The sequence below is a fragment of the Massilia frigida genome (genome assembly GCF_011682175.1).
Classification (GTDB): Bacteria; Pseudomonadota; Gammaproteobacteria; order Burkholderiales; family Burkholderiaceae_D; genus Telluria_A; species Telluria_A frigida.
The window spans coordinates 1-57671 of record NZ_WHJG01000026.1 but is presented as its reverse complement, the minus strand read 5'-3'; the positions used below and the strand labels follow the sequence as shown (position 1 = coordinate 57671).

50 protein-coding genes and 3 tRNA genes (1 of these 53 running past the window's edge) are annotated in these 57671 nt (G+C 64.0%); 40 read left to right on the top strand and 13 right to left on the bottom strand.

The features are described 5' to 3' along the window. Together yoaA and F2P44_RS22250 are read left to right on the top strand one after the other, a co-directional pair. On the top strand, positions 1–704 hold the final stretch of the coding sequence (yoaA, locus tag F2P44_RS22255; protein WP_167089443.1) for a DNA repair helicase YoaA. 1333 nt of this gene lie to the left of the window's left edge; 704 of the gene's 2037 nt are visible here — the last part of the coding sequence; the start codon falls outside the window, past its left edge; it ends in the stop codon at positions 702–704. A 3-nt stretch (positions 705–707) separates the two neighbouring features. Further along, a complete protein-coding gene (locus F2P44_RS22250; protein ID WP_167089441.1) occupies positions 708–2531 on the top strand; it encodes a DUF885 domain-containing protein in 1824 nt (607 codons plus the stop codon). Between the two features lie 60 nt (positions 2532–2591). Here F2P44_RS22250 and F2P44_RS22245 read toward each other — a convergent pair whose 3' ends face one another. Continuing rightward, positions 2592–3572 carry an NADPH:quinone oxidoreductase family protein gene (locus tag F2P44_RS22245; protein WP_167089439.1) on the bottom strand — a complete coding sequence of 327 codons (981 nt, stop codon included), beginning with the start codon at positions 3570–3572 and terminating at the stop codon, positions 2592–2594. A 55-nt stretch (positions 3573–3627) separates the two neighbouring features. On the opposite strand from F2P44_RS22245, the gene F2P44_RS22240 reads away from it, so the two are divergent. The 7 genes from F2P44_RS22240 (at position 3628) to rlmD (ending at position 12044) form a co-directional block, all read left to right on the top strand. Continuing rightward, on the top strand, positions 3628–4362 hold the full coding sequence (locus tag F2P44_RS22240) for a toll/interleukin-1 receptor domain-containing protein (RefSeq protein WP_229423688.1): 735 nt from the start codon (positions 3628–3630) through the stop codon (positions 4360–4362). Positions 4363–4372: 10 nt separating this feature from the next. Beyond that, on the top strand, positions 4373–6733 hold the full coding sequence (locus tag F2P44_RS22235; protein ID WP_167089437.1) for a tetratricopeptide repeat protein: 2361 nt from the start codon (positions 4373–4375) through the stop codon (positions 6731–6733). A gap of 149 nt (positions 6734–6882) precedes the next feature. Beyond that, the gene (gene surE / locus F2P44_RS22230) at positions 6883–7620 is read left to right on the top strand and encodes a 5'/3'-nucleotidase SurE (RefSeq protein WP_167089435.1); all 738 of its coding nucleotides are present in this window, start codon (positions 6883–6885) and stop codon (positions 7618–7620) included. Beyond that, positions 7617–8525 carry a protein-L-isoaspartate(D-aspartate) O-methyltransferase gene (locus F2P44_RS22225; RefSeq protein WP_167089433.1) on the top strand — a complete coding sequence of 303 codons (909 nt, stop codon included), beginning with the start codon at positions 7617–7619 and terminating at the stop codon, positions 8523–8525. Before surE ends, F2P44_RS22225 begins: the two co-directional genes overlap by 4 nt. A gap of 69 nt (positions 8526–8594) precedes the next feature. Beyond that, positions 8595–9545 (top strand): peptidoglycan DD-metalloendopeptidase family protein, encoded by a 951-nt coding sequence (locus F2P44_RS22220; protein WP_167089430.1) that lies wholly within the window; start codon positions 8595–8597, stop codon positions 9543–9545. Positions 9546–9579: 34 nt separating this feature from the next. Further along, a complete protein-coding gene (gene rpoS / locus F2P44_RS22215; RefSeq protein WP_167089428.1) occupies positions 9580–10617 on the top strand; it encodes an RNA polymerase sigma factor RpoS in 1038 nt (345 codons plus the stop codon). Between the two features lie 86 nt (positions 10618–10703). Next, entirely contained in the window at positions 10704–12044 is a 1341-nt protein-coding gene (gene rlmD, locus F2P44_RS22210) for a 23S rRNA (uracil(1939)-C(5))-methyltransferase RlmD (RefSeq protein ID WP_167089426.1), read from the top strand. A 60-nt stretch (positions 12045–12104) separates the two neighbouring features. Here the strand turns inward: rlmD and F2P44_RS22205 are convergent, their stop codons facing one another. After that, positions 12105–12782 (bottom strand): Bax inhibitor-1/YccA family protein, encoded by a 678-nt coding sequence (locus tag F2P44_RS22205; protein ID WP_167089424.1) that lies wholly within the window; start codon positions 12780–12782, stop codon positions 12105–12107. 227 nt (positions 12783–13009) lie between these two features. Between F2P44_RS22205 and ndk the strand changes: the two genes are divergently transcribed. The 17 genes from ndk to F2P44_RS22120 all read left to right on the top strand — a co-directional run bounded on the left by ndk (position 13010) and on the right by F2P44_RS22120 (position 31115). Next, complete coding sequence (gene ndk / locus F2P44_RS22200) at positions 13010–13435, top strand: nucleoside-diphosphate kinase (RefSeq protein ID WP_167089422.1); 426 nt, start codon at positions 13010–13012, stop codon at positions 13433–13435. 106 nt (positions 13436–13541) lie between these two features. Continuing rightward, the gene (gene rlmN, locus F2P44_RS22195) at positions 13542–14711 is read left to right on the top strand and encodes a dual-specificity RNA methyltransferase RlmN (protein WP_167089420.1); all 1170 of its coding nucleotides are present in this window, start codon (positions 13542–13544) and stop codon (positions 14709–14711) included. Continuing rightward, positions 14708–15568 (top strand): type IV pilus biogenesis/stability protein PilW, encoded by an 861-nt coding sequence (gene pilW, locus F2P44_RS22190; protein WP_229423687.1) that lies wholly within the window; start codon positions 14708–14710, stop codon positions 15566–15568. The genes rlmN and pilW overlap by 4 nt, the downstream gene beginning before the upstream one ends. Before the next feature lie 13 nt (positions 15569–15581). Next, complete coding sequence (locus F2P44_RS22185) at positions 15582–16622, top strand: helix-turn-helix domain-containing protein (RefSeq protein ID WP_167089418.1); 1041 nt, start codon at positions 15582–15584, stop codon at positions 16620–16622. 13 nt (positions 16623–16635) lie between these two features. After that, positions 16636–17904 carry a flavodoxin-dependent (E)-4-hydroxy-3-methylbut-2-enyl-diphosphate synthase gene (gene ispG / locus F2P44_RS22180; RefSeq protein ID WP_167089416.1) on the top strand — a complete coding sequence of 423 codons (1269 nt, stop codon included), beginning with the start codon at positions 16636–16638 and terminating at the stop codon, positions 17902–17904. Positions 17905–17992: 88 nt separating this feature from the next. Then, entirely contained in the window at positions 17993–19348 is a 1356-nt protein-coding gene (gene hisS, locus F2P44_RS22175; protein WP_167089414.1) for a histidine--tRNA ligase, read from the top strand. 57 nt (positions 19349–19405) lie between these two features. Further along, positions 19406–20059, top strand: a complete 654-nt coding sequence (locus F2P44_RS22170) for a YfgM family protein (protein ID WP_167089412.1) — start codon at positions 19406–19408, stop codon at positions 20057–20059. 50 nt (positions 20060–20109) lie between these two features. Next, complete coding sequence (gene bamB / locus F2P44_RS22165; RefSeq protein ID WP_167089533.1) at positions 20110–21264, top strand: outer membrane protein assembly factor BamB; 1155 nt, start codon at positions 20110–20112, stop codon at positions 21262–21264. A 7-nt stretch (positions 21265–21271) separates the two neighbouring features. Further along, positions 21272–22615 (top strand): ribosome biogenesis GTPase Der, encoded by a 1344-nt coding sequence (gene der / locus F2P44_RS22160; protein ID WP_054263768.1) that lies wholly within the window; start codon positions 21272–21274, stop codon positions 22613–22615. Between the two features lie 141 nt (positions 22616–22756). Continuing rightward, positions 22757–22993 (top strand): RNA chaperone Hfq, encoded by a 237-nt coding sequence (gene hfq / locus F2P44_RS22155; protein WP_026354376.1) that lies wholly within the window; start codon positions 22757–22759, stop codon positions 22991–22993. A gap of 48 nt (positions 22994–23041) precedes the next feature. Then, on the top strand, positions 23042–24289 hold the full coding sequence (gene hflX / locus F2P44_RS22150) for a GTPase HflX (protein WP_167089409.1): 1248 nt from the start codon (positions 23042–23044) through the stop codon (positions 24287–24289). A 1-nt stretch (position 24290) separates the two neighbouring features. Next, the gene (gene hflK, locus F2P44_RS22145) at positions 24291–25538 is read left to right on the top strand and encodes an FtsH protease activity modulator HflK (protein WP_167089407.1); all 1248 of its coding nucleotides are present in this window, start codon (positions 24291–24293) and stop codon (positions 25536–25538) included. Beyond that, positions 25538–26434: a protease modulator HflC gene (gene hflC / locus F2P44_RS22140; RefSeq protein WP_167089405.1), complete on the top strand. Its 897-nt coding sequence runs from the start codon at positions 25538–25540 to the stop codon at positions 26432–26434. Before hflK ends, hflC begins: the two co-directional genes overlap by 1 nt. Positions 26435–26646: 212 nt before the next feature. Further along, on the top strand, positions 26647–27807 hold the full coding sequence (locus tag F2P44_RS22135) for an ATP phosphoribosyltransferase regulatory subunit (RefSeq protein WP_167089402.1): 1161 nt from the start codon (positions 26647–26649) through the stop codon (positions 27805–27807). 5 nt (positions 27808–27812) lie between these two features. Next, the gene (locus tag F2P44_RS22130) at positions 27813–29126 is read left to right on the top strand and encodes an adenylosuccinate synthase (RefSeq protein ID WP_167089400.1); all 1314 of its coding nucleotides are present in this window, start codon (positions 27813–27815) and stop codon (positions 29124–29126) included. A gap of 21 nt (positions 29127–29147) precedes the next feature. Next, positions 29148–29693 carry a phosphoribosyltransferase gene (locus F2P44_RS22125; RefSeq protein WP_167089398.1) on the top strand — a complete coding sequence of 182 codons (546 nt, stop codon included), beginning with the start codon at positions 29148–29150 and terminating at the stop codon, positions 29691–29693. Between the two features lie 237 nt (positions 29694–29930). Further along, positions 29931–31115, top strand: a complete 1185-nt coding sequence (locus F2P44_RS22120; protein ID WP_167089396.1) for a hypothetical protein — start codon at positions 29931–29933, stop codon at positions 31113–31115. Between the two features lie 111 nt (positions 31116–31226). Here the strand turns inward: F2P44_RS22120 and F2P44_RS22115 are convergent, their stop codons facing one another. Beyond that, positions 31227–33569, bottom strand: a complete 2343-nt coding sequence (locus F2P44_RS22115) for a hypothetical protein (protein WP_229423686.1) — start codon at positions 33567–33569, stop codon at positions 31227–31229. Between the two features lie 248 nt (positions 33570–33817). On the opposite strand from F2P44_RS22115, the gene F2P44_RS22110 reads away from it, so the two are divergent. Further along, entirely contained in the window at positions 33818–34417 is a 600-nt protein-coding gene (locus F2P44_RS22110) for a MarC family protein (RefSeq protein ID WP_167089394.1), read from the top strand. Between the two features lie 96 nt (positions 34418–34513). Here the strand turns inward: F2P44_RS22110 and uvrB are convergent, their stop codons facing one another. Further along, positions 34514–36601, bottom strand: coding sequence for an excinuclease ABC subunit UvrB (gene uvrB / locus F2P44_RS22105; protein ID WP_167089392.1), 2088 nt, complete (start codon positions 36599–36601; stop codon positions 34514–34516). Between the two features lie 107 nt (positions 36602–36708). Between uvrB and F2P44_RS22100 the strand changes: the two genes are divergently transcribed. Together F2P44_RS22100 and F2P44_RS22095 are read left to right on the top strand one after the other, a co-directional pair. Further along, positions 36709–37923: an amino acid aminotransferase gene (locus F2P44_RS22100; protein ID WP_167089391.1), complete on the top strand. Its 1215-nt coding sequence runs from the start codon at positions 36709–36711 to the stop codon at positions 37921–37923. A gap of 115 nt (positions 37924–38038) precedes the next feature. Beyond that, positions 38039–38114 (top strand) — tRNA-Asn (locus tag F2P44_RS22095). Between the two features lie 177 nt (positions 38115–38291). Here the strand turns inward: F2P44_RS22095 and F2P44_RS22090 are convergent. Then, positions 38292–39044, bottom strand: coding sequence for a ShlB/FhaC/HecB family hemolysin secretion/activation protein (locus F2P44_RS22090; protein WP_167089389.1), 753 nt, complete (start codon positions 39042–39044; stop codon positions 38292–38294). 95 nt (positions 39045–39139) lie between these two features. Between F2P44_RS22090 and F2P44_RS22085 the strand changes: the two genes are divergently transcribed. The 6 genes from F2P44_RS22085 to F2P44_RS22060 all read left to right on the top strand — a co-directional run bounded on the left by F2P44_RS22085 (position 39140) and on the right by F2P44_RS22060 (position 43836). Beyond that, positions 39140–39215: transfer RNA gene (locus F2P44_RS22085), tRNA-Asn, on the top strand. Positions 39216–39404: 189 nt separating this feature from the next. Beyond that, entirely contained in the window at positions 39405–40010 is a 606-nt protein-coding gene (locus tag F2P44_RS22080) for an outer membrane beta-barrel protein (protein WP_167089387.1), read from the top strand. Between the two features lie 34 nt (positions 40011–40044). Beyond that, positions 40045–40120 (top strand) — tRNA-Asn (locus F2P44_RS22075). Positions 40121–40267: 147 nt separating this feature from the next. Next, positions 40268–41209 carry a hypothetical protein gene (locus F2P44_RS22070; RefSeq protein WP_167089385.1) on the top strand — a complete coding sequence of 314 codons (942 nt, stop codon included), beginning with the start codon at positions 40268–40270 and terminating at the stop codon, positions 41207–41209. A gap of 70 nt (positions 41210–41279) precedes the next feature. Then, positions 41280–42128, top strand: a complete 849-nt coding sequence (locus F2P44_RS22065) for an endonuclease/exonuclease/phosphatase family protein (RefSeq protein WP_167089383.1) — start codon at positions 41280–41282, stop codon at positions 42126–42128. An 88-nt stretch (positions 42129–42216) separates the two neighbouring features. Further along, positions 42217–43836 (top strand): response regulator, encoded by a 1620-nt coding sequence (locus tag F2P44_RS22060; RefSeq protein WP_167089381.1) that lies wholly within the window; start codon positions 42217–42219, stop codon positions 43834–43836. A 226-nt stretch (positions 43837–44062) separates the two neighbouring features. Here F2P44_RS22060 and F2P44_RS22055 read toward each other — a convergent pair whose 3' ends face one another. After that, entirely contained in the window at positions 44063–44518 is a 456-nt protein-coding gene (locus tag F2P44_RS22055) for a response regulator (protein WP_167089379.1), read from the bottom strand. Between the two features lie 12 nt (positions 44519–44530). Beyond that, positions 44531–46774, bottom strand: a complete 2244-nt coding sequence (locus F2P44_RS22050) for an ATP-binding protein (RefSeq protein WP_167089377.1) — start codon at positions 46772–46774, stop codon at positions 44531–44533. Between the two features lie 152 nt (positions 46775–46926). Here F2P44_RS22050 and F2P44_RS22045 point away from each other — a divergent pair, with 152 nt between their 5' ends. Together F2P44_RS22045 and F2P44_RS22040 are read left to right on the top strand one after the other, a co-directional pair. Further along, a complete protein-coding gene (locus F2P44_RS22045; protein WP_167089376.1) occupies positions 46927–48117 on the top strand; it encodes a cryptochrome/photolyase family protein in 1191 nt (396 codons plus the stop codon). Between the two features lie 36 nt (positions 48118–48153). Beyond that, positions 48154–49080 carry a pyridoxal-phosphate dependent enzyme gene (locus F2P44_RS22040; RefSeq protein ID WP_167089374.1) on the top strand — a complete coding sequence of 309 codons (927 nt, stop codon included), beginning with the start codon at positions 48154–48156 and terminating at the stop codon, positions 49078–49080. On the opposite strand, the gene F2P44_RS22035 is transcribed toward F2P44_RS22040, so the two are convergent. Next, complete coding sequence (locus F2P44_RS22035; RefSeq protein ID WP_167089372.1) at positions 49075–50409, bottom strand: esterase/lipase family protein; 1335 nt, start codon at positions 50407–50409, stop codon at positions 49075–49077. The two genes, F2P44_RS22040 and F2P44_RS22035, sit on opposite strands and share 6 nt — an antisense overlap. 99 nt (positions 50410–50508) lie before the next feature. Continuing rightward, the gene (locus tag F2P44_RS22030; RefSeq protein WP_167089371.1) at positions 50509–51663 is read right to left on the bottom strand and encodes a dienelactone hydrolase family protein; all 1155 of its coding nucleotides are present in this window, start codon (positions 51661–51663) and stop codon (positions 50509–50511) included. A gap of 158 nt (positions 51664–51821) precedes the next feature. On the opposite strand from F2P44_RS22030, the gene F2P44_RS22025 reads away from it, so the two are divergent. The 3 genes from F2P44_RS22025 to F2P44_RS22015 all read left to right on the top strand — a co-directional run bounded on the left by F2P44_RS22025 (position 51822) and on the right by F2P44_RS22015 (position 53950). Beyond that, positions 51822–52070, top strand: a complete 249-nt coding sequence (locus tag F2P44_RS22025; protein ID WP_167089369.1) for a hypothetical protein — start codon at positions 51822–51824, stop codon at positions 52068–52070. Continuing rightward, the gene (locus F2P44_RS22020) at positions 52067–52711 is read left to right on the top strand and encodes a tRNA-uridine aminocarboxypropyltransferase (RefSeq protein ID WP_167089368.1); all 645 of its coding nucleotides are present in this window, start codon (positions 52067–52069) and stop codon (positions 52709–52711) included. Before F2P44_RS22025 ends, F2P44_RS22020 begins: the two co-directional genes overlap by 4 nt. Before the next feature lie 105 nt (positions 52712–52816). Beyond that, positions 52817–53950 carry a PA0069 family radical SAM protein gene (locus tag F2P44_RS22015; RefSeq protein ID WP_167089366.1) on the top strand — a complete coding sequence of 378 codons (1134 nt, stop codon included), beginning with the start codon at positions 52817–52819 and terminating at the stop codon, positions 53948–53950. An 80-nt stretch (positions 53951–54030) separates the two neighbouring features. Here the strand turns inward: F2P44_RS22015 and F2P44_RS22010 are convergent, their stop codons facing one another. The 4 genes from F2P44_RS22010 to F2P44_RS21995 form a co-directional block, all read right to left on the bottom strand. Continuing rightward, positions 54031–54423: a hypothetical protein gene (locus tag F2P44_RS22010; protein ID WP_167089365.1), complete on the bottom strand. Its 393-nt coding sequence runs from the start codon at positions 54421–54423 to the stop codon at positions 54031–54033. Between the two features lie 159 nt (positions 54424–54582). After that, positions 54583–55731, bottom strand: a complete 1149-nt coding sequence (locus F2P44_RS22005) for an aromatic ring-hydroxylating oxygenase subunit alpha (protein ID WP_167089363.1) — start codon at positions 55729–55731, stop codon at positions 54583–54585. Between the two features lie 128 nt (positions 55732–55859). Further along, positions 55860–56267 carry a PaaI family thioesterase gene (locus tag F2P44_RS22000; RefSeq protein WP_166886369.1) on the bottom strand — a complete coding sequence of 136 codons (408 nt, stop codon included), beginning with the start codon at positions 56265–56267 and terminating at the stop codon, positions 55860–55862. A 44-nt stretch (positions 56268–56311) separates the two neighbouring features. Further along, positions 56312–57181, bottom strand: a complete 870-nt coding sequence (locus tag F2P44_RS21995) for an SAM-dependent methyltransferase (RefSeq protein ID WP_167089361.1) — start codon at positions 57179–57181, stop codon at positions 56312–56314. Positions 57182–57671 lie beyond the last annotated feature (490 nt).

Below are 57671 nucleotides of genomic sequence, written 5' to 3'. Positions count from 1 at the left end.
ACCAGATGGGTCTCACGGGCGAACCGGCCAAGACCTGGCCGAGCCCGTTCAACTACGAGCAGCAGGGCTTGCTGTACGTGCCGAATGGCTTGCCGGAACCGAATTCCTTCGGCTACACCGACGCCGTCATCGATTGCGCGTTGCCGGTGATCGAGGCGGCCGGCGGGCGCACCTTTTTCCTGTGCACCACGATCCGCGCCGTCAAGCACGTGTCCGAGCGCCTGCGCGACGAGTTCGCCAAGCGCGGACTCGACTTTCCGCTCTTCGTCCAGGGCGAGCGCGGCCGTACGGAATTGCTCGATTCCTTCCGCAATGCCGGCAACGGCGTGCTGGTCGGCTCGCAAAGTTTCTGGGAAGGCGTGGACGTGCGCGGCGATGCGCTGTCCCTCGTGATCATCGACAAGCTGCCGTTCGCGCCGCCCGACGACCCGGTGCTGGCCGCCCGCATCGATGTGATGGAAAAGCAGGGCTTGAACGGCTTCATGCACCACACCCTGCCCGAGGCGATCATTAACCTCAAGCAGGGGGCAGGGCGCCTGATCCGCGACGAGACCGACCGCGGCGTGCTGATGATCTGCGACCCGCGCCTGATTTCCAAGTCGTACGGCAAGCGTGTGTGGCAGAGCCTGCCGTCATTCAAGCGTACCCGTTTGCAGGAAGACGTGATCGCCTTTTTTAAACCGCCTCAAGAACCCCAGGACTAAGCCATGACCGTGCTGCGCTCGCTACTACTTTCCGCCTTGCTGGGCGCCTCCGTGGCAGCGGCGCTGCCGCTGCATGCCGCCGAGCCGCTGGCGCCCGGCGCCGCCGATCCGGTCAAGACACCGGCTGGGGCGCCGGCCGCGCAGCTGGCCCAGTTGGCCGAACGCTATTACGAAGAGCAGGCGCGCTTCGAGCCGATCAACGCCACGTTCTCGGGCGACAACCGTTTCGACGATTTGCTGTCGATGACCATCGTGCCGTCCGTGCGCGCGCGCCAGTTCGCCATGCTGCACGAAGTGCGCGACGAGCTGGCCCGGATCGACCGCAGCAAACTCACGCCGCTTGACCTGACCACCTACGACGTCCTCGCTTTCGAAGTCAGCAACTTGCTGCGCTTCGAGTCGTTCAAGGATTATCTGCTGCCGATGAGCCAGATGGACAGCTTGCCGGTGCTGCTGGCCAATTTCGGCGCCGGCGACGGTTCGCAGCCGCTGGCCACCGTGGCGCATTACCAGGCTTACCTCAAGCGCATCACGGCGCTGCCGCAGTGGACCGACGCGGCGATTGCCAACATGCGCGCCGGCATCAAGCAGGGCATCGTGCAGCCCAAGGCACTGGTGCAGGGGCTGCTGCCGCAGATCAAGGCGCTGGCCGCTTCCACGGTCGATACCAGTGCTTTCTCGGCGCCCGCGCGGGCACTGCCGGCATCGTTCAGCACGGGCGAAAAAGCGCGCATGACGGGTGCCTACCGCGAAGCGGTGCGGGTGCAGGTGCTGCCCTCGCTGCGCAAGCTGGCCGCCTTCCTGGAGACCGAATACCTGCCTGCCGCGCGCGAGACCGCCGGCTGGGGCAGCCTGCCGGATGGCGGCAACTGGTACCGCGCCTGGGTGGCGGCGCAAACCACGAGCGCGCTCTCGCCCGAAGAAATCCACCGCATCGGGCTGGCCGAGATGACCCGCATCAATGCCGAATTCACCAAGCTGGCGCCCAAGCTGGGCTACACCGGCACGCCGGCCGGCTTGCCGCGCTGGCTGACGCAGCAGCCCAAGTACCGGCCGTTCAAGACCGAGGAAGACGTGCTGCAGGCGTACCGGGCGCTCAATGCGCGCATCTTGCCGATGCTGCCGCGCCTGTTTGCGACCCTGCCCAAGGCGCCGCTGGAAATCCGCGCCGAGCCGGCCCTGTCGCGTGATACTGCGTCCGACCATTACACAGGCGCGGCGGCGGATGGCTCGCGCCCGGGCATGTTCTGGGCCGTGATTCCCGACCCGGCCAAATACGCCAGCACGCGCATGACCTCCCTGTTCCTGCACGAAGGCCATCCGGGCCACCATTTCCAGCTGTCCAAGCAGCAGGAGCTGCCGATTCCAAAGTTCCGCAAGTTCGGCGGCAACAATGCGTATATCGAAGGCTGGGCCCTGTACGCCGAATCGCTGGGCAAGGAAATGGGCTTGTATGAAGACCCGAACGCCTACGCCGGCCATCTGATGCTCGACATGATGCGCGCGGCCCGGCTGGTGGTCGACACCGGCTTGCACGCCAAAGGCTGGACGCGCGAACAAACCATCCGCTTCCTGGTCGACGAGGCCGGCAGCACCGAGGAAGATGCGCGCAACGCGACCGAACGCTACATGGCGTGGCCGGCCCAGGCGCTCGGCTACAAGGTGGGGGCGCTGAAAATCCTGGAACTGCGCCAGCGCGCGCAGTCGGCGCTGGGCGAGAAGTTCAGCCTGGCCAAGTTCCACGATGCCGTGCTGGCCGACGGCACCTTGCCGCTGGCCCTGCTGGAGACCAGGATCAACACCTGGATCGCCCAGCAAGCCAAGTAGGCGGCCGGCCTCCGCGTTGCCCAGCCTCCGCGTTGCCCGGCCTCCGCGTTGCCCGGCCGCTTACGCGTCCGGTACGATCACCACCTTGCCGGTGACCTTGCGCGCGGCCATGTCGTTCAGGGCCTGGGCCGTCTGTTCCAGCGTGTAGCGGCCTGAAATGCGCGGCCGGATCTTGCCTTCGGCCAGCCATCCCATCAGTTCGCGCATGGCCGCCAGGTTGGCCTTCGGTTCGCGCTTGGCGAACTCGCCCCAGAACACGCCCATCAGCGACGCGCCCTTGAGCAGGGTCAGGTTGAGCGGCAGCTTGGGAATCTCGCCGTTGGCAAAACCGACCACCAGGTAGCGCCCGCGCCAGCCGATCGACCGGAAGGCCGGTTCGGCGTAGATGCCGCCGACCGGATCGTAAATCACGTCCGGCCCCTTGCCGTCGGTGGCGGCCTTGATCGCTTCGCGCAAATCTTCGGTACTATAATTGATGGTGGCGTCGGCGCCATGCTCGCGGCACACCGCCAGTTTTTCATCGCTTGACGCCGCCGCAATCACGCGCGCGCCCAGCGCCTTGCCGATTTCAATGGCCGCCAAGCCCACGCCGCCGGCCGCGCCCAGCACCAGCATGGTTTCGCCAGCCTTGAGCGCGGCGCGGTCGAGCACCGCGTGGTGCGAGGTGCCGTAGGTGAGGGTGATGGCGGCGGCGGTGTCGAAATCCATTCCGGGCGGCATCGGCATGACAGCCTGGGCCGGCACCACGATTTGCTGTGCGAACGCGCCCTGGGCGGTAAACGCGATCACCCGGTCGCCCAGCTTGACGTTGGTGACACCCGCGCCCAGCGCGCTGATCACGCCCGACAGTTCGCTTCCCGGGGTAAATGGCAGCTCGGGCTTGAACTGGTACTTGCCCTGGATGATCAGCACGTCCGGGAAGTTGACCCCGGCCGCCTTGACGTCCAGCAGCACCTGGCCCGGTCCGGCCACCGGGGCCGCCACTTGTTCCACTACCAGGCTGTCGGGCAGCCCCCACGCTTTGCAAACCACGGCTTTCATTGGTGTCTCCGATGAGTATTGTTAAAAAATAGTACGACCGTTTGGTTTTTTGATTATGCCTGAATTCCGCGCTGGCGGGCCGCCAAGCCGTTTGCGTACGCGCAAGGCCACCTCTGTCGCGCTTGTTAAAGTCGACAGCGCGAGCGCTTCAGTGGGACCACAGGAGAGGGAGGCTGACATGGCAATCCGTTATGGCTGTTTCTTTAGTTACGCCCACGGCCGCCGCGATGGACTGATGAACGCGTTCAAGATTGCCCTGTCGGATGCCATCCGCTGCTATCTGGAACCGTATTTTGACAATGAAGACGAGCTGTTCATTGATACGGAACAGCTCGGCGGCGGCGACGATATCGACCGCCGCATCGCGCGCGCGCTGTGCGAGAGCGTGACCATGATCCTGATCTACACGCCCAAGTACGAGGCGCATGGCTATACGCGGCGCGAGTTCGCCGCCATGCAGGCGCTCGAGGCCGAGCGAAGTCGCTGGTACACCTTGCCCAGCCACCTGATCATTCCGGTGATCATGACCATGCATCCGGCCCGCCTGCCGCCCCAGATCGCCGCGTCCAGCTTTTACGTGGATTTTTCGCATTTCACGATGGCGACGGGCGACTTGAAATCGCATCCCGAGTTCCTGCCCGATATCAAGAAAATCGTGAACAGGATTGTCATCCAATATGAATACCTAAAAAAGTACACCCCCGTCGGCCATGATTGCAACCAATTCGTGCTTCCCGATGTCCCACCCGTGTGGCGCGATCTGCCGGATCTGACTTTTCCGAAAAAATAAGAGGAGCAACATGGAAATCAAACGCATTACTCTACCGCCCCTGGCCAGCCCGGGCGAGGTGACGACCTTCTACTCGTTCGAGAGCGGCCCGGCGCGCAGCATGGCCCTGTCGAGCATGGCGCTGCTGCTGGCCGGGCGGCACAACGCAACCGTGCCGGTGCTGATGATCGACTTCGATACCGCCGCGCCCGGCCTGCACCAGGACGCCGGGCGCCCCGCTGAACGGCCGGGCCTGCTGGAATACTTCCAGGCGTGCCGCGATCACCTGCGCCTGCTCGGGCGCGGCCCGGCGGCGCGCGACGATGCGGCGCTGGCGCGCCAGGTGCTCGACGCGGTCGACTGGGAACCCTTCGTCGAGCGGGTCGACCAGAGCCGCCCGCTGTACCTGATGCGCGCCGGCCGCTTCGACGACAGTTACGGCGAACGCGCCGACCAGTTCGACTGGGATGGCTTGTTCGATGCCTGTCCGGCCCTGTTCCGCTGTTTCGGCGACTATCTGGCGCAGCGTTTCGCGCATGTGCTGGTCGATGCGCCCAGCGGGCGCTCGGCCGCCGTCAGCATCTGCACCACCCTGCTGCCGCGCCGGCTGGTGGCCGTGTTCACGCCCAGCCAGCGCAGCCTGGACGGGCTGGCCGGGGCGGTCACGCGCGCCATCGATTACCGCTGTTGCCACGAGGACGAACAGCGCCCGCTGCTGGTCTACCCGCTGCCAGCTTCGGTCGACAGCGCCGACGTGCAGCGCCGCCAGCAGTGGCGCCGTGGCGATTCGCAGCGCGCGCTGCCCGGCTACCAGAGCGTGATCGAGCAATTGCTGCGCCAGTGGTACGGCGTGGCCCGGGTGTCGCTCGACAGCTATTTCGATGAAATCCAGTTGCAGCAGATCCATGCCGTGGCCGCCGGCGATGCGTTCGCGCCCGGCGCCGGCCGCGATGGCGACCGCTTTTCGCTGGCGCGCACCTTTTCCACCTTGCTCGACTGGATGAGCGGCAATTACTTTCCCTGGCAATCGCACGCCGAGGTTTGCCTGTGCGCCGCCATCGGCGCGGCGCGCGAGCGCCTCGGGCGCGGCAGCGCCACCGCGCTGTCGCTGCCGCTGGCGCTCGACCTGCACCAGCTCGGCGTGCTGTACCAGGGCACGGGGCGGGTCGAGGAAGCCATCGCCTGCTTCGAAGAAAGCACCAGCCTGCGCCAGCGCCTGCTCGGCGACGAGCATGCCGACACCCGCGCCAGCCGGGCCCTGCTGGCGGCGCTGCTGCGCCAGCAGGGCCGCCTGGCCGAGGCGCGCCTGCTGCAAGAGTTGCTGGCCGACGATTGCGTGCGCCTGCTCGGGACCGACCATCCCGACACCCTGGCCGCGCGCGCCGCGCTGGCCGCCACCCTGGCCGAGGGCGGCGACTTCGCGCGTGCGCTGGCCCTGCACGAACAGCTGATCGAGGCCAGCGAGCGCGTGCTCGGCTGCGGCCACATGCTCACCCTCGACCGCCTGGCGGGGCAGGCCCAGACCCTGGCCCGCCACGGCGAATTCAGCCGCGCGCGCATGGTCTTCGAACGGGTGCTGGAAGGACGCGAGCGCCTGCTCGGCGGCGAGCACGAGGACAGCCTGCGCTGCGCCCAGCAATTGGCGGCCCTGCTGCTGGAATTGGGCGACCTGGGCAATGCGCGCAAGCTGCAGGAAGGGGTGGCCGGCGCGCGCGAACGCCACGCCGGGCCCGACCATCCAGCCACGATGCAGGCGCGCGAACTGCTGGCCGAGATCATGGCGGCCCAGAGCGACCTGGGCGGGGTGCGCGGGATGCTCGAACTGTTGGCCAAAAGCCGCGAGCGCTGCCTCGGGGCCGACCATCCCGACACCATCACCAGCCAGACCCGGCTGGCCTCGACCCTGAGCGAGCAGGGCGACCTGGACGCGGCGCGGCGCCTGCGCCAGAAACTGGTCGACATGCGCGAGCAGGCGCGCGGCACGGGCGACGCGCCCGCCCGCGAGAGCGACCCGGCCCCGGCGCGCCATGGCTATGGCGGCGAGGCGCGCAAGCTGCCCGACAGCGGGCAGCCGGGCGGCGCGCGGCGCAGCGGCATCCTCGACGCCGCCGACGGCAGCGACGGCCTCGCGCACAAGCTGGCCCAGCTGCAGGAATTGATCGACCAGCGCAGCGAGCGCGAGGCGCGCGTGCTGGCCGACAGCCTGCGCAAAAGCGTGTTGCGGCGCCATGTGCCGCCGCTGCTGCGCCTGCGCGGGGTGGCCCTGATCAAGCAGGTCTATCAGCGCAACAACGACAAGGATGCGCTGCTCGCTTTCGCCCAGGACGAAGTGTCGGCACTGCAACAGGCGCTGACCGATGCCGTCGGCGGGCGCCCGGTCAGCGCCCGCTAAGGCCCGGCTGGCGCGCGTCGCCTAGCGCGTCGCCTAGCGCGTCGCCTAGCGCGTCGCCTAGCACGTCGCGTAGCGTGTCGCGTAGCACGCCGCATAATTTGTTGGGCGCGGGCCAGCGTGGCGCTCATTGCATCGGGTAAAATCGGTGCATGAGAATTCTTATCAGCAATGACGACGGCTACCTCGCTCCCGGCATCCAGGCCCTGGCCGAGGCGCTCGCCCAGGTGGCCGAGATCGTCGTCGTGGCGCCCGACAGCAACCGCTCCGGCGCGTCCAATTCACTGTCGCTGGACCGCCCGCTGTCAGTGCAACAGGCGGCCAACGGCTTTTACTTCGTCAACGGTACCCCGACCGACTGCGTCCACATCGCCCTGACCGGCATGCTCGACTACCGCCCCGACCTGGTGGTGTCCGGCATCAACAATGGCCAGAACATGGGCGACGACACCCTGTATTCCGGCACGGTGGCGGCCGCGACCGAGGGTTATCTGTTCGGCATTCCGGCGATCGCCTTTTCCCAGGTGGCGCACGGCTGGGAGCACATCGATGCCGCCGCCCGCCTGGCGCGCGACATCGTGCTGCGCCGCTTCGACGCGCTGCCATCGCCATACTTGCTCAACGTGAACATTCCGAACCTGCCCTACGCAGCCCTGGGCACGGTGCGCGCGACCCGGCTGGGGCGGCGTCACCAGGCCGAGCCGGTGATCCGCGGGCGCGACCCGCGCGGGCGCGAAATTTTCTGGATCGGGCCGCCGGGCGCCACGCGCGATGCCGGCGAGGGCACCGATTTCCATGCCACCGCCCAGGGCGAGGTCTCGATCACCCCGCTCCAGGTCGACCTGACCCATCGCGACCAGCTGGCGCTGCTGTCGGGCGCACTGGCATGAGCGACAAGCCGGACAAACGCAGCACTTTCCCCTTGCCGCTGTCGTCGGTGACGGGCGATGCGCGCAAGAGTCCGGCGTTTGCGCCCGCCAGGGTTGCCAAACCGCAAGTGGCGACGCCCCAGACCGCAACCCGGAATGCCGCCGGCAACGGCGCGCAGCCGAACGGCGCGAAGGCCTACGTGCCGCGGGTGGCGGCTTCGCCCTCGAAGTCGCACAGCGACGCCTTGCTGCGCGCCCAGCCGCTGCCGCTGGTGGCGCCGCGGCCCGACATGGGCGTGTCGGACGCGATCCGGCGCGCCATGGTGGCGCGCGTGGCGCGCCAGGGCGTCAAGGATACGGTGGTGCTGGGCGCGCTCGAAACCGTGCAGCGCCACCGCTTCATCGAGCCGGCCCTGTCGGCCCAGGCGTATATCGATGCCTCCTTGCCGATCGGCCACAACCAGACCATTTCGCGTCCCTACATCGTGGCGCGCATGCTCGAAGTGCTGCGCAACGGCGCCTCCCTGAACCGGGTGCTGGAGATCGGCACCGGCTGCGGCTACCAGGCGGCGGTGCTCTCGTGCATCGCCAAAGAGGTGTATTCGGTCGAGCGGATTCGTCAATTGCACGAGCTGGCCAAGACCAATCTGCGCCACCTGCGCATCGTGAATCTGCGCTTGCACTACGGAGATGGTATGCTAGGCTTGCCCCAAGCCGCCCCATTCGACGGTATCATCCTGGCTGCGGCCGGTCTGGAAGTGCCGCAGGCACTGCTGGAGCAGCTCAACGTGGGCGGCCGCCTGGTCGCCCCGGTGGGTGCGCAGGTCCAGCACCTGCAATTGATCACCCGCACCGGCAAGGCCGAATGGATGAGCGAAACCCTGGAAGGCTGCCACTTCGTGCCCTTGCGCCCGGGCACCGTTTAAGCGTTCGCCCGGCCTGCGCCCCATGGTGCGCGCCTTAGCTTAAAAGAACACGACACACATAACATGAGAATGAAATACACAAGCCATCTTCCCCTGCTGTTCCTCACTCTCGGCCTGCTCAGCGCCTGTACCACCGCTCCCCGCCGCGCCGCGCCGGTGGTCGACCGCCTGCCGGCTGCCGACAACCGGGTGCCGCGCACGGTCGATGAATCCAAGGATGAACGTGGCATGTACACGGTCAAAAAGGGCGACACCCTGATCCGCATCGCGCTCGACCACGGCCAGAATTACCGCGACCTGGTGGTCTGGAACAATCTGGCCAATCCAAACGATATCAAGGTTGACCAGGTGCTGCGCGTGATTCCGCCGGACAACGTCGTGATCAGTAAGATCGACATGCCGCCGCCGTCGGAACCGAAAAAGCCAACGCCGCCGCCGGCGCCGGATGTGGTCAGGAAGAGCTCGCCGCGCGCCGACAAGCGTCCGTACAGCGATGCCGCGCTGGCCGAACTGCAAAAAGGCGAGGGCGGCACCAGCAAGCCGGAGCCGAAGCCGGCCGACAAGCCCGAGCGCGAAGCGCATCCGCCGGCCGTGGCGGTGGCACCGCCGCCCGTGGTCGCGCCCGGCACCACCGTGAGCGCCACCGACGACGATAAACTGAGCTGGATGTGGCCGTCGGACGGCAAGATCGTCGCCACCTTTGACGAAGGCAAGAACAAGGGCATCGATATCGCCGGCAAGGCTGGCCAGCAAGTCATGGCGGCCGGCGCCGGAAAAGTCATGTACGCGGGCAGTGGCATCCGCGGTTATGGTAATCTGGTGATTGTGAAGCACAGCAACAGCCTGCTGTCCGCCTATGCCCATAACCGCAGCATCGTGGTCAAGGAAGGGCAGAGCGTCAACAAGGGCCAGATCATTGCCGAAATGGGCGATTCGGACGCCGATACGGTCAAGCTGCACTTCGAGATCCGCCAGCAGGGCAAGCCGGTCGATCCTTCGCGCTTCCTGCCTAACCGCTGAGAACGTATTACTGAGAACGTCCCGTGGACCCTTCATGACGCATTCGAGCTACCAGCAAGGCGACGATCCGGGTCCGGATGAATTTTCGGACGACCCGGCCGACGCCGACGTCGACCCCGACATCGACCCGGATGCGCCATCCGGCCCCGATGGCGAGGTCGATGCCGATCCGGTGCCGGTGGCCGGGGCCGTGCTCGAAAGCGTCGATGAACTGAAAAAAGTGCTGGCGGCCGAACTGTCGACCGATACCACCCAGCACTACCTGAACCAGATCGGCACCCGTCCCCTGCTGACCGCGCCCCAGGAAGTGCATTTCGCCACCCTGGCCAAGGCCGGCGACTTTTCCGCGCGCCAGACCATGATCGAGCACAATCTGCGGCTGGTGGTATCGATCGCCAAGCATTACATCAACCGCGGCGTGGTGCTGCTCGACATGATCGAGGAAGGCAATATCGGCCTGATGCGCGCCATCGACAAGTTCGAGCCGGAGCGCGGCTTCCGCTTTTCCACCTATGCCACCTGGTGGATCCGCCAGAGCATCGAGCGCGCCATCATGAACCAGGCGCGCACGGTGCGCCTGCCGGTGCACATGGTGCGCGAGCTGAACCAGATCCTGCGCGCCAAGTACCACCTCGAAGCCCAGCACCGCAACGGCAAGGATGCCAGCGCCGAAGACATCGCCCACCTGGTCGGGCGTCCGGTCGAGGAAGTGCAGGATATCCTGGCCCTGTCCGAACACGCTACTTCGCTCGACGCCCCGCTCGACAACGATCCGCAGTCGAGCCTGATGGACATGCTGCCTGGCGACGCCGAGGATAGCCCCGACGCCCGCGCCGAACATCACGAAATGACGGTGCTGGTGCGCGACTGGCTCACGCGCTTGCCGGACAAGCAGCGCATCGTCATCATGCGCCGTTTCGGCCTGGACAACGACGATCCGGCCACCCTGGAAACCCTGGCCGATGAGATGGGCGTCACGCGCGAGCGGGTGCGCCAGATCCAGCAGGAAGCCTTGATCAAACTGAAGCGGGCGATGGCCGCCCGTGGCGTGGTACGCGATTCCTTGCTATGATGCGCGCGGGCTGACACGGCTGCGCGCCTCCTCTCCTGTTCCCCTTTAATCCTCTTTCCGCACACGCCTTGCGCGTGTTTTTCGCCATGCAAGACACCATTCTCGACATCAAATCCCTGGACATGGACGCCCGCGGCGTCGGCCACCTCGCCAACGAGGACGGTTCGCCGGGCAAGGTCATTTTCGTCGAGGGCGCCTTGCCGGGCGAAAAAGTCAGCTTTCATACCTTCAAGAAGAAGAAAAACTGGGAAGCGGCGCGCATGACGGTGCTGCACAAGCCCTCGTCGATGCGGGTCGAGCCGACATGCCCGCATTTCGACAATTGCGGCGGCTGCTCGATGCAGCACCTGGAACCGTCGGCCCAGGTGGCGATGAAGCAGCGCGTGCTGGAAGATAATCTGTGGCATATCGGCAAGGTCAAGCCGGAAAACGTGATGCGCCCGATGTATGGCCCGACCTGGGGCTACCGCTACCGCGCGCGCCTGTCGGTGCGCCATGTTGCCAAAAAAGATACGGTGCTGGTGGGCTTCCACGAAAAGCGCTCGGCCTTCGTGGCCGACATGAGCGACTGCAAGATCCTGCCGCCGCACGTGGCTGCCATGCTGCTGCCGCTGCGCGCGCTGGTGGGTGCCCTGTCGATCTTCGACCAGATGCCGCAGATCGAAATCGCGGTCGGCGAAGAAACCACGGCCATGGTGCTGCGCATCATGGCGCCCCTGACGGGTGCCGATGAAACCTTGCTCAAAAGCTTCGCCGACCAGTGGCAGATCCAGTGGTGGCTGCAAACCAAGGGCCCGGAAACGGCCGCGCCCTTCTATCCGCTCGACAAGGAACTGTATTACACCCTGCCCGAGTTCGGCGTGAAGATGCCGTTCAAGCCGGTCGACTTTACCCAGGTCAACCACCATATCAACCGCGTGCTGGTCGGCAAGGCGCTCAATTTGCTGGACGTGCAGCCGAGCGACCGCGTGGCCGACCTGTTCTGTGGCCTGGGCAACTTCACCTTGCCGCTGGCGACGCAGGGCAGGGAAGTGGTCGGGATCGAAGGCAGCACCGCCCTGACCGAGCGCGCCCTGTCGAATGCGCGCGCGAATGGCTTGTCGGAGAAAACCAGCTTTTCGACGCGCAACCTGTTCGAGGTGACGGCGGAAGACCTGGTCGAGCTCGGCAAATTCGACCGCATGCTGATCGATCCGCCGCGCGATGGCGCCATGGCGCTGGTGCAAGCCCTGGCCGCCCTGCGCTTGAGCCATCCGGAGATGTTGCCAAAACGCATAGTGTATGTGTCGTGCAGCCCGTCCACCCTGGCGCGCGATGCCGGCATCCTGATCCATGAAGCGGGCTACCAGCTGAAAAAGGCGGGCGTGGTGAACATGTTCCCGCACACCTCGCACGTGGAATCGATGGCCGTGTTCGACCTGGCCTGATTCTCGCAGGCATGAAAAAAGCCGACCCGCGGGTCGGCTTTTTTCATGGGGAGGAAACGCTTAGTCGCGTTCGCCGCCCATGCCCAGCAGCGACAGCATGTGCTGGAAGATGATGTACACGTCCAGGTACAGGCTCAGGGTGGCGCTGATGTAGTTGGTTTCGCCGCCGTTGACGATGCGCTGCACGTCATACAGGATGTAGGCGGAGAAAATCGCGATCGCGATCACCGAGATCGCCAGCCACAGGGCAGGCATCTGGAAGAAGTAGTTGGCCAGCGTTGCCACGATCAGTACCATGACGCCGGCGAACAGCCACTTGCCCATCACCGAGAAATCGCGCTTGCTCACGGTGGCGATGCTGGCCAGTACCGCAAAGATGCTGGCGGTGCCGCCGAAGGCCAGCATGATCAGGGTGCCGCCGTTGGAAAAGCCCAGGGTGCGTGTGAGCAGCGGCGTGAGCCAGATACCCATGAAGAAGGTAAAGCCCAGCAGGACGACGACGCCCATGGCCGTTTCCTTGGTTTTTTCGATGGCCCAGATGAAGCCGTAGGACATGGCCAGGAACAGGACGAATCCCATGATGCCGCGTGGTACCGGCAGATGGAACATCACGCCCAGGGCGGCGCCGAGTACCGTCGGGATCATCGACAGGGCCAGTAGCCAGTAAGTATTGCGCAGTACGCGATGACGTACTTCCTGGCTTCCCGCCAGGGTGTAGTCTTGCAAGCTGATGGACATAGTGCCTCCGGTTGATAAAAAAGTAATGCTCACTAAAAGAATAGCACGGCGGGAGAAAAGCGCGCAAAATCGCGCTTGCGCCCGCGTGTATTTGCTGGCGCCACTCTAACACTTCTGCGGGCGGCCGTGCAATATCCCTCAAAAAGGGGTGTTGTATGGTAAAATCGAAGGTTGATTGGGTCTCATCACCTGACATTAAACCTTTCTTTTTATTGGAGTTTTTACAAATGGCAATCGAACGCACCCTGTCGATCATCAAACCAGACGCAGTTGCAAAAAACGTCATCGGTCAAATCTACAGCCGCTTTGAAGGCGCTGGCCTGAAAGTGGTTGCTGCCCGCATGATGCATCTGTCGCGCGCTGAAGCAGAAGGCTTCTACGCCGTGCACGCCGCACGTCCATTCTTCAAGGACCTGGTCGAATTCATGATCTCGGGTCCTGTCATGGTGCAAGCGCTCGAAGGCGAAAACGCCATCGCGACCCATCGTGACCTGATGGGCGCAACCGATCCGAAGAAAGCAGAAAAAGGCACGATCCGCGCCGATTTCGCCGATTCGATCGATGCCAACGCGGTTCACGGCTCCGACGCCGCTGAAACCGCTGCTGTGGAAATCGCTTACTACTTCCCAGCGCTGAACGTGTACTCCCGTTAATCAGTCTCTTGACTGCTTGACAATGTATGACGCCACCTGCCCGGCACCCCGGGCAGGTGGCATGTTTTCCCGACTGAACCCAGTCCTGACTGAATAAAGAATTCTTATGACGACTCTCACCAACCTGCTGGACTTCGATCCCGCGCAACTCGTCGCTTACTGCGCCGACTTGGGTGAGAAGCCGTTCCGTGCCAAACAGCTGCAGCGCTGGATACACCAGTTCGGCGCCAGCGAGTTCGACACCATGACCGACCTGGCCAAGTCGCTGCGCGACAAGCTGGCCACGCGCGCCGAAATCCGCGCGCCGGCCACCATCAGCGACCACACCTCGCTTGATGGCACGCGCAAGTGGCTGGTCGACGTAGGCAATGGCAACGCGGTCGAAACCGTGTTCATCCCGGAAGAAAATCGCGGCACCCTGTGCATTTCCACCCAGGCCGGCTGCGCCGTCAATTGCCGTTTCTGTTCCACCGGCAAGCAGGGCTTCAACCGCAACCTGACCGTGGCCGAAATTATCGGCCAGCTGTGGATGGCCGAATTCGAGCTGCGCCGCACCAAGGGTATCGAACCCGGTCCCAAGGGCGAGCGCCAGATCACCAACGTGGTCATGATGGGCATGGGCGAGCCCCTGCTCAATTTCGAGCCGACCGTGACCGCGCTCAAGCTCATGCTCGACGATAACGCCTACGGCCTGTCGCGCCGCCGCGTGACCCTGTCGACCTCGGGCGTGGTGCCGATGATGGACAAGCTGTCGCAGGAAGTGCCGGTGGCGCTGGCGGTCTCCCTGCATGCGTCGAACGATGCGCTGCGCGATGGCTTGATTCCGCTGAACAAAAAATACCCGCTGCGCGAGCTGATGGCGGCTTGCCGCCGCTACCTCGAATTCGCCCCGCGCGACTTCATCACCTTCGAATACTGCATGCTCGACGGCGTCAACGACAGCGACGAGCACGCGCGCGAGCTGGTGGCGCTGGTGCTGGACCCGGTGCTCGGCGTGTCGTGCAAATTTAACCTGATTCCGTTCAATCCTTTCCCTGAGTCCGGCTTGTTGCGCTCGAAAAATCCGCGCATCAAGGCCTTCGCCCAGGTGCTGATGGATGCCGGCATCGTGACCACGATTCGGAAAACGCGCGGCGACGATATCGACGCCGCCTGCGGCCAGTTGGCCGGCGAAGTGCAAGACCGTACCCGCGTACAGGAGCGCATGGAAAAAATGGCTGAATACCAGAAGAAGTTCGGCGCCGATTTCGGGCGCATCGTGGAGATTCCTTCTTGAGCGCGCGCCTGTCGCGGCCATCGTCCCGTCCTTGGCGCCCTCTGCTGGCGCTGTGCGCCGCCGGCCTGGCGCTGTCGGCCTGCGTGAGCACCAGCAGCACCCGCAACGACACCGCCAGCGCCATCGGCCTGCAGGGCAGCAAGACGGAACTGAAAACCAGCTCCGACCAGACCAGCAATGACAAGCGCGCATCGATCCGCATGCAGCTGGCCATCGGTTACTACCAGGAAGGCAATTACACGGTTGCCCTGGACGAGATCAAGCAAGCCATCGCCATCGATCCCGAGATCGCCGACGCCTACAGCGTGCGCGCCCTGATCTACACCAGCATGGGCGAGATGGTGCTGGCGGAAGAAAATTACCAGCGCGCAATGCGCCTGGCGCCGCTCAATCCCGACCTGAACAACAATTACGGCTCTTTCCTGTGCCAGACCGAGCGCTACCCGGCGGCGATGGCCCAGTTCGACATCGCCCTGAAAAACCCGCGCTACCAGTCGCCGGTCAAGGCCATGGTCAATGCCGGCGGATGCGCCATCAAACAGAAAAATTTCGAGGTGGCTGAGCGCTATCTGCTCGACGCCATGCGTTTCGAGCCCGACCTGATGCCGGTCAATGCCGGCCTGGCGCGGGTCTACTACGAGCGGCGCGACTATGTGCGCGCCGGTAACTATATCAACCGCGTGAAAACGGTTGCGAAACCGGAAGTCTTGCCCGCCGATGTGCTGTGGCTGGCGGTCCGCGTCGAACGCAAGCTGGGCAACAAGGATTCGGAAACGAGTCTGGTGACCCAGCTGCGCCGGCGCCATCCGGGCTCGCCCGAATTCGCAGCTTTCCAGCGCGGTGCATTTGATGAGTGAGACAGGATCGACGATGAGTTCAGAGTGGGCAGAACAACCGGCAGCGGGCACGAACGCGGGGGCGAACGCCGCGGGTAACCACGGTTTGCCGGGCAAGACCCTGGCCGCCCAGCGTGAAGCGATGGGCTGGACGGTGGAACAGGTCGCCGACCAGCTGAAAATGGCTGTGCGCCAGGTCACCGCGCTGGAAGCGGGCGACTACGCCAATTTGCCGGGACCGGCCGTGGTGCGCGGTTTCGTGCGCGCCTACGCCAAGGTCGTCAAGCTCGACGCGGCGCCGCTGGTGGCCATGATTTCGCTGGAGTCCCCCGAACTGGCCGAGTCCGGCAACGGCCGGACCGTGCGGCGCGACAAGCCCGCCACCTTTTCCGAAGTCCGTTTTCCGACCAACGGCAAGCGTTCGCGCCTGCCGCTGGGCCTGATCGGCGCGGCCGTGCTGGTGGTGGCCGCCGCTGCTGCCGGCGCCTGGCATTTCGGGCTGGTGCCGTCGGCGCTGCTCTCTGGCAGCGCGTCGGCTACCGCCCCGGCCGGCGCGCCCGTTGCCGCGTCGGCTACCGCGTCGGCTACCGCGTCCGGTTCGCAAGCGAACGTCACGGTACTGCCGGCGCCGGTCGTCGCCGACAAGCCGCTTGTGGCGCCACTGGAAACGACCCTGGTCAAGCCGGACGAGCGCAAACCGGTCATCGCACCGGCGCCGCCGCTGGTGTCGGTACTGCCCCCGCCGACCGCGTCGGTTGCCACCGCGCCGGCAGGCACGGCCGCGACAGCGGCCGCCGCCGCTCCCGCCCCAGCGCTTGCCACGCCGGCCGCGCCGCCCGGATCGAATACCCTGGTGCTGAACGTGCGCGCCGATTCCTGGGTCGAAGTGCGGCGTGCCAAGGGTGCGCCTTTGCTGTCGCGCCTGCTCAAGGCCGGCACCGTCGAAACGGTCGAAGTGGGCGAACCGGTCACCCTGATCGTCGGCAAGCCCGATGGCGTGAGCGCCACCCTGCGCGGCGATACGGTGGCCTTGCCGTCGAATAACGGCCGCGTTTCCAGAGTCAACCTCAAGTAATAGGTCTTTGTTCATGTCTTCTTCGAATCTGGCGATCCCCTCCGGGCCTCTCGCGCGGCGCAGCAGCCGGCGCGTGCTGGTGTCGCATGGCGAACGCAAAATCTGGGTCGGCGGCGACGCGCCCGTGGTGGTGCAGTCGATGACCAACACCGATACGGCCGACGTGATCGGCACCGCGATCCAGGTCAAGGAACTGGCCCGCGCCGGCTCCGAAATGGTACGCATCACGGTCGACAAGCCGGAGGCCGCGGCCGCCGTGCCGCTGATCCGCGAACAGCTCGACAAGATGGAAATCGACGTGCCGCTGGTGGGCGACTTCCATTACAACGGCCATACCTTGCTGCGCGACTTCCCCGAGTGCGCGCGCGCGCTGTCGAAGTACCGCATCAATCCGGGCAATGTGGGGCAGGGCGCCAAGCGCGACAGCCAGTTCGCCCAGATGATCGAAGCGGCCATCATGTACAACAAGCCGGTGCGCATCGGCGTGAACTGGGGCAGCCTGGACCAGTCGCTGCTGGCGCGCATCATGGATGAAAACGCCCAGCGCGCCGAGCCGTGGAGCGCGCAGGCGGTGATGTACGAGGCGCTGATCACCTCGGCCATCGACAACGCCCTGCGCGCCGAGGAAATTGGTTTGGGACGCGACCAGATCATCCTCTCGTGCAAGGTCTCGGGCGTGCAGGACCTGATCGCGGTGTACCGCGAACTGGCGCGCCGCTGCGACTATCCGCTGCACCTGGGCCTGACCGAAGCGGGCATGGGCAGCAAGGGCATCGTTGCCTCGACCGCCGCGCTGTCGGTGCTGCTGCAGGAAGGCATCGGCGACACCATCCGCATTTCGCTCACGCCCGAACCGGGCGGCGACCGCACGCGCGAAGTGATCGTGGCGCAGGAAATCCTGCAAACCATGGGGCTGCGCAAGTTCGCGCCGATGGTCATCGCCTGCCCGGGTTGCGGACGCACCACCTCGACCACCTTCCAGGAGCTGGCCGACAACATCCAGACCTATCTGCGCGAGCAGATGCCTGAATGGAAAAAGTCGTATCCGGGCGTGGAAGGCATGAATGTGGCCGTGATGGGTTGCATCGTCAACGGTCCTGGCGAATCGAAGCACGCCAACATCGGCATCAGCCTGCCGGGGACCGGCGAATCGCCAGCCGCGCCGGTGTTCGTCGATGGCAAGAAAACCGTCACCCTGCGCGGCGACAAGATCGTTGAAGAATTCCAGGCGATTGTCCTGAACTACGTACAAACCACTTATGGCAAGCGAATCATGGCGTAGGCGGGGTTTCAAGCGGCATGCCGCTTGCCGCCGCAGCGGTTCCAGCTTGCAAGCCGGGACTCCTTAACATACAGAAGAGTTTTAGAATATGTCTGAAAATAAAAAAGAAAAAGCAACGAAGATCACCGCCGTCAAAGGCATGAACGATATCCTGCCGGCCGACGCGCCGCTGTGGGAATTGTTTGAGAACACGGTGCACTCGGTCCTGAAAAGCTACGGCTACCAAAAGATCGTCACCCCGATCGTCGAAGATACGGCGCTGTTCAAGCGCGCCATCGGCGCGGTGACCGATATCGTCGAAAAAGAAATGTACTCGTTCAAGGATTCCATGAACGACGATGAACTGACCCTGCGCCCCGAAGGCACGGCCGGCGTGGTGCGCGCGGTCATCGAACACAACCTGGTGTACGACGGCCCGCGCCGCGTCTGGTACTCGGGACCGATGTTCCGCCACGAACGTCCGCAGCGCGGCCGCTATCGCCAGTTCTTCCAGGTGGGCGCGGAAGCGGTCGGCTTTGCCGGTCCAGATATCGACGCCGAGCTGATCATGCTGTGCCGCCGCCTGTGGGACGACCTGGGCCTGGAAGACATCCGCCTCGAAATCAATTCGATCGGCGACGCCGCCGAGCGCCAGCGCCACCGCGCCGACCTGATCACCTATTTCGAAGCCAACGCCGACCTGCTCGACGACGAAGCCAAGCGCCGCCTGCACGCCAATCCGCTGCGCATCCTCGACACCAAGAACCCTGCCATGCAAGAGCTGGTGAACAATGCGCCCAAGCTGCTCGACTACCTGGAAGGCGAGTCGGTGCTGCACTTCGAAGGCTTGAAACGCATCTTGGACCACAACAATATCCAGTACACCGTCAACCCGCGCCTGGTGCGCGGGCTCGACTACTACAACCGCAGCGTGTTCGAATGGGTCACCGACAAGCTCGGCTCGCAAGGCACAGTTTGTGCAGGCGGACGCTACGATCCGCTGATCGAAAGCTTCGGCGGCAAGCCGACCCCGGCGGTCGGTTTCGCCATGGGCATCGAGCGCCTGGTGGAGCTGATGAAAGAGGCGGGAGAACCGAACGATCCGTCCGAATGCGATGTCTATATGGTGCACCAGGGCGAGCAAGCGCGCATGCAAGCCTTCGTGCTGGCCGAGCGCATCCGTGATGCCGGCCTGGATGTTGTGTTACATTGCGCCGCTGCGAGCGGTCCCGGCAGCTTCAAGAGCCAGATGAAAAAAGCCGATGGCAGTGGCGCGGCCTTTGCCGTGATCCTGGGCGACGATGAAATCGCCAAGCGCACGGCGGCGGTCAAGTCGATGCGCGGCGCCGAAGGCGAGCAGCAGGCCAGCGTGCCGTTCGACGACGTGGTCGACTACCTGGTCAACCAGATCGTGGGCGCCCACGAGCATGACCACGATCACGAGCACGTGCACTACCATCACTAGGCGCAAGGCGGCACCCCGATTTCCGATTAATCAGTAGTTAACTACGTTGAGAATGACATGGCATACGATCTCGAAGAACAAGAACAACTGGCCGCAATGCAGGCCTTCTGGAGCAAGTACGGCACCATGCTGATGGTGTTGCTGATCGTCGCCGCCGGTTCCTACTCCGGCTATACCTGGTGGAAGCGCCAGGAGCGCGTCAACGCGGCGGAAGCGTCGGGCCTGTACACGCAGATGCAAACCGCGGTCGCCGCCAAGGACAACACCAAGGTGCAGCGCATTGCCGGCGACGTGCGCACCAAGTACGCCAAGAGCGCCTACGCATCCATGACGGCGCTGATGGCCGCCAAGAGCGCGTTCGACGCCAGCGACCTGAAAGCGGCCAAGGTCCACCTGCAATGGGTGATCGACAACGGCAACGACGAGTACAAGTCGATCGCCAAGCTGCGCCTGTCCGGCGTGCTGCTCGACGAGAAAGCCTACGATGAAGGCCTGAAACTGCTGGCCACCAGCTTCCTGCCGCAGTTCACTGGCGCCGTGGCCGACCGCAAGGGCGACATCCTGGTCGCGCAAAACAAGATCGTCGAAGCGCGCACCGCCTACCTGGCCGCGCTGGCCACGATGGACGAGCAGCATCCGGGCCGCGCCGTGGTCATGCTCAAGCTCGAAGCCATCGGTGGCAGCGTGCCCGAGACCAAAGCGGCCGCCTGAGCGGTCGCCAGGTCCGCATCAACAAGTTACCCAGAACAAGGTCAATGACTATGCGTATTACCCAGAAACTTATCGGTGTGAGTGTGCTGGCCCTGATAGCCGGCTGCTCCACCCTGAGTTCGCTTAATCCTTTCGCCTCCAAATCCAAGGGCAACGAGCCCGCGCCGCTGGTCGAGCTCAAGGGCTCGATGGCCGTGCGCACCGCCTGGAAGCTCGATATCGGCAAGGCCCAGGATTACGTCTTCACGCCGGCGCTGGTCAACCAGTCGCTGGTCGTGGCCGGCGCCGATGGCGCCATCGCGCGGGTCGATGCGGCCAGCGGCAAGCAGTTGTGGCGCATCAAGGCCGACACCGGCCTGACCGCCGGCGTTGGCACCGACGGCAGCATGCTGGTCTTTGGCGGCGCCAAGGGTGGCGTGCTGGCCTACGACCTCGAAGGCAAGCTGCTGTGGAAGGCCCAGGCCTCCAGCGAAGTGCTGTCCAGTCCGGTCGTTGGCGACGGCGTGGTGGTGGTGCGCTCGGTCGACAACCGCATCGTCGGCCTCGACGCCAAGACCGGCGAGAAAAAATGGACCGTGCAGCGCGTCTCGCCGCCACTGACCTTGCGCAATGCGCCGGGCATGGTGGTGATCGGTAAAGATGTGGTCGTCGCCCAGCCGGGCGGTAAACTCTTGTCGCTGAACCTGGCCACCGGCGCGGCGCGCTGGGAAGTGGCGGTCGGCGAATCGCGCGGCGCGACCGAACTCGAACGCGTCACCGATATCGGCGGTACCCCGGTCGTGATCGACCAGGAAGTGTGCGCCGCGTCCTACCAGGGCCGCGTGGGCTGCTTCGACATCGCCACCGGCGCCGCGCGCTGGACCAAGGAGCTGTCGTCCGACGTTGGCGTGGCGGTCGACCAGCGCTTCGTGTTCGCCGCCGACGACAAGGGCGCCGTCTCGGCCTTTAACCGCGAAGGCGGCGTGAGCGCCTGGAAAAACGACAAATTAAGTTATCGCCGCCTGTCCACCCCCGTGTCGTATTCGCGCACGGTGGCGGTCGGCGACTACCAGGGTTTCATCCACTTCCTGTCACGGGAAGATGGTTCCTTTCTGGCGCGCGCCGCCACCGACGGGAGCGCCATCACGGCGCCCCCGATGGTGGCCGGTTCGAACCTGATCTTTCAAACACAATCTGGGACAGTGACCGCTATCGCGGTCGAATAAAAACACCATGAAGCCGGTAATCGCATTAGTTGGTCGCCCCAACGTCGGGAAATCGACACTCTTCAATCGCCTCACCCGCTCGCGCGACGCGCTCGTGGCCGACTTGCCTGGCCTGACGCGCGATCGTCACTACGGCGAAGGCCGGGTCGGTGAACGCCCCTTCCTGGTCATCGACACGGGCGGCTTCGAGCCGGTCGCCAAGGAAGGCATCATGTTCCAGATGGCCCTGCAGACCAAGCAGGCCGTCGCCGAAGCGGACGTGGTCGTGTTCATCGTCGATGGCCGCCAGGGTCTCACGCCGCACGACAAGACCATCACCGACTTCCTGCGCAAGTCGGGCCGCAAGGTGATGTTGGTCGTCAACAAAGGCGAGGGCATGAAGTACAGCTCCGTCGTGGCCGATTTCTATGAACTCGGCATGGGCGACCCGTACGTCATTTCGGCCGCCCACGGCGACGGCGTGACCGACCTGGTCGAGGAAGCCTTGAACGAAGCCTTCGCCCAGCGTCCGGACGACCAGGAAGAACTGGAACCGGCCGCGCGCGGCATCAAGATCGCCATCGTCGGCCGTCCGAACGTGGGCAAGTCGACCCTGGTCAACACCCTGATCGGCGAAGAGCGCGTGATCGCCTTCGACATGCCGGGCACCACGCGCGACTCGATCGAAGTGCCGTTCGAGCGCGAAGGCAAGAACTACACCCTGATCGACACAGCCGGTATCCGCCGCCGCGGCAAGGTATTCGAAGCGATCGAGAAGTTTTCGGTCGTCAAGACCCTGCAGTCGATTTCGGAAGCCCACGTCGTGATCCTGCTGCTCGACGCCCAGCAAGATATTTCGGAGCAAGACGCGCACATCGCCGGCTTCATCCTGGAATCGGGCCGCGCGCTGGTGGTGGCCGTCAACAAGTGGGATGGCTTGCGCTCGGACGAGCGCGACGAAATCAAGATCGATATCGACCGCAAGCTCGATTTCCTCTCGTTCGCCAAGACCCACTTTATTTCGGCCCTGAAGTCGCAAGGCATCGCGCCGATGATGAAGTCGGTCGACGCAGCCTACGCCGCCGCCACCGCCGACCTGTCCACGCCGCGCCTGACGCGCGCGCTGATCGAAGCGGTCGAGAAGCAGGAACCACGCCGCAAGGGTTCGATCCGTCCTAAAATGCGCTATGCGCACCAGGGCGGGCAAAATCCACCGATCATCGTCATTCACGGCAACTCGCTCGACGCCATTGGCGAGCCGTACAAGCGCTATCTCGAGAAGCATTTCCGCGACACCTTCAATCTGGTAGGTACGCCGCTGCGGATCGAGCTGCGCGTGGGTAAAAACCCGTTTGCGCGCACGTCCAAGTAGGCGCGGACGTCCGACAGACAATTGCAAAACAGGTTACAGTAACTCAGGGACATCATTCGCCTCACAGAATGATGGTCCCGGCACTTGAAAAACCAGCGAGTCGCCTCCAATTCTTTACTACAACAACATCACGGAGCTGTTATGAGCAACAAAGGGCAACTGTTACAAGACCCATTCCTCAATGCCTTGCGCAAAGAGCACGTTCCCGTATCGATCTACCTGGTCAACGGGATCAAACTTCAGGGCCACATCGAGTCCTTCGACCAGTACGTGGTCTTGCTGCGTAACACGGTGACCCAGATGGTCTACAAGCATGCAATCTCCACCGTTGTTCCGGCACGCGCGGTTAATCTCAATCTTGATTCCGAAGCTGAGTAAGGCCATGGGCGTCGCCACCCCGGGTCGCCTGGCCCTGCAGGGAGGCCTATGCGCGCAGCACTAGTCGGCATCGATTTCGGCGCTGGCGACTTCAACGCGAGCGTGGAAGAGCTGTCCTTGCTCGCCCGTTCGGCAGGCGCCGACCCGATCACCACCATCACCGCCAAGCGTTCCAGTCCGGACGCTGCCTACTTTGTCGGCAGCGGCAAGGCCGACGAAATCGGCCTGGCCTGCGTGGACCAGAACATCGAGATCGTGATTTTCAATCACGCCTTGTCTCCGGCCCAGCAGCGCAATCTGGAAAAACGCCTGAATATCCGCGTCCTCGATCGCACCAGCCTGATCCTCGACATCTTCGCGCAGCGCGCCAAGAGTCACGAGGGCAAGTTGCAGGTCGAACTGGCGCAGCTGCAGCATCTGGCCACGCGCCTGATCCGCGGCTGGACTCACCTTGAACGGCAAAAGGGCGGTATCGGCCTGCGCGGTCCGGGTGAAACCCAGCTCGAGACCGACCGCCGCCTGATCGGCGAGCGCGTCAAGGCCTTGCGCGCGCGCCTGGCCAAGCTGCGCAAGCAGCATGAAACCCAGCGCCGTTCGCGCGGGCGCAGCCATACCTTTTCGGTCTCGCTGGTCGGCTACACCAATGCCGGCAAGTCGACCCTGTTCAACGCGCTCACCAAGGCCGGCGTGTACGTCGCCAACCAGTTGTTCGCCACGCTCGACACGACCTCGCGCCGCGTCTACCTGGGCGAAGAAGTGGGCAACGTGGTCATGTCCGACACGGTCGGTTTCGTGCGCGAACTGCCGCACCAGCTGGTGGCGGCATTCCGCGCCACCCTGGAAGAAACCATCCACGCCGACTTGCTGCTGCACGTCGTCGACGGTGCCAGCCCGGTGCGCATGGAACAGATCGAACAGGTCAACCTGGTGCTCAAGGAAATCGGCGCCGATCATATTCCGCAAATCCTGGTGTGGAACAAGATCGATGCCGCCGGCCTCGAGCCAGCGGTCGAGCGCGATGAAGCGGGCAATATTTCGCGCGTGTTCATCAGCGCCCACACCGGCGCCGGCCTCGACATGCTGCGCGAAGCCGTGGTCGAAGCGGCCAGGGCCGCGCCAGCGCGCAGCCACCTTTTTGAAGAGCAGGACGATGCCGAACCGGATGACGCGCCCGATGGCGACGACGCAGACCATGCGTCCGACCTTGACGAAGCTGATGACGCAGACGATGCGGACGATGCACAGGACGCGCAACCGGCCGAAATTCTAACCTCCACCATTGTCGGACCTCGATAGCATGCTTGCTTCATTACTCAAACGCGTCGGCATCCGGCCGCCGCCCACTGTCCTGCTACAGGACAGCAAACGTCCCGGCGACGGCCCGCCCGATCTCGACCAGATGTGGCGCGACTTCAATCAGCGCCTGAACCGCCTGTTCGGTCCCAAGGGACCGGGCGGCGGCGACACGGGCGGTGGCCCCTACCGTCCCGACATGAAGGGCGCCAGCGCCACGGTCGGCGCGGCGGCGGCGGTGGTCGCCTTTATCTGGCTTGCCAGCGGCGTGTTCAGCGTGCTGGAAGGCCAGGTCGGGATCGTTTCGACCTTCGGCAAATACGCGCGCACCACCGGCCCGGGCTTGAACTGGCGCATGCCGTATCCGTTCCAGACCCACGAAAAAGTCAACGTCTCGAACCTGCGGACCGTCGAAATCGGTACCAGCGGCACCGCGCGCGCCAAGAATCCGCAAGAAGCGCTGATGCTCACCGATGACGAAAACATCATCGAGATCCAGTTCGCGGTGCAGTACACGCTCAAGGATCCGAAGGCCTGGCTGTTCAACAACTACGACACCGACGACACCGTGCGCATGGTCGCCGAAACGTCGATGCGCGAAATCGTCGGCAAGAGCAAGATGGACTTCGTGCTGTACGAGGGCCGCGAAAAGGTGGCCATCGATACGCAGCTGCTGATGCAGAAGATCGTCGACCGCTATGCCTTGGGCGCGCAGATCAACAACGTCACCATGCAGGTGGTGCAGCCGCCGGAGCAGGTGCAGGGCGCTTTTGACGATGCCGTCAAGGCCGGCCAGGACCGCGAACGGGCCAAGAACGAAGGCCAGGCGTATGCCAACGACGTGGTGCCGCGCGCGCGCGGTAACGCCTTCCGCCTGATGCAGGAAGCCGAGGCTTATCGCTCGATGGTCACCGAAAACGCCACCGGTAACGCGGCCCGCTTCACGCAAGTGATGGCCGAGTACCAGAAGGCGCCGGGCGTCACGCGCGACCGCATGTACCTCGACACCATGCAGCAGATTTTCACCAGTGCCAGCAAGGTCATGGTGGACGCCAAGTCCGGCAGCAACCTGCTGTATCTGCCGCTCGACAAACTGATTGCGCAGACTGCCGCCAACGACGCCGCCATCGGCGCCAAGTCCGGGCCGGTGCAAGCCGCGCCGCTGCCGGCCGAGGTGATGCAGCCGCTCGAACAGGTGCGCCAGCGCGACAACCGCAGCCGCGAATCCTCACGTGATCGGGAGATCCGCTAATGAACCGTTTAGTATCCATTCTGGTCGCCGGCTTCCTCGCGCTGATGCTGCTGTCCTCGACCGTGTTCGTGGTCGACCAGCGCACCTTTGCCGTGGTGTTCGCGTTCGGCGAAATCAAGGAAGTGATCAGCGAGCCTGGTTTGCACTTCAAGCTGCCGCCGCCGCTGCAAAACGTGATCTACCTCGACAAGCGCGTGCTCACGCTCGACACGCCCAATGCCGACCGTTTCATCACGTCGGAGAAGAAGAACATCCTGGTCGATACCTTCGTCAAATGGCGCATCATCGATCCGCGCCTGTACTACATCAGTTTCAGCGGCAGCGAGAAAAGTGCGCGCGGCCGCATGGACCAGATCGTCAAGGCGGCACTGAACGATGAAATTACCAAGCGCACGGTGCGCGATGTGATTTCCGGCCAGCGTGGCAGCGTGATGGAAGCGATCCATCGCAAGGTCGAAGCCGAGGCCAAGCAGATCGGCGTGCAGATCGTCGACGTGCGCCTGAAGCGCGTGGACTATGTGGAGCAGATCAATGCGTCCGTATACGACCGCATGAAGGCTGAGCGCCTGCGCGTGGCCAACGAACTGCGTTCGACCGGTTCGGCCGAATCGGAAAAGATCCGTGCCGATGCCGACCGCCAGCGCACCGTGATGCTGGCCGAAGCGTTCCGCGACGCCGAGAAGATCAAGGGTGACGGCGACGCCAAGGCATCGCAGATTTACGCCGAAGCGTTTGGCAAGAACCCGGAGTTCTACAAGTTCTATCGCTCGCTGGAAGCCTACCGCGCAACCTTCAAGAGCCATGGCGACGTGATGGTGCTCGATTCGAATTCGGAGTTCTTCAAGTATTTCCGTAGTCCGGGCGGGGCTTCGGCACCTGCCGCCGCCAAGAAGTAAGCACCGGCGGTCGGATCAAAAATGGGCGGGTCTGCGTTGCAGGCCCGCCCATTTGCTTTTGAGCGGAGGCCAAGCGTAACCAGCCCACAACTCCCTCCCGCACATTTGTTGGCTCCCTTAAACCATTTTCCTGTAAAATCGCTGATTCGGCGCTACATTTAGCACGACCGTGCGCGCCATATTGTCCGATTTTTAACTATCTCCCGTTGCCCATGCCGAACTGGCTCCTGCCTGAAAATATCGCCGACGTCCTGCCGTCCGAAGCGCGCAAGACCGAAGAGCTGCGCCGCCTGATGCTCGATAACTTCCGTTCCTACGGTTACGAGCTGGTCATGCCGCCGCTGCTCGAATACGTCGAGTCGCTGCTGGCCGGCGCCGGCCAGGACACCGAACTGCGCAGCTTCAAGCTGGTCGACCCGATGTCGGGCCGCATGCTCGGCCTGCGCGCCGACATGACCACCCAGGTCGCGCGCATCGATGCCCACCTGCTCAACCGCGATTCGGTCACCCGCCTGTGCTACGCCGGCAGCGTGCTGCATACCCGCCCGAGCGGCTTGCACGCCACCCGCGAACCGCTGCAGATCGGCGCCGAAATCTACGGCCACGCCGGCCTCGAAGCGGACGCCGAAGTGCAGGAACTGGCGCTCGCCTCGCTGGCCCTGGCCGGTTTCGGCTTTGATCAGGTGCGCCTCGACCTGTCGCACGCCGGCTTGCTGCGCGCGCTGCTGGCCGACGACGCCGCCGCCAAAAAAGATGAAGCGGCCCTGTACACGCTGCTGCGCGCCAAGGATACCCCGGGCCTGGACGCGATCAGCGCAGCGTACGCGCCGGCCACCCGCGCCGCGCTGCTGGCCTTGCCCGGCCTGTACGGCGACATCGACGTGCTGGCGCGTGCGCGCGAGGTCTTGCCGGCGCTGCCAGGCATCACGCGCGCGCTGGCCGAACTGGCCGCGCTGGCCGGATCGGCCCTGGGCCGCGCCGACGTGGCGATCGACCTGGCCGACCTGCGCGGCTACCAATACGAAAGCGGCGCGATGTTCGCGCTGTACGTGCCCGGCCTGCCGAATGCGGTGGTGCGCGGCGGACGTTACGACCATGTGGGCGAAGCATTCGGCCGGGCCCGTCCCGCGACCGGCTTTTCGCTCGATTTGCGCGAACTGGCGCGGCTCTTGCCGACCGCCGAGCGCAAACATTCGATCCGGGCTCCGTGGGGCAATGCCCCCGAGCTGCGTGAAAAAATCGCTCAACTGCGCAAAGCAGGCGAGGTTGTGATCCAGAGTTTGCCGGGTCACGACAATGAGCAGGACGAGTTCGAGTGCGATCGCGTACTCGTCCTCGAAAACAGTAACTGGATTCTCAAAAACTTAGGCTAAGTGTGATGTCAAAGAAAAACGTGGCAAAGAACGTCGTTGTCATCGGCACCCAGTGGGGCGATGAAGGCAAGGGCAAGATCGTCGATTGGCTGACCGATAACGCGCAGGGCGTGGTTCGCTTCCAGGGTGGCCATAATGCCGGCCATACCCTGGTCATCAAAGGTCAGAAGACCGCCTTGCAGCTGATCCCGTCGGGCATCATGCGCGAAGGCGTGGCCTGCTATATCGGCAATGGCGTGGTGGTGTCGGTTCCCGACGTCATGCGCGAAATCGACAAGCTCCAGGCCATCGGCGTGGAAGTGGTGTCGCGCCTGAAGATCTCCGAGGCGTGTCCCGCGATCCTGCCGTACCACGTCGCCATCGACGTGGCCCGTGAAGTGGCGCGCGGCGTCAACAAGATCGGCACCACCGGCAAGGGCATCGGCCCGGCCTACGAAGACAAAGTGGCACGCCGCGCGATCCGTATCGCCGACATGCTCAATGAAGAGCGCTTCGCCGAAAAACTGCGCGAAAACCTCGACTACCATAACTTCGTGCTGACCAATTACCTGAAAGCCGACGCGGTCGACTTCCAGAAGACCTTCGACGACGCGATGGCCCTGGTGCCACGCCTCAAACCAATGGTCGGCGACGTGTCGTCGCAGCTGTACGCGGCGCACAAGGCCGGCGGCAACCTGCTGTTCGAAGGCGCCCAGGGCTCGCTGCTCGACGTCGACCACGGCACCTATCCGTACGTGACCTCGTCGAACTGCGTGGCCGGCAATGCCGCCGCCGGCGCCGGCGTCGGTCCCAACATGCTGCACTACATCCTGGGCATCACCAAGGCATACACCACGCGCGTCGGCTCCGGCCCGTTCCCGTCGGAGCTGCCGACGGACGCCGGCGTGGGCCACCACCTGTCGTCGGTGGGCCATGAATTCGGCACCGTCACCGGCCGAGCGCGCCGCTGCGGCTGGTTCGATGCCGCGCTGCTGCGCCGCTCGGTCCAGATCAATGGCGTCTCGGGCATGTGCCTGACCAAGCTCGACGTGCTCGACGGCCTGGAAACGCTCAAGCTGTGCACCGGCTACAAGGTCGATGGGCGCGATGTCGACATCTTCCCGGTCGGCGCGGAAGACGCGGCGCGCTGCGTGCCTGTGTATGAAGAGATGCCGGGCTGGAAAGAAAGTACCGTCGGCGCCAAGTCGCTGGCCGAGCTGCCTGCCACCGCGCGCGCCTACATCAAGCGCATCGAAGAACTGGTCGGCGTGCCGGTCGATATGGTGTCCACCGGTCCCGACCGCGTTGAGACGATCGTCCTGCGCCACCCGTTCGAATAACCAGAAAAGTAAGGAATCATCATGACCACCCCTCCATCGACCGAGAACGACCTCTGGGTGTCCTGGGACGAGTACCACCGCCTGATCGAGCGCCTGGCGCTGAAGGTCTACGAATCGGGCTGGAAATTCGACCAGGTATTGTGCCTGGCGCGCGGCGGCGTGCGTCCGGGCGACGTGTTCTCGCGCATTTTCGATGTGCCGCTGGCGATCCTGTCGACCAGCTCTTACCGCGAAGAAGCGGGCACGGTGCGCGGCGACCTGGATATCGCCAAGTACATGACGATGACCAAGGGCCCGCTGGCCGGCAAGATCTTGCTGGTCGACGACCTGGCCGATTCGGGCGTCACGCTCGATAAGGTCACGCGTCACCTGAGCGAGACTTTCACCGGCGTGACCGAAGTCAAATCGGCGGTGATCTGGGTCAAGGGCACGTCCTCGATCCGTCCGGATTACTTCCTGGAAGACTTGCCGCACAACCCGTGGATCCATCAGCCGTTCGAAGATTACGACGGCCTGCGTCCGCACCAGTTGTCGGCATGGATGAAGAAGTTCGACAAGCCGGCATAAGACTGTCGCTGACGCTTGCCAACGGCGGGAGGATCATATGATCCTCCCGCCGTTTTTCGTTGCGGCCACACTTTGTGCCGGAAATCTTGCGTCTGGTACTTTTAAGTGTCCGGATTGATCGCGCATTCGCGCGCGCGCATGATGGGACACAAGCGCTAGCGACTTCCTGGTAGGCGGGCCGGCTGAACAACCCTACAGTGGAAGTCGATGCCCCCCCTTCACCCACAGGAGCCCACGATGACCACCATGACCGGAACGCTGGACCTTGGCCGGATCCCGGACGAACAGTTCGATCCGCATTTCCACTTGCGCGTTGCGGTCGTGTTCTACGACCAGGTGCTGGGGTCGGTTATCTTGAAGCCCGTCAGCCGTACGGTGCCCCTCGCATTTTCGGTTCCGTTCAGTCCGGCGCTGTTCGGCTTTCGGCGCTTGCCGGCTGCGCTGACCGTGGTGATCGGCGCCGACGCCGCCGCGATCGATCTGCTCGGTACCGATACCCTGCGGCACGAGGTAGCGCTGGCGGGCTTGCTCAATGCGCCCATGGAGGCCTTGGTAATCCCGGTGGGCACGCTCAGGCCGGGCATTGCGCAGTACGGCCGCTGGCTGGTCGGCAGCGGATTTTTCCCGGTTGCGGGCGGCATGGCTTGCACCCCGCCTGACGAGGGCGCCCTCGACGCCGAGATCGCCGAACTCGGTAGCGAGGACGCCAGACGCAACGACTACACCATCGAAAGCGAAGACGACAACCCGGGCCGCCTGGTCGGAACGGCGCTGTCCGCTGACGAGGAGCGCGCCCTCGACGTGATGAAGATCAACACCGACGCCGCCGACGATCGCGGTGCCAGGGAGGTGCGGGTAGCGGGTAGTTGCAGCAGCCGGCCCTGGCATGTCGCGCCTTCCCTGCTGCGCTTGCGTGCCGAGATCAACCTGCGCTGGCCGGATCGGGACAAGCGCTCCGACGGCACGATCGGCGACCAGAGTCACTGCGAGCGCCCCAGCGACCACAATCCCAACGAGCGCAGCTCGGTCAATGCCGTCGATGTCGACAAGGACGGTATCGCGCCGATGGAGGTGGTGCGCGCGGCGCTGCTGCATCCCTCCACCAATTACGTCATTTTCAACAAGACCATCTGGTCGCGCGAATATGGCTTCCGTGCGCGCCAGTACACCGGCGCCAATCCTCACACGGCGCACGTGCACGTCAGCATCCTTCCGAGCGCGGCTGCCGAGCAAGACAGTCGTGGATGGCGCATCTGGCCCGTCGCGGCGCCCAAGGCCGTTACTGGCGCGGCGGCCTTGTCCGTGGACGGACTGCGCGCCGATGGCGCGCCGGCATTCGATGTCGGGCGGACCTATGAGGTGCTGCTGACGCTGGACGGCAAGCAGTTCGAGGTGGCGCTCACGGTGCTGCGCGCGCATTGAGGCGGCACCCGCGGGTGCGCCGTGGAGAGGAGATGGACCGCCAGGCACCGGGGCGTGCCCGGCGTCTGGCGCATTGTGTATCAGTCCGGGGCCGGTTGCCGGCCCCAAACATCAGCGCGGCACGATCGCGAACTGCGGCCGCTGGGTGTAGTCCGGCTTGATCGTCCGCTTCGCGAACACGTCCCACGCCGCGCGCGCATTCGGGATGCCGGTGCTGGCCGCCATCGCTACCGCCGGCTGCATATTGGCCGGGAAGCCTTCTTGCGAGCTTGCATAGCCCGTCATCTCACCTGCCAGCCATGGCGTACGACCCGAGCGCTTGTCGATTTCCACCTGGGTGCGCCAGTTGGCCTGCAACTGGCTGCCGCACGGCTGGTCCACATACCGTTGGCCGGTGCTATTGACCAGGTCGGTGTTGTCCGCCGCGCGGAAAGTCGCCTGCCAGGCTTGGGCGAAGGTCGTGAAGTAGGGCGACGTCTCGGTGGCGCGCACCGACAGGGCGTACACCGCACCATCCACCCAGCAATAGCCTGGCGCCGTCAGGCGGCCGACCGGGAAGCGTGCTTTCCAGTCGAGCAGGGTCTTGGACTTGGTGTAGCCGAGTTCGTACGCCTGGCCGATGCTGGAGGTGAAGAAATCATCTTGCCATGGCGACATGCCGGTCTTCGGGCCGCCCGGGCCGGTGTAGGCTACCGCCGCAAAGCCGCTGTTATCGATGAAGCCCAGCTGGTTGCTGTTGGCGGTCACGAAGGTGGCGGTGTACCAGTTCAGGTTATTGTCGATAATCTTGTTGAAGTACGCCTTCAGCGGGTGATCGTCCGGCGCGATGTAGGCCGCCTGCGTCAGCGAGCGCAAGGCCCACGCTTGTCCACGCACCTGGTGGCTCTTGACCAGGCCGGTGGCATGCTGGCGGTAGCCCGGGTTCTGGTTGATCAGGTTCCAGTTGGCCCAGAAGTTGAGCTCGTCCAGGTGATAGGTGTCGCCGGTGACCAGGTAAGGCAGGTAGGAGAACGATGGGTGGTGCGAGGTCTCCGGGGTGTATGGCGTCTTGCACTCGATGGCGGGAGTGCACTGCGGCATGTCTTCCCAGCGGTTGAGCGCCCGGTTGAAGCTGTCGCTACTGATGCGAATGTCGCGTATGAACGGGTAGTCGACGATGGACACCGGCTGGCCGGTGACGCGGTCGCGGTAGTGCATCGGCCAGCTGCCGCTCAGGTCGCTCAAGCCCACGGTGACTTCCTTGGCGCGCTCATCCATGCTGAGCAGGTACATCGCACCCCACGCATGGTTCAGGCCGATATCCGGGCGGCCGCCGGTCGCAGGCATGTATTTGTCGACCATGGCCATGCCCATCGGGCCCGGCTTGGCCGCATCCCAGGTGGTTTTCATGGTGCTGAGCGCGGTCGGCGAAATGGTCAGGCTCTGGTCGTAGTTCGGCACCGCCTTCGATGCGATCAGGTAGGCCGTGTCGTGCTTGATGTGGACCGACGGTTCGAGCTCGGGCCAGAACACCTTGCGCCAGCGCGCATGGTGATAGTGTTGCAGGGCCGCGATGTTGTAGATGCTTTTGCCGTTGATCAGTACTTCGGCGTTGTAGGTGAAGGTTTTCGGCGCTGGTTCATACGCCCAGTTGTTTTCGACGGTGACGTCGACCCGTACCTTGCCCCGCACACCGTTGCCGCCAGTGTAAGAGCGGATCGCGAAGCGTGCGCTCAGGTGCGGATGGTTGACGCCGGCAGCGGACTTGAAGGGCGCCGAGACCTGCCACTCGTTGACCATCGGGCCGGACAGCCAGGTCTGGTACGCGGTGCTCTGCAACAGTTGCGCTGCCGAAGCCGTGTACAGCTGGCCGGCCAGGGTCAGCTTGACGGTCGAGTCGAAGCCGCTGGCCAGCAAGGAGCCCGGCCCGGTGGCGGTGGCCGGCGCTGGCGCGGCGGCCGCGTTCAGGGCCAGCGTGCCGTTCTGGCCCGCAGCCATCTGCGGCAGGATCGCGGTGATGACCGCGTGGCGCACCGATCCATCCGCGTGCCTGGCCTTGATGTTGACCTGCAAGGGCAACTGGGCACCGGCATATACACCCACCAGGCCGCTTGCCGCAGGGAATGCGCCAGGCGCGAAGACTTGCCCGAACGTCAGCGGGACGTTGTATTGCTGGTAGATGGATTTGTTAATCAGCTGCAAAGTCGTCAGGGTGGTGCCGATCGGCGCCGGCAGCCCCAGGGGCGGGGCCGGGGTCAGCGGATTGCTCGGCTTGAGCGAGAGCAGGGCGCTGCTTTCCGCCTGCGTGCCAACGCCATCGGCGAGCGCGGCAGGCGGCGCGGAGAGCGGAGCGGCCGGGGCCGACGCGGAAACTTGGTCCGGTGCGTTGCCACCGCCGCCGCAAGCGGCGAGCAGCACTGCACCAAGGCTGGCCAGGCCCAGTGAGGTACAAGCGCGGTAGTGAATAATTGACAAGATGAATCTCCTTTAAATGTTTTATTGAAGGCAACATTATGCTGCTATGTTGTAATTGTCAACACGAAACAATGCGGAGGTGGTGGCGGGTAGGTGATGGCTGGAGGCAATGTTAGCGCGCACATTTCATGCGTTTCATGGGGAGCATGTTCAATATCATGGCGCTCGACATGGTGGTTTAATTGTCTGATTTTTGCCACGAATTCAGCACAATGGTACAGGTGCTGTGCGGCAAGTTATCATGTCGGATGACCCAAACTTTTATTCAAACCTTCATCCTGCTGATCCTGGTCACCGACCCGTTCGGCAACGTACCGCTGTTTGTCAGCGCCATGGCCAATGTGCCGGCCGAGCGGCGCTGGAAAGTCGTGGTGCGCGAGTGCCTGATCGCCTTCATGGTGCTGCTGCTGTTCATGTTCTTCGGGCGCCACCTGCTGGCCGCCATGCAGCTGTCCGAAATCTCGCTGCGCATCGGCGGCAGCGTGATCCTGTTCCTGATCGCCATGCGCATGGTCTTTCCCCAGCCGGGCGGCATGTTCGGCGATGCGGAAAAGGGCGGCGAGCCGTTCATCGTGCCGCTGGCCATTCCCGCGATTGCGGGGCCGTCGGCACTGGCCACGGTGCTGCTGTTTTCGTCGGATACGACGGTCGAAGTGGTGGTTCACGTGGGCGCGCTGGTGGCGGTGGCGCTGGTGTGGCTGGCGGTTTTTCTCAGCGCCGAGCGCTTGCAGGAAAAGCTCGGCCCGCAAGTGATGACCGCTTTTGAACGCTTGATGGGCTTGATCCTGAGCGCGATGGCCGTCGAGATGTTCCTGGCGGGTATCCGCGAGTTCATCAAGTCGCTGTGAGGCAGGGGGCGTCGCTGGCGTGAACGTGGCCGGCGACGCTAGCGGGGCGGCGCGAGGGGCGCTTGGCGCCGTCGCATCGCCGCCCCGGTCCGCGATTTACTTGTCCAGGATCGACACCACATTGTCGGTGCCTGGCGCGCCAAACGCTTGCTGCTTGAGGACATGCAGCTGGTCGCGCACCTGCGCGGCCTTCTCGAATTCGAGATTTTTCGCGTGGTCGACCATCAGCTTTTCGAGACGCTTGATCTCCTTGCCGATCTGCTTTTCGCTCATCGATTCGACCTTGGCGGTTTCCTTGGCCGCGTCCAGGGTCTCGCGCGCCTGCTGCGGGCTGTAGACGCCGTCGATCAGCTCCTTGATCTGCTTCTTGATGCCGACCGCGGTGATGCCATGCTCGATGTTGTAGGCGATCTGCTTGGCGCGCCGGCGCTCGGTCTCGCCGATCGCCTTTGCCATCGAATCGGTGATGCGGTCGGCGTACAGGATCGCCACGCCGTTCAGGTTACGCGCCGCGCGCCCGATGGTTTGAATCAGGCTGCGCTCGGAGCGCAGGAAGCCTTCCTTGTCGGCGTCCAGGATCGCCACCAGCGACACTTCCGGCAAATCGAGGCCCTCGCGCAGCAGGTTGATCCCGACCAGCACATCGAAGGTGCCCAGGCGCAGGTCGCGCAAGATCTCGACCCGTTCCACGGTCTCGATATCGCTGTGCAGGTAGCGCACCTTGATGCCATGGTCGCTCAGGTACTCGGTCAGCTGCTCCGACATGCGCTTGGTGAGCGTGGTCACCAAGACCCGTTCATCCTTCTTCACGCGGTCCTGTATTTCGGACATCAGGTCGTCGACCTGCGACAGCGCCGGCTTGACGATCACCAGCGGGTCCACCAGCCCGGTCGGACGCACCACCTGTTCGACCACGTTGTCGGAATGCGTTTTCTCGTATTCGGCCGGCGTGGCCGACACAAAAATCGTCTGGCGCAGCTTGCCCTCGAATTCCTCGAACTTGAGCGGGCGGTTGTCGAGCGCCGACGGCAGGCGGAAACCATAGTCGACCAGGTTGGTCTTGCGCGAACGGTCGCCGTTGAACATGGCGTTGAGCTGCCCGACCAGCACGTGCGACTCGTCGAGGAACATCAGCGCGTCTTTCGGCAGGTAGTCGACCAGGGTCGGCGGCGGATCGCCCGGCATCGCGCCCGACAGGTGGCGCGAATAGTTCTCGATGCCCTTGGTGAAGCCGATTTCGGCCATCATTTCCAGGTCGAAGCGGGTGCGCTGTTCGAGGCGCTGCTCTTCGATCAGCTTGTTCTCCTTGCGGAAGTACGCCAGCCGCTCGCGCAGTTCGAGCTTGATCGTTTCGATCGCGCGCAGCACCGTGGAGCGCGGCGTGACGTAATGCGAACCCGGGTAGACGGTAAAGCGCGGGATCTTTTGGCGAATGCGCCCGGTGAGCGGGTCGAACAGTTGCAGCGATTCGATTTCGTCGTCGAACATCTCGACCCGGATCGCCAGTTCGGCATGCTCGGCGGGGAAGATGTCGATGGTGTCGCCGCGCACGCGGAAGGTGCCGCGCCCGAAGTCGATTTCGTTGCGCGTGTACTGCATCTGGATCAGGCGCGCGATGACGTCGCGCTGCGCCAGCTTGTCCTTGGCGCGCAGGGTCAGGATCATCTGGTGGTATTCGCTCGGGTTGCCGATACCGTAGATGGCCGACACGGTCGCCACGATGACCACGTCGCGCCGCTCCATCAGCGACTTGGTGCACGACAGGCGCATCTGCTCGATATGCTCGTTGATCGACGAGTCTTTTTCGATGAACAGGTCGCGCTGCGGCACGTAGGCTTCCGGCTGGTAGTAATCGTAGTAACTCACAAAATATTCGACCGCGTTTTGCGGGAAGAATTCGCGGAACTCCGCATACAGCTGCGCGGCCAGGGTTTTGTTCGGCGCGAACACGATCGCCGGCCGGCCGGCGCGCGCGATCACATTGGCCATGGTGTAGGTTTTACCCGAGCCGGTCACGCCGAGCAGGGTCTGGAACGAGAGCCCGTCGTTGATGCCTTCGATCAGCCCTTCGATCGCGGTCGGCTGGTCGCCGGCCGGGGGAAACGGCTGGTGCAGCTTGAACGGGGAATCGGGGAAGGTGACGACAGTCGGCGACGGGTCGTGTGCAACGGATAATTCAGCCATACGATCAGACCTTTGTTAGAATGGTGTCCCGCTTGCGGCCCAGGAAACACCCAATCAGTATATGGGTCGCTGTCTATACAACCCAGCCGACACTCAAGTTTACCACGATGACTTCAACAGCTTCCGCCACCATCTTCAGCGCCATCGACATGGCCCCGCGCGACCCGATCCTGGGCATCACCGAGGCGTTCAATGCGGACACCAATCCCGCCAAAATCAATTTGGGCGTGGGTGTCTATTATGACGACAATGGCAAAGTGCCGCTGCTCGCGTGCGTACGCAAAGCCGAGGAGCTGCTGATGGAGCAACTGGCGCCGCGCACCTACCTGCCGATCGAAGGCCTTGCCGCCTACGACGCCGCCGTGCAAGAGCTGGTATTTGGTGCCGGCAGCGCGATTATTCAAGAGAAGCGCGCGGTCACCGTGCAAGCCATCGGCGGCACCGGCGCGCTGAAAATCGGCGCCGACTTCCTGCAGCGCTTCGCGCCAGGATCAAGTGTGTATATCAGCGATCCAAGCTGGGAAAATCACCGCGCCCTGTTCGAGAGCGCCGGTTTCACCGTCAACACCTACCGCTACTACGATGCGGCCACGCGCGGCGTCGATGTCGACGGCATGCTGGCCGACCTGAAAGCCATGCCGAAGGGTGCCATCGTGCTGCTGCACGCCTGCTGCCACAACCCGACCGGCGCCGACATCACGCCCGCCCAGTGGGATGAGGTGATCGCCGCCATCGGCGCCGGCGGCCTGGTTCCTTTCCTCGACATGGCTTACCAGGGCTTCGGCTCGGGCATCGCCGAAGACGGCGCCGTGGTCGGCAAGTTTGCCGCCGCCGGCGGACCGCTCTTGATCTCGAATTCGTTCTCGAAGTCGTTCTCGCTGTACGGCGAGCGCGTGGGCGCCCTGAGTGTGGTCGGCGCCAGCGCCGAAGAAGCGGCGCGCCTGCTGTCGCAGCTCAAGCGCGTGGTACGCACCAACTATTCGAACCCGCCGGTCCACGGTGGCAAGGTGGTCGCCACCGCGCTGACCACGCCGGAACTGCGCCAGCTGTGGGAAGACGAACTGGCCGGCATGCGCGTGCGCATCAAGGAAATGCGCAACACCTTCGTGCAGAAGCTCAAGGAAAAAGCGCCGGCGCACGATTTCGAATTCGTGCGCGAGCAGGTCGGCATGTTTTCGTACTCGGGCCTGAGCAAGCAGCAGGTCGAGCGCCTGCGCCTTGAACACTCGATCTATGCCGTCGACACCGGCCGCATTTGCGTGGCGGCCCTGAATTCGAAAAATATCGACCGTGTGATTGACGCCATCGCCAAAGTCCTTTAAGATCTTGCTTCTTCGAATTGAACGAAAGATTGATTCGAAGAAGAGCATGGTGCTGCAGCGATTACTGCCAACAACTTGATGGTCTGATCATTACAGCATATAATGTTTCTTTTATTCCCTGATAGCTCAGTTGGTAGAGCGACGGACTGTTAATCCGCAGGTCCCTGGTTCGAGTCCAGGTCGGGGAGCCAGAATTGAGAAAAAAGCCACGCGTTTGCGTGGCTTTTTTCGTTGGTGCCGCGTTGGTCGCATCACCCAGCCCGCCTGGAACAGCAGCCGCGTGCGCGACACCGGTTCGCTCAGGGCGGTGCCGCCGCCGATGCGGTGCGCCAATTGCTGCTTGAGCAGCAGGCCGCCGCGCAGCGTGCTCAGGCCCAGGCCGACGTCGCCCAGGCTGCGCGTGGCGTCGATCCCGGCCGCCGCGTTGACCGACTTGGCCAGCCGTAATCGGCGAACACGCTGGCGCTCACTTGCGCCGGCAGGGCGCGCGCCAGCTCGGCGCGCAGCAGCACCGCATGGTCGCCGCTCAGTTCGCCCGTCGGATAGGCCGCCACCGCGCTGCCGAGCGCCACGCTCATGCGTTCAACCCCGTCCAGTTTCTGATTGCCCAGCGCGGCCTGGGCCTTGATGCCGGTACTGAGCGTGAAATGGGCCGGCAGCGCGCTGGTGCGCAGCGCCGCCAGATTCAGCTTGGCGTAACTGCCCTGGGTCGCGTCGCCGGCGGCGTCGAGCGCCTCGGCCAGCGCATCCTTGAAGTCCAGCTTGCCGATGGTCAGGCTGGCGCTGCATTGGCTTTGCCCGTTTACGCCGAGCAGCATCCCTTCGCTGCGGCGCGCCACGCTGGCCGTCAGGCTGGCCAGGCGCTTGCCGACCGCGGTGCCGACCGAGCCGATCTCGTCCTTCAAATCCTTGTAGGCCAGGCTCAGGCCGGCATCGATGCTGTCCTTGCGGGTGCGCTTGAGCGGCTTGTTCAGGCTGAGCTCGGCGCCGCTGGCGGTGCCGGTGGCGTCCAGCGCCTGGTAAACGTCGCCCAGCTCGTAGGTGGTGCGGCTGAACGCCAGTTCGGCGCGGGTGCCGTCGCTGGCGGCCAGCATCGAGTAGCCGAGCTGGCCGTTGAGCAAGCGCAGTCCTGACCTTGCTCGCATCCATCGCTGGCAAGGTTTGCGCGTATGCAACTGGACAAGTGGAAAATGGCCCGATATAATGCGGCCTCTTTTCCCTGATAGCTCAGTTGGTAGAGCGACGGACTGTTAATCCGCAGGTCCCTGGTTCGAGTCCAGGTCGGGGAGCCAGAATTGCAAAAGGCCACGTTGAATAACGTGGCCTTTTTTGTAAGTTGTCTGGATTTATACTGTTTGTTACCTGCAAACAACGCTTTCCAGACATCTTCCTTGCCTATTTGCAATCCCGACAAGTATCATACTGCCTGGTAAATACGCAGCACTCCCGCGCGTTATCCGATACTTACATCTAAAAACACCATGAAAAAAATTGCATTCGTGATCGCTCTGGCGATCGCTTCCCTGAGCTCGGCCCAGGCACAAAACGGTCCAGCACCAGGCAAACAACTGCGTTTCGTTGTCGGCATGGGCTTGACCGGTGGTGGCGACAAGCTCGCTACCGCTGAATACAAGCACGGCGGTTCGGTCGACGTGCGCGCCGGCGGCCTGATCGCCTTCCTGGGCGGCGTCGACTATCGCTTCAGCCAACAGTTTTCGATGCAGGGCACCGTGGGTTTCCACGTTGACCAGGCCAGCGCCAAAAACGGCGACGTGACCTTCAAGCGGTTCCCGATCGAACTGCTGGGCTACTTCCACCCGACCAGCAACATGCGTATCGGCGGCGGCGTGCGTTATGTGTCCAGCCCTAAGCTGAGCGGTAGCGGCTTCGGCTCCGGCATCGACAGGGATTTCGACAGCACCGTCGGCGCCATCGTCGAAGGCGAATACTTCTTCAGCCCGAACATTGGTCTCAAGCTGCGTTTCGTGAAAGAGGAATACAAGGACAGCTATACGTACTGGGGTCAAACCTATACCAACAAGACCAAAGGCGACCACGTCGGCATTTTTGGTAATTTCTACTTCTAAAATTCGCCCGGGGCCTATATAATACGGCCTCTTTTCCCTGATAGCTCAGTTGGTAGAGCGACGGACTGTTAATCCGCAGGTCCCTGGTTCGAGTCCAGGTCGGGGAGCCAGAATTTGAAAGGGCCTGCAAGCAATTGCAGGCCCTTTTTCAATGGTGTCGCGTTTTTGCACGGCCCGCCCCCCGTATTAGCCAGCCTCAAACCTTGCGCAAGTACGCAGCGCATAATCGGCCTTCAAGCGGATGCGGGAGCGGGAACATGGATGTGGTGCGCAATCTCCATAGCGGTGAGCTGGTCGAGGCGGAAGAATTATGGAACATGGACGTCGTCGATAAAGACGCCTATGTCTGCCGCGGCTGCGCTACCAAGGTATGGCCGGCATCGTACGATGCGGCGCTCAACAAGCGCCGCCCGTACTTCGCGCTCGGCAAAGGCGAACACCACGCGCCGGGCTGCGATGTCGATGGCGACCACAAGCTCGTCAGCCGTGGCCAACGCGAGCGGGTCGGTGGCAGCGATGGCTTTCCGATGCCCTTTCCCAGCAGGCTGAGCCTGAGCGACGGGCAAGCGCCTGGTCCCGCCGCCCCGGCCGCCGCCGCGGCATTCGGGTCGGCCACGCTGGCCGCCGTGCATGCCGCCGCCCGCGCCGCCGCGAAGGGCCAGTACCACGGCCACACCGTCAAGACCATCCGCCCGCTGTGCCGCACCTACATCAACTTTCCCAACGACCGCGCCTTCCTGCCGCTCGAGATCCCCGGCGTCTGGGGCAGCACCTACGCCCAGCTGTTCTGGCTCATTCCCAACAAGAAGCCGGCCTTCTTCAAGAATCCGCGCCACCTGTTTTATGCGCCGCTGCGCTGGAAGGACCTGCCTGTCATCAGCGAGACGCACTGCGAGCTGACCCTGGGCGCCGGCCAATGGGACAGCGCCGCACGGGGTTACCTGAGCCTGTGCAGGCTGCGGGTCGACTGGTCCGGCTGGTCCGACGTGCGCCGCCGCACCTTGCAGCACGAAATCCATGCCGCACGCACCGAAGCGCTGGAACTGGCCCGGCGCGACAGCGGTATTAAAGGCTGGATCTTCTTCGTCGGTACCCAGGACCGGCTCGACCCCGGCCTGTTCCATGTCGACGATGCGCGCTTCATTTGCTGCCTGGCGGCCCGCATGGCGTGGCCGGAACGCCAACTGGCGCCCGCCTGACTTGCATCATCCCCGCACGGCGCGAGCGGGCTAGCCTGAGCACTTGTCGACAGTGCGGAGGCGAACCGGCATGAACCTGATCACATGGAATATCCAGCGCGGCCGTACCCCGCGCGGCGACTGCGACATGGCGCATACCGCGGCAAGCCTGCGCGCCGTGGCAGATGCCGATGTTATTTGCTTGCAGGAAGTGTCGTCCGGCTATACCGACATGCCCGGCTGCGACGGTGCCAACCAGTTTGCGCTGCTGGCCCACCATTTTCCCGGCTATGTGCCGGTGGTCGGGCTGGCCTGCGACAGCGCGGGGGAGGGCGTCGCGCGCTGCCTGTTCGGCAATATGATCCTGTCGCGCTACCCGGTGCTGCAAGTGATCCGCCACGCCTTGCCGTGGCCGCCCGATCCGGGCGTGATGAGCATGCAGCGCATCGCCCTCGAAGCGACGCTCGCTACGCCGCTCGGCCCGCTGCGCGTCACCACCACCCATCTGGAATATTTTTCGCGCGCGCAGCGCAGCGCCCAGGTGCAGCGCCTGCGCGACGTGCAGCGCGAAGCGGCCGCGCACGCCGCCCATCCCCGTGCCGGCGCCGCCGCCGGACCGTTTGGCGCCATGCCGCGCGGCGGCGCCGCCCTTCTTGCGGGCGATTGCAATTTCCTGCCCGGCTCCTGGGAATACCATTGCCTGCAAGCACCGTTCGACGATGGCACGCCCGTTTATGCCGATGCCTGGCGCCTGCGTCATCCGGGCCAGGCGCACGCGCCCACCGTGTGCCTGCACGACCATCCCGGCCGTCCGGCCGATCCGTTCACCTGCGACTTCGTTTTCGTCAGCGCCGACCTGGCGCCGCGCCTGGCCGAGGTGCGCGTGGCGCCTGACGAGTTCGGCCCCGACCACCAGCCGCTGGCAATCCGCCTGGCATGAGCGTGGCGCGCACGGTTGACCTTCTGTTGCATTCGAAACAGCATGTCCTCATGTAAAATATAATGAAATTTATGTTATGGCAATACATATGCTCGACGACGAATCCACTCCCTGTTCGGTACTGCTGATCGATGATGAACCCTTCGCCGAGGACTTCATCGCGCATTGCCTGGAGGGTTGTTCCGACGTCGTCCTGCGCTATGCATCGCAGTCCGAACGTGTCGTCGAGCTGGCCATCGAAACCGATGCCAGCGTGGTGCTGGTCGATCTGCGCATGCCTGGCGCCGACGGTTTCGACGTGATCCGCCTGCTGCGCCAGCACCGCGACACCGAGCATGTGCCGGTCATTTTGCTGTCCTCCGAAGAAGACCCGGAGATCAAGGCCAGGGCCTTTGCCTCGGGCGCCAACGATTACCTGGTCAAGTGGCCAGACGGGCGTGAACTGGCGGCGCGCGTGCGCTATCACAGCGGCGCCTACATCGCGCGCAAGCAGCGCGACGAAGCGTTCGTGTCGCTGCGGCGCAGCCAGGAAGAGCTGGCCGCGAGCCAGTCGGCACTGCACCAGGCCCAGAAAATGGAAGCGATCGGCCAGCTGACCGGCGGCGTGGCGCACGACTTCAATAATGTGTTGCAGATCATCGGCGGCAACCTGCAGTTGCTCAAGCTGCTAGGCGGCGTGAGCGACAGCGCGCGCACCCGCATCGATATCGCGCTGGCCGGGGTCGAACGCGGCGCCAAGCTGTCGGCCCACCTGCTGGCCTTCGCCCGGCGCCAGCCGCTGCAAGCGGTGGTGCTCAATCCCGGCGTGGTCTTGCGCGACATGGATGAAATGATGCGCCGCGTGCTCGGCCCGCGCGCCATCATCGTCACCGAGATCGAAGCGCAGCTGTGGAGCACCACGGTCGATCCGAGCCAGTTGAACAACGTGATCCTGAACCTGGCCATCAACGCGCGCGACGCCATGAGCGACGGCGGCACCCTCACCATCCGCGCGGCCAATGTGCCGGTCGGCTCGCCCATGCTGTCGGAACTGGCCAGCGGCGACTACGTGATGGTCGAAGTGGCCGATACCGGCTGCGGCATGCCGCAAGCGGTGTTGCAGCGCGCCTTCGAACCCTTCTTCACCACCAAGCCGACCGGGCAGGGCACGGGGCTGGGGCTGTCGATGGCGTATGGTTTCGTGAAGCAGTCGGGCGGCGAAATCGAGCTCAAGAGCGAACCGGGCGCCGGCACCAGCGTCAAGATTTTCCTGCAGCGCAGCGCCAGCGAACCGGAACATGCCGAGGACCACGTGCAGGCGCCCCTGTTCGGCGGCCTGGAAACGATCCTGGTGGTGGAAGATGAAGAGGATGTGCGCACCAGCACCGTGGAACTGCTGTCCGCGCTCGGCTACCAGGTGTTCGAGGCCGAAGACGCGGCCCACGCGGTGGAACTGATCGACTCGGGCGCCCGGATCGACCTGGTGTTTTCGGATGTGATCATGCCGGGGAAACTGAGCAGCCTGGAATTGAGCGAAGTGGTGCGCACCAGGCTGCCGGCGGCGCAGCTGCTGTTCACGTCCGGCTACGCCGAGGGTGTGCTGGCGCATGAGGGCAAGCTCGATGCCAAGGTCAACCTGCTGCAAAAACCGTACAACGCCGATGTACTCAGCGCGCGCATCCGCCATTTGCTCAGGCGCCGCAAGCCGGCTGGCGCCACCTCGCACTGAACGCGGCTGGTTCTTCTGACCTCGCCGCGAAATCGCTCGCCGTCAACCCGTCAAACGTCGCACCCGCGCAGGCGGGTGCCCAAGTTCGCTGCGTAGCCGGCGGCTGAACAAAGAACTTGGACCCCCGCCTGCGCGCGGGCGACGGCTCCCCGATCGGCCTTCAACGCGTCGCACCGTCGCCCTGCCGCCCGCCGCACCGTCGCCCGCCGCGCGCGGGCCACGCTTCTTATTGCGGTTTGACGTAGCGGTGCGAACCCGGTGGCGGCTCGTTGAGCACCGCCCAGAAAATCCCCAAATCGGCAATCGCCCGCACGAATTCCTCGAAGTCGACCGGCTTGACCACATACGCATTGACCCCCAGCTCATAGCTGCGCAGCAGGTCCTGTTCTTCCTTTGATGACGTGAGCATCACAACCGGAATGCTTTTCAGGTGCGGCGTGCTGCGGATTTCCTTGAGCACTTCCAGGCCATCGATTTTCGGCAGCTTCAGGTCGAGCAGTACCACGGTCGGATTGCCGACCTGGCGCGCCGCGTGCTCGCCGCGGCACAGCAGGTAATCGAGCGCCTCGGCGCCGTCGCGGGCGATGATGACTTCATTGGCCAGCTGGCTCTTTTCGAGCGCGATCAGCGTCAGTTCCAGGTCGTGCGGATTATCTTCGACCAGAAGGATGGGCTTTAACATGTCTTGCGTACCTTAAATATGGAGTTCTTTGGGGATGCTGAAGTAAAACGTGGCGCCTTCGCCCGGCTCCCCGGTGGCCCACACCCGCCCGCCGTGGCGCTCGATGATGCGGCGCACATTGGCCAGGCCGATGCCGGTGCCCTGGAAGTCTTCCATACGGTGCAGACGCTGGAACACGCCGAACAGCTTGTGCACGTAATCCATGTTGAAACCGGCGCCATTGTCGGCGATCGAGAGCACCCATTCGGGGCCGTCGTCGCTGGCGCGGATGGTGATGACGGCGCGTTCTTTCCGGCTGGTGAACTTGAGCGCGTTCGACAGCAGGTTGTACAGCGCCAGCTGCACGAAGGTGGGGTCGGCGCGCATTGCCGGCAGCGGGCCGATGTCCCACTCGACCTGGCGCTGGCCGACGTCGAGCGAGAGCTTGTCGATGCAGGTGCGTACCAGCTCGCCCATCTGGACCAGGGTCGGACGCAGGGCGGCGCGGCCCATCTGCGAAAAACTGAGCAGGTCGTCGACCAGCTTGCCGGCCAGGCGCGCCGAATCCTTGATGTTGCGCAGGAAGCGCTGGCGCTTTTCCAGGTTGTCGCTGGCCGACGGTTCGAGCAGCAGGTCGGAAAAGCCGACGATGTGGCGCAGCGGCGCGCGCAGGTCGTGCGATACCGAATACGAAAACGCTTCGAGTTCCTTGTTGGCGCGGCCCAGTTCTTCGGCCAGTTCGGCCATCTGTTCGGCGCGTTCGAGCGCGATGCCCAGCAGCGCTGTGCGAAATTCGACGGCCAGTTCGATCTCGCCGCCATGCCATGGCGCGCTGGTGCCGGTGATGGTTTCGCTCCAGGTGGCAAAACTGGTGCGCGGCGAAAGCTGCGCCATGGGCGCGGCGCCGGCCTTGGCGTGCGGATTGCCGGCCCAGTCGACCGTGCGCACCACCTCGGGCCGGAACCATAGCAGGTAATGCTTGTGGATGCGCGAGACCGGCATGGCCAATAGGCCCGCCGCGTTGCCGCTGAATGCCGCCGCCGGCGGGTAGAGCGCCGCCAGGTGGTCGGTGTGGAACACGTCGCCGTGGCAGTGCAGGTCGAGCCAGCCCACCAGAGCGCGGATCGCTTCTTCGCCGGGGGTGTCGCCGTAGGTCAGCAGGCGGTCGTCGAACACGATGGCGGCGCCGCCGGCGCGCGCGAATTGCAGCAGGGCCGGAAACACGCTGGAGAGGTTATCGATGAAGTCGGAACTCTGGGTCAGCCCGGCCAGCATCGACACCATGACGCGGCGCACATCGAGGCGGAACTGCAGTTCGTTGGCGTCTTCGCGCGACTCGACGCACATGGCCAGGATCTGGCCCAGCTGCTCGCAGGCGGTGCGCTTGTCGAAAGCGAGCGCGCAGGGCGTCGCGTGGTGGCAGGAGACCAGTCCCCACAGCCGGCCCTTGACCATCAGCGAGACCGACATCGACGCCAGGGTGCCCATGTTGCGCATGTATTGCAGATGGATCGGCGAGACGCTGCGCAAGGCCGCGAACGAGAGGTCGTTGGCGGCCCCGCTGACGGGATTGAGCGGCGGGACCAGGCGCGCCGGCGTGTAGTTGGCATCCTGGATCAGGCGGATGCGGTTGAGCATGTACAGCTCGCGCGCCTGGCGCGGAATGTCGGAGGCCGGAAAGCGCTGCCCCAGGTAGGATGGATACGCCTCGTCGCGGCATTCGGCCAGCACGTGGCCGTGGCCTTCCTCGTCGAAGCGGTACACCATGACCCGGCCGAAGCCGGTGATGCGGCGGATTTCCTGGGCCGCCAGTTCGCACATGGCTTGCGCCGTGGCGCTGTCGCTCACCTTGAGCAGGAAGTCGCCGACCTGGCGGTGCAGGTGGCGGAAGTCGGCCGCCGAGGCGCGTTGCACCGCCTCGAATTCGAGGATCAGCAAGCCGTCGTAGCAGTGCGCCAGCACGTCGAAATGGCGCGCCGGCCCGATTCCCAGGGTGCACAGGTAGAGCGGGCGCTGGCCGATCTCGGCAGCGTCGATTTCGGGCCGCAGCTGCAGGCTGGCCTGCTCGCCGATCACCTGTTCGAGCGGCTGGCCGATGGCGCGCGCGGCACCGGTCCCGATCATCGCTTCCAGGTTGTCGCTCGCTTGCAGTACCTCCAGCGCAGGCGAGAGCGCCAGCAGGAAGCCGTGCGGCTGGATGCTGCCGGGGGTGCGGATCGGTTCCTTGTCGCAGCTCGACAAGTCCAGCGGGGAAGGTTCGGGATTGGCCTGGCTCATGGAAGGGTTCCTGGGCACGGGACGTGGCGCCACATTTCAAAAATACAATTTTACTGTATACATTATGTCGTGCCACGCACGTTAGCTGTGCCGTCCCTGTGCCGGCGGCGCGTGATAAACTGGCGGCCTCCGATTGGACTTGTCCGCCCCCTATGCCGCTATCGACGACGACGCTGCGCCTGATCCTTGGCGACCAGCTCAATGCGCTGCACAGCTGGTTTTCCGAAGTGCGCGCCGAGGTCGTTTACGTGCTGCTGGAAGTGCGCCAGGAGACCGACGACGTCCACCACCACGCGCAGAGAATCATCGCCATCTTCGCCGCCATGCGCGCGCTGGCGCGCCAGCTCGAAACCGGCGGCCACCGCGTGCACTACCTGCGCATCGACGATGCGGCCAACCTGCAAGCGATTCCCGCCAACATCGACGCGCTGCTGGCCCATTACGGCGCCGGGGTGGGCAGCTTCGGCCGCCCCGATGCCGCGCGCATCGTCTGGCCGCTGGACCGCGCCGAAGCGCTCGCCCACCTCGACGCCTTTATCCAGCACGGCTTGCCGCACTTCGGCCACTACCAGGATGCGATGCACATGACGGCTGCGCGCCTGTTCCATTCGATGCTCTCGTTCGCCCTCAATACCAAGATGCTGCACCCGCGCGAAGTGATCGCCGGGGCCGAAGACGCCTGGCGCGCCGGCCACGCGCCGCTGCACGCGGTGGAAGGCTTCATCCGCCAGATCCTGGGTTGGCGCGAATACGTGCGCGGCGTCTACTGGGCCAATATGCCCGGCTACGGCGCGCACAATGTGTTCGGCCACGGCGCGCCGCTGCCATCCTGGTTCTGGGACGGCAAGACGAAAATGCGCTGCCTGCGGCACGCCATCGGCCAGTCGCTCGACGATGCGCACGCCCACCATATCCAGCGCCTGATGATCATCGGGAACTTTTCGCTGCTGGCGGGACTCGAACCGTACCAGGTGCACCAGTGGTATCGTGGCGTGTATGTCGACGCCTTCGAATGGGTGGAAATGCCGAACACGATCGGCATGAGCCAGTTCGCCGACGGCGGCTTGCTGGCGACCAAGCCGTATGTATCGGGCGCGGCCTACATCGACCGCATGAGCGACTACTGCAAGGGCTGCCACTACGATAAAAAGGCGCGCCTGGGGGAGACGGCTTGTCCGTTCAATGCGCTGTACCGGGATTTTTTCGAACGCAATGCGGAGCGGCAATCGGGCAACCAGCGCCTCGGCATGGTGTACCGCAACCTGTCCAGGATGGATGACGCCGCGCGCGCCGCGTGCGGCGAACAGGCGGCGGCGTTGCGCGCGCGGCTAGAGGAACTTTGACTTCGGTGTTCAACTTTACGGGATCATGATCTTACGATGACATTACATATCGACACTCCACTGCTCGCTTCTTCGGCCATGGGCAACAAGCCGGGCCAGACGGTCTGGCTCAAGATGGAAGCCTTGCAGCCGACCGGCTCGTTCAAGCTGCGCGGCATCGGCTACGCCTGCGAAGAGTACGCGCGGCGCGGGGCGAAACGTTTCATCTCTTCATCCGGCGGCAACGCGGGGCTGGCCGCCGCGTATGCGGGACGCCAGCTGGGCTTGCCGGTGGTGGTGGTGGCGCCGGAAACGACCAGCGAGCGCGCCCGCGAGCTGATGCGGCGCGAGCAGGCCGAGGTGATCGTCCACGGCGCGTCGTTTCACGAAGCCAATGCGCTGGCGCTGTCGATGTTGGGCCAGCACGATGCCTTCATCCACGCCTACGACGATCCCCTGCTGTGGACCGGGCACGCGACCATGATCGATGAAGTGGCGCATGCCGGCGTGCTTCCCGACGCGGTGGTGCTGTCGGTCGGCGGGGGCGGGCTGATGTGCGGCGTGCTCGAAGGGCTGCGCCGCAATGGCTGGGACAAGGTGCCGGTCTTCGCCGTCGAAACCGATGGCACCGATTCGCTGGCGCAGTCGATCGAGGCCGATGCACGCATCGAGCTTCCACGCATCGCCAGCATCGCCACCACGCTCGGCTCGCGCCAGGTGTCGCAGGCGGCGTTCGACTGGACCCGGGTGCACCCGATGAGCAGCATGGTGGTCACCGACCAGGCGGCGGTGGCGGCCTGTATCCGCTTCATGGACGACCACCGGGTGGTGGTGGAACCGGCCTGCGGCGCCTCGCTGGCGGTGGCCTACGCCGGCCGCCCCGAATTGAGCGCGTTCAAGAACGTGCTGGTGATCGTGTGCGGCGGCGTGACCGCGACCGTGGCCCAGCTGCAAGCCTGGTCGCGCACGCTCAGCCCCTCATAATCCGTACAAAATGGCGGCGACCGCATCGTAGATCGGATACACGCGCGGCCCCGACTTGGGCCAGCCGATCATGTCGAAGTGGTCGTAGCCCTTGTAATTTTGCAGGAAGTTCCAGCTGCCGCGCAGCGGCGTGCCATTGTAGTCGCGCACCGGATGCCCGGATGGCGCGCGCATGCTGACCGTGTTGACCACGCCATCGTTGGCGAACCAGGTGCGGTCGACCGGCACCCGGCCGGAGATGGCCAGCGAATACGAGCCCATGCCGCGCCGGCCGGCCGACGGGATCACCCACTCGCCCGCATACGGCCGGGTCAGCGACGCCATGTCGGCGCGCGGATACTGGAAGGAGGGGTTCTGGAGCGGGTACAGCAGGCGGTCGGTGTTGTTGCAGCAGGCGCTGCCGGCTTCGGTCGCCTGGTTGCTCATCGAAAAATAGTATACCGAGGGCGAGGTCTTGGCCCATGCATTGAAGGTGCGCGCGCCGTCGGGCGTCATTTCGGCCTGGGCCGAGTCGAAGTTGCCGGGGTTCGAAAACGGCGCGGCCAGCACGCGCTGCTGATAGGCCGCCGACGGCTCGACCGCGCTGCTGCGCAGGCCGAACTGTTCGAGTCCGAAGTCGTGCACCGGCTGCGCCACGTTGCCGATGCTGGCCATGGCCGCGATGCCGCCCGCCAGTTGCGTGAGCGCCGATCCGGCGTCGCCCATGGCGTCGCGCAGGCTGGTGCCATCGTTGGGCGAGGAAAGGGTGGTGGCGCTGACGACCCAGCCGGTCTTGCCACCCTTGTACAGCTCGCCGCCGCCTTCGTCGCCGTGGGGCGAGCCGTGTTCGAGCAGTTCGATCAGGGCGCGGATGGTCTGGCCGCCCTGGCTGTGGCCGATCAGGTGGATCGGGTGGCGCGCATCCCAGGCCGGGTACATCGCGGCCGGATAGCCTTGCGGATTGTTGGCCGGATCGGCGGCCCAGCACTTGCCTGCGGGCTGGCGCAGCGCGCCATAGGTGGCGAAGCTGGCCGTGTGGCTGCTGCCGTAGTCGACGCAGCCGCCCTTGATCTGGTAATACAGTTCGGCCGCGCGGTCCCAGTTCGAGCTGATCGCCCCGACCGATGCGGCCCATACCTGATGCTGGCCCTGGTGCGAGCGCATGTGGCCGACGATGTCGTCGAACCCGCCCCAGTATTTGAATCCGGTGTTGGTGTACTGCTCCGGGCCGAAGCCGAGGAAGCCGTGCACCAGGACGATCGGATAGTTGTTTGCGGCTGAGGCCGCTTGAAAGGCGCAGGACAGGAAGAGGGCGGGGGCGAGGACTGCGCGGACGATACGTGGCGGCATGAAAGTCTCTCCAAAGAGAAAAAACGTCGCACACATTGTATATGCATTTGGCGCGCGCACGCGCTTGTCGCGTGCGGGCTATGTTGCGCCACGGCCGCGTCAGAGGCTGGCCGCGCCGGCCCCGCCGCTGTCGGCATTGGCGCCGCTGGAGGCCAGCTTTCCTTGCCACACCACGTAGTCGTCGACCGAGTACAACTGGCACGGCTGGCCGCTGGTGCGCGCGCAGGCGGCCAGCGCGCGCGCGTGCGGGTCTTCCCCTTCCTCGGCCCAGCACCAGGCGCCGCTGGGCGAGACGGCAAAGGCGCGCGGGGTCATCTTGTGCAGATACTCGCGATAGGCGGCGCGTCCGTTTTCGCTCAGGTAGGGCACGGCGGCGATATCGTCGACGCGGGCAAAATCGGTTTTCGGCACGCTCGGCGCATCGGCCACCGCGACCACTTCGCTGGTCGGCATGCCGATTTGCTGGAGGAAACGTTCGGTCTCGCGCCACCAGATGCCGGCGCCGTCGCGGCTGGCGGCCATGCCGTGCGCGTCGCGCTTGAAGGCGCCGAATTCGACCAGGCGCGCCTTGCCGCCAGCCCGCTCGAAGGCCGCGTGCATGCGCGCCACCAGGTCCGGTCCGAACAGCGAATCGTTCACGCCATACATCCACAGGCTGGGAATCTTGTTGCTGGCGCCGTAGGTGGCGAAGGCGTGCACCAGTTGCGCGCGCCAGTCGCAGCGGTCGGCGTCGTCGCGCAGGCCGCCGGCAAAATTGATCAGGCCGCGCACGCCGGGCACCTCGCGCGTGCCCAGGGCGATGGTGGCCAGCCCGCCGTAGGACTGGCCGGCGACCACGATGCGCCCGGGGTCGACCCAGTTCTGGCGGCGCGCGAAGTCGATGGTGTCGCGCACATCGCTGACCTGGGCATAGCCGTTGGCGGTCATGTTGCAGCCATGGTCGGCGTAGTTGCCGGTGGAGCCGGCGAAGCCGCGCCGCATCGGCACCAGTACCGCATAGCCGCGCTTGACGAAGGCGGTCGCCATGTAGATGAAGCGCTCGCGCACCTGCTTGCGCGGCTCGCCCGATTCCTTGCCGTGGTTGATGATCAGCAAGGGAAACGGGCCGGCGCCGTTGGGACGGAATACGGTCGTCTGCAATTCCGACTGGCGCGACGGTCCGGCGGGAACGGCGATGACCTGCTCGTTGAGCCGGTAGTCGAGCGCCAATTCCTGCTCGCTCGCCACCGACGGCAGCAAGGTGAAGCCGGTCACGAGGGCGGTCAGGAACAGGCGCAGGGCGCGGGGAATCAGGGTGGCGATGGTGGGCTCCGATGGATTGGATTGCCTAAAGGAATTATTTTATTCTATGCAGGGTGATGACGCTGGGCAATACCGGAATATCAATTCGACGCCTGTTGTGAGAAAAATAGTTGCCGATTGCACGCTTTGTTGCTTCGATGGTCGCGTTGCCGGAACCAGGATGCTGGGAATATTTCCAATTGGAAAAAGTGTCCTCGCGCTACCGGCTTGCCGGTGTTAACATGCGCAGGCCGTCATCCTTGAGCCTTGCGCCTTTCGCCATCATGAACAATTCCACCCCCGCAAGCGGCTTGCCGCCCGGTTTTGCCATTGTCCGGCTGGTTTTTGACGCGCTGTCGCGCCGGGTGGGAGTCCGATGACCGGGCCGGGCCAGCCCGGGCAGGCCAGTCCGGTACGGCGCAGCATCTGTGCGCACTGTGCGCGGCCGGCCGTGGCCTGCATTTGCCGATGGATCAGTCCGGTGGCAAGCGCGGTGCGGCTGCTGATCCTGCAGCATCCCATGGAGGTGAGTAATGCCAAGGGCAGCGCGCGCCTGCTGCACCTGAGCGTGGCGGGCAGCACGCTGGTTGCGGGCGAAGCATTCGATCCGGCGCAGCTCGGCGAGCTGCTGGCGCTCGATGGCCGGCGCGCCGTGCTGCTGTATCCGGACACGCCGGACGACAGGTCGCTGGGCATGCCGGCACCGCCGCCACTGCCGCCGGAACTGTTGCACGCGCCCGGGAAACTGTTGCTGGTGGTGCTGGACGGCACCTGGCGCAAGAGCCGCAAGATGCTTTATCTCAACCCTTTGCTGCATGCGCTGCCGCGCCTGCCGCTGAACGGCATGCCGCCGTCGCGCTACCGCATTCGCAAGGCGCATGCGCCGGACCAGCTATCGACCCTGGAGGCAACTTGCCATGCCTTGGGCGAGATCGAAGGCGATCATGACAAGTTCCTCCCGCTGAGCCGCGCTTTCGATGATTTGATCGATGCGTTTGTGCTGCATCAAGGCCGGCTTTGAACGCTGCTTGAACTGGCGGCGGCACCAACGTAGAATACTGTATGTTTATACAGTTAAATAGGTGCTCAGGTGACCGATCGCGACAAGGATGTTGAAGAAAGCGTCATGCTCCCGCCGCGTCCGCTGGCTGCGCAGAAGGGGCGGGGAGCGGTGACCAATCTGCAAGGCCGCTACGAAGTCAACACGCGTGAGCGGTTCGACGACGGCTGGGTGCATGAAGACGACGAAGACGAGGCGCCGGCGCCCTTCCGCACCCAGGTCACGGACGAGTTCGCCAAAACCATCCTGAGCCGCAATACCTCGCCCGACATTCCCTTCAATGTGTCGCTCAATCCCTATCGCGGGTGCGAGCACGGCTGCATTTATTGTTTTGCGCGGCCGTCGCACAGTTACCTGGGGCTGTCGCCGGGGCTGGACTTCGAGAGCCGCCTGTTCGCCAAGGTCAACGCGCCCGATTTGCTGCGGCGCGAGCTGGCCAGGCCATCCTACGTGCCCGAGCCGATTGCGCTGGGTGTGAATACCGACGCCTACCAGCCGTGCGAGCGTGGCCTGGGCATCACCCGGCGCGTGCTGGAGGTGCTGCACGATTGCGAGCATCCGGTGGCGCTGATCAGCAAGTCGTCGCTGATCGAGCGCGACGTCGACCTCATCGCGGCCATGGCGGCCAAGAACCAGGCGATTGCGGCGCTTACCATCACCACGCTCGACCCGGAAATCTCGCGCACGCTGGAACCGCGCGCGGCGGCACCGGCGCGGCGCCTGCGCACGATCAGGCGGCTGACGGACGCGGGCATCCCGGTGCGGGTCAGCGTCGCGCCGGTGATTCCCTTCATCACCGAGCCCGAGCTCGAACGGGTGCTGGAAGCCGCGCGCGATGCCGGTGCAGTGAGCGCGCACTACGTCGTGCTGCGCCTGCCGTGGGAGGTCAATCCCCTGTTCCAGGAATGGCTGCAGGCACACTTTCCCGAGCGGGCGCAGCGGGTGATGAACCGCGTGCGCGAGATGCGCGGCGGCAAGGAGTACGATAGCGACTTCAGCAAACGCATGTCGGGCGAGGGCGTGTGGGCCGACCTTATTCGACAGCGTTTCGTCAAGGCGGTGCAGCGGCTGGGCATGAACCTGACCAGCGGGCGGTTTGGCGAGCTGGACACGTCACGCTTCAAGAAGCCGATCGTCGTTCCCCCGGCCAAGCCCAAACAATGCGGCAACGCCACCGGCCAGCTGGATTTGTTTTCCTAAGCTGCGCTATCAGCAGCACAACAACGCCAACTGGCGTGCTGGGTGTAAAAGGCCAACGGCCGCATTGCGCCATGCGTGCGTCAACCCGGCGCATGCAGGGCAACGCCGCACACGCGTGGCGCAATGCGCCCGGCACCGCCATCATCGCCTGTCGCAGAGAATATCGAATTCGTTGCAGGTTGATTTTTCCACCGGCCCGTAGCAAAGCCAGGGACGGAAGGTGCACCATTGGTGACCTTGGCTGCAAGGGCCAATCCCTGTTCCCTGGCCACGGCGAGATTGTTGCGCAAGCCGGGGTTTGCGGTGTCGTAAGTGCAAGGGTGATTTTCCAATGTGAGGCGATATGCGGCTTCAATATCGTCGATGGCGGTACGCTGCCACTGGGCGGCGCTGCGTGCGGCGGCAGGCGTGTCAATTGCCTGGGAAAGTGCCTCACCGGCAGCGAGCGTGCCGCTCATGGCCAGCGAGGGCATGGCTTTGGCAAGGCGAGGAAGGCGAGCGAACAGGGGGCGGCGATCTGGGTACGTGGCATGCTTGGAAATCTGGCTTCTCATTGTGATTGTTGTGCCGGCTGCCCGCCAGGTTCTTTCGACCAGCCGGCCTTGCGGATGCCGGCCTCGGGCTACGTCAATTTATTTGGCAATGGCAGCATCCACGCTGGCTTGAAACATGCCCAGCAAGCCCTCCTCCAGTCCCAGCGTATGGACTTCATTTGGGGCGAACTCGATGCCTGACTGGACGCCTTCGGCCACCGCAAAATCCTCGCCGTCGAACACGACGTCGTTGGTGAACTCGAAGCGCTTGGCCAGTGATTTCTCGGCATCCTTCCCCTGGAAGTCTGCCGGCCGGTACAGCATTTCGTGGGTCCAGATTGTTTGATTCGGCGCTATCGGGAAGAACATATTAATGGATACGTAATCCGGGTGCATGATAAAGAAGGTATTGGGGAACAGCGTGTAGTACACCGATGCGAAATTGAGAATGTTCCAATCGCTTTCGGGAACATGCATTGCCTCTTCGATATTCGTCCTGGCCGCAACCAGCCTGATATTCGGTCCGTGCTCATAATGGGCGATGACACCATTTTTAAGCGCCGCTTGCAAGGTGGTGCGGTGCAGATAAGGTACATGGTAGCCCTCAAGATAGGTTTTGAGCAGCAGCTTCCAATTCGCTTGCTTCACCACCTTTGTCTTCTTATAGGAAACCAATTCTCCGATGTTGAAGTGCTCGAGATCGTCGGCGATATCACCGAGATAGCTTCGGATGTCGAGCGACGCCGTCGCGGTCGGATGAACCCAAATGAGCCCGAACGCTTCCGCAACGGGAAGCTCGCGCAGATTGCAGTTTGCAGGATCGAGATCCGGGAAATTGTATGATCGGGTCACGCCTTTCAATTTGCCATCCAGACTGTAGGACCAGCCGTGGAACGGGCAAACGAAGGCCTTCAGCCGCTCTTCCTCGCCGTTGACAAGCTTGGCGCCACGGTGCCGGCACATGTTGAGAAAGGCGCGCAGCGTCCCGGCGTTATCCCGCACCACGACAACGGGGAACTTGTCCCAATCGCTCAAGAGATAGGAACCCGGCTCCTGGACATGGGATGCATGGCCAAGCACCATGGGGAAGTCCTTGAATACGGACTGCAGTTCGTCATCAAGGATGGATGGCTCCGAATAGACGTTGACGGGTAGCTGAACGACACGGCCCAGCATGTCCTGTTGGCGGCCGCGTTCTCGCAGGGCGAACAGCTTGTGCATGAGAGCCACTTGTGTTTCGTGCTTCATTGGAATCTCCATATTGTTGTGCCGGCGAGGGCTGCCGCGCCGGCACAACGTACGCTCAAATAAAACCCTGGCTAGCTGTGCGAACGCATGGATCGGATCAAGTTCCCGCGTCCACGAGCAAGTGCCAGCTAGTCACTGCGCACCACGGTGCCTTGTGCGATAGCGCAGATTTTCTCCACCCCGTCTTGCACCGCATAGATCTCCGCCGAGCAAACGGCCTGGCGCTTTCCGACGCTCTTTGCCTGGGCGCGAGCGATCAGATGCGTTCCCGTGGCGGGTCTGACGTAGTTGATCTTGTACTCGGATGTCAGGGCATTGCCGCCGAGCGCTACGCCACCAGCGAAGGTAATGGAGTTGTCGGCGAGGTAGCTGACCACCCCGCCATGCACGAAACCGTGCTGCTGTTTCAGATTGTCAGTGATGTCGATGCGGATTTCCGCTTCAGTCGGCCCGGTGCTGACGAGCTTGGCCGCCAGGAATTGGCTGAACGGCTGGGCTTCAAAGATTTCGCGTGCAATTTCGTGAATGTCGGGCATGTCAACCTCTTAAAGAAAACGGTAAGAACCGTGGAAATCGGGGGTCATGCGCTGGCGTACGAGCGGAATTTCAAGCGCAACAAGCCGAACTGTTGCCGCTCGAATGCCGCTGCCGACATGCGCAGGTATTGGACATATTCATTAGTCTTATCCGCCCCGACCATCGCGATCAGCTCGGGTTTGGCGGCCTCGATCCGCTGGACCCATTCCCGACAGGTGCGGGCATAATCGAGCGCGTCATTGCGAACGTTGACCAGGCTAAGCACGCGGTCGGAAGCTGCCAGGATTTCGCTTTGCCGCGGCAGCATGGAACCAGGGAAGATCTTCTCCGTGATGAATGGCGGGAATTCGGATTCTTCCATCCGGTCGAACACGATGGTTTGCAGCGACAAGCATCCGCCTGGCTTCAAGACGCAGCTCACTTTCTTGAAAAAGTCGCGATAGACCGCGATCTTGTCGTCCGCGCTCCAGCCAGGACCGACGAAGTGTTCCATCGCGCCCACCGACACCGCAGCGTCGAACGAATGCACTTCTTCCAAGGCTTGCCATCCCTTTAACAGGACCTCGATACGGTCGGATCGCGCGCCATCGATCGATTCTTTTTGGTCGGCGCTGAGGGTCAGGCCCACGCAGTGGCTGCTCGGGATTTGCTCGGCGCAGCGGAACATCAGCGATCCCCACCCGCAGCCAATATCGAGAACCCGGCTCCCAGGCCCGATTTCGGCCTGTGCGATGTGATGGTCCAGTTTGCGTTTCTGCGCGGTCTCCAAGTCGTCGTCGCCTTCATACATGGCGCTCGAATAGGTCATGGTGCGATCGAGCCAGTGCTGATAGAAAGATCGGCTCAGGTCGTAGTGGAATTGAATATCTTCGGTCGTCGCGCCCTGCTTTAGGGCAGTATTTTTGCTATCCATGCAAATTGCATCCTGTAGGGAAGTTAAAGGGACAATACAACAGCGTTGGGCCCTGCCGAACAAGCACGGGCCGGGGAGGGAATCGCGGTTATCCGGTGGTGGCGCCCTCGCAACGCCGATAAGCTTGTCCACACGTCAACCGGCTTGATGACACCGGTCCTGCTCCACACGACGTTCTTGATCTTCTCGTCCACGTACACGATGCCGTCGGAAACGATCTTTTGTGTCATATAGAAAAATGGTTTGTTCCAGTGGGCGATATCGAGACCGAACTCGAATTTCTGGAACCTCTTCAGAGACTTCTTGAAAAAATTTGGGCCCTATGACGTTTCCGGTGAAACTTGACATCGGCTATGCTGTGAGGTTCTACCGTCCCGGAGTGCGGTCAAGGGCGGCGCGCGCTGCGCGCGTGCCGGCGTAGCGCCCCCTTGACGGCATGCAGGGCGCATACGCTGGTCCCTGGCCGCCGCCGCGGCCGGCCGGGGCGGCG

Bases quoted from the DNA above. Each gene is read 5' to 3' on its own strand.
- rlmN (WP_167089420.1), top strand. From the start codon at position 13,542: ATGACGACTCTCACCAACCTGCTGGACTTCGATCCCGCGCAACTCGTC.
- F2P44_RS22000 (WP_166886369.1), bottom strand. From the start codon at position 56,267: ATGCCCGACATTCACGAAATTGCACGCGAAATCTTTGAAGCCCAGCCG.
- F2P44_RS22015 (WP_167089366.1), top strand. From the start codon at position 52,817: ATGCTCCCGCCGCGTCCGCTGGCTGCGCAGAAGGGGCGGGGAGCGGTG.
- F2P44_RS22135 (WP_167089402.1), top strand. From the start codon at position 26,647: ATGCCGAACTGGCTCCTGCCTGAAAATATCGCCGACGTCCTGCCGTCC.
- F2P44_RS22070 (WP_167089385.1), top strand. From the start codon at position 40,268: ATGGATGTGGTGCGCAATCTCCATAGCGGTGAGCTGGTCGAGGCGGAA.
- ndk (WP_167089422.1), top strand. From the start codon at position 13,010: ATGGCAATCGAACGCACCCTGTCGATCATCAAACCAGACGCAGTTGCA.
- F2P44_RS22065 (WP_167089383.1), top strand. From the start codon at position 41,280: ATGAACCTGATCACATGGAATATCCAGCGCGGCCGTACCCCGCGCGGC.
- F2P44_RS22220 (WP_167089430.1), top strand. From the start codon at position 8,595: ATGAAATACACAAGCCATCTTCCCCTGCTGTTCCTCACTCTCGGCCTG.
- F2P44_RS22035 (WP_167089372.1), bottom strand. From the start codon at position 50,409: ATGCCGCCACGTATCGTCCGCGCAGTCCTCGCCCCCGCCCTCTTCCTG.
- hfq (WP_026354376.1), top strand. From the start codon at position 22,757: ATGAGCAACAAAGGGCAACTGTTACAAGACCCATTCCTCAATGCCTTG.
- F2P44_RS22125 (WP_167089398.1), top strand. From the start codon at position 29,148: ATGACCACCCCTCCATCGACCGAGAACGACCTCTGGGTGTCCTGGGAC.
- F2P44_RS22245 (WP_167089439.1), bottom strand. From the start codon at position 3,572: ATGAAAGCCGTGGTTTGCAAAGCGTGGGGGCTGCCCGACAGCCTGGTA.
- F2P44_RS22185 (WP_167089418.1), top strand. From the start codon at position 15,582: ATGAGTTCAGAGTGGGCAGAACAACCGGCAGCGGGCACGAACGCGGGG.
- ispG (WP_167089416.1), top strand. From the start codon at position 16,636: ATGTCTTCTTCGAATCTGGCGATCCCCTCCGGGCCTCTCGCGCGGCGC.
- rlmD (WP_167089426.1), top strand. From the start codon at position 10,704: ATGCAAGACACCATTCTCGACATCAAATCCCTGGACATGGACGCCCGC.
- F2P44_RS22050 (WP_167089377.1), bottom strand. From the start codon at position 46,774: ATGAGCCAGGCCAATCCCGAACCTTCCCCGCTGGACTTGTCGAGCTGC.
- F2P44_RS22010 (WP_167089365.1), bottom strand. From the start codon at position 54,423: ATGCCCTCGCTGGCCATGAGCGGCACGCTCGCTGCCGGTGAGGCACTT.
- surE (WP_167089435.1), top strand. From the start codon at position 6,883: ATGAGAATTCTTATCAGCAATGACGACGGCTACCTCGCTCCCGGCATC.
- F2P44_RS22110 (WP_167089394.1), top strand. From the start codon at position 33,818: ATGACCCAAACTTTTATTCAAACCTTCATCCTGCTGATCCTGGTCACC.
- F2P44_RS22130 (WP_167089400.1), top strand. From the start codon at position 27,813: ATGTCAAAGAAAAACGTGGCAAAGAACGTCGTTGTCATCGGCACCCAG.
- F2P44_RS22020 (WP_167089368.1), top strand. From the start codon at position 52,067: ATGACCGGGCCGGGCCAGCCCGGGCAGGCCAGTCCGGTACGGCGCAGC.
- bamB (WP_167089533.1), top strand. From the start codon at position 20,110: ATGCGTATTACCCAGAAACTTATCGGTGTGAGTGTGCTGGCCCTGATA.
- F2P44_RS22080 (WP_167089387.1), top strand. From the start codon at position 39,405: ATGAAAAAAATTGCATTCGTGATCGCTCTGGCGATCGCTTCCCTGAGC.
- F2P44_RS22055 (WP_167089379.1), bottom strand. From the start codon at position 44,518: ATGTTAAAGCCCATCCTTCTGGTCGAAGATAATCCGCACGACCTGGAA.
- F2P44_RS22060 (WP_167089381.1), top strand. From the start codon at position 42,217: ATGCTCGACGACGAATCCACTCCCTGTTCGGTACTGCTGATCGATGAT.
- F2P44_RS22045 (WP_167089376.1), top strand. From the start codon at position 46,927: ATGCCGCTATCGACGACGACGCTGCGCCTGATCCTTGGCGACCAGCTC.
- F2P44_RS22205 (WP_167089424.1), bottom strand. From the start codon at position 12,782: ATGTCCATCAGCTTGCAAGACTACACCCTGGCGGGAAGCCAGGAAGTA.
- rpoS (WP_167089428.1), top strand. From the start codon at position 9,580: ATGACGCATTCGAGCTACCAGCAAGGCGACGATCCGGGTCCGGATGAA.
- F2P44_RS22040 (WP_167089374.1), top strand. From the start codon at position 48,154: ATGACATTACATATCGACACTCCACTGCTCGCTTCTTCGGCCATGGGC.
- F2P44_RS22235 (WP_167089437.1), top strand. From the start codon at position 4,373: ATGGAAATCAAACGCATTACTCTACCGCCCCTGGCCAGCCCGGGCGAG.
- hflC (WP_167089405.1), top strand. From the start codon at position 25,538: ATGAACCGTTTAGTATCCATTCTGGTCGCCGGCTTCCTCGCGCTGATG.
- F2P44_RS22100 (WP_167089391.1), top strand. From the start codon at position 36,709: ATGACTTCAACAGCTTCCGCCACCATCTTCAGCGCCATCGACATGGCC.
- hisS (WP_167089414.1), top strand. From the start codon at position 17,993: ATGTCTGAAAATAAAAAAGAAAAAGCAACGAAGATCACCGCCGTCAAA.
- hflX (WP_167089409.1), top strand. From the start codon at position 23,042: ATGCGCGCAGCACTAGTCGGCATCGATTTCGGCGCTGGCGACTTCAAC.
- F2P44_RS22225 (WP_167089433.1), top strand. From the start codon at position 7,617: ATGAGCGACAAGCCGGACAAACGCAGCACTTTCCCCTTGCCGCTGTCG.
- hflK (WP_167089407.1), top strand. From the start codon at position 24,291: ATGCTTGCTTCATTACTCAAACGCGTCGGCATCCGGCCGCCGCCCACT.
- F2P44_RS22250 (WP_167089441.1), top strand. From the start codon at position 708: ATGACCGTGCTGCGCTCGCTACTACTTTCCGCCTTGCTGGGCGCCTCC.
- F2P44_RS22120 (WP_167089396.1), top strand. From the start codon at position 29,931: ATGACCACCATGACCGGAACGCTGGACCTTGGCCGGATCCCGGACGAA.
- F2P44_RS22240 (WP_229423688.1), top strand. From the start codon at position 3,628: ATGCCTGAATTCCGCGCTGGCGGGCCGCCAAGCCGTTTGCGTACGCGC.
- uvrB (WP_167089392.1), bottom strand. From the start codon at position 36,601: ATGGCTGAATTATCCGTTGCACACGACCCGTCGCCGACTGTCGTCACC.
- F2P44_RS21995 (WP_167089361.1), bottom strand. From the start codon at position 57,181: ATGGATAGCAAAAATACTGCCCTAAAGCAGGGCGCGACGACCGAAGAT.
- F2P44_RS22170 (WP_167089412.1), top strand. From the start codon at position 19,406: ATGGCATACGATCTCGAAGAACAAGAACAACTGGCCGCAATGCAGGCC.
- F2P44_RS22005 (WP_167089363.1), bottom strand. From the start codon at position 55,731: ATGAAGCACGAAACACAAGTGGCTCTCATGCACAAGCTGTTCGCCCTG.
- der (WP_054263768.1), top strand. From the start codon at position 21,272: ATGAAGCCGGTAATCGCATTAGTTGGTCGCCCCAACGTCGGGAAATCG.